Origin of the sequence: Pseudoalteromonas sp. MQS005 (assembly GCF_001661605.1) — a bacterium.
Taxonomy (GTDB): Bacteria; Pseudomonadota; Gammaproteobacteria; order Enterobacterales; family Alteromonadaceae; genus Pseudoalteromonas; species Pseudoalteromonas tetraodonis.
This window is the reverse complement of the sequence record NZ_LYRQ01000020.1, coordinates 1-56,201: the sequence shown is the minus strand read 5'-3', so window position 1 is coordinate 56,201 and position 56,201 is coordinate 1. Positions and strand designations below refer to the sequence as shown.

The 56,201-nt window shown below is 41.2% G+C and carries 62 protein-coding genes, 3 tRNA genes and 1 riboswitch (1 of these 66 running past the window's edge); of the genes, 37 read left to right on the top strand and 28 right to left on the bottom strand.

The features are described 5' to 3' along the window. A protein-coding gene (gene rsuA, locus A9479_RS09105; protein ID WP_064663244.1) for a 16S rRNA pseudouridine(516) synthase RsuA crosses the window boundary here: on the bottom strand, positions 1-640 show its 5' portion. It extends 59 nt beyond the left edge of the window; 640 of the gene's 699 nt are visible here — the first part of the coding sequence; its start codon is at positions 638-640; the stop codon falls past the left edge of the window. A gap of 58 nt (positions 641-698) precedes the next feature. Here rsuA and zapE (A9479_RS09100) point away from each other — a divergent pair, with 58 nt between their 5' ends. Continuing rightward, positions 699-1,808, top strand: coding sequence for a cell division protein ZapE (zapE, locus tag A9479_RS09100; protein ID WP_064663243.1), 1,110 nt, complete (start codon positions 699-701; stop codon positions 1,806-1,808). Between the two features lie 61 nt (positions 1,809-1,869). On the opposite strand, the gene galE is transcribed toward zapE (A9479_RS09100), so the two are convergent. Then, on the bottom strand, positions 1,870-2,886 hold the full coding sequence (gene galE, locus A9479_RS09095; protein WP_064663242.1) for a UDP-glucose 4-epimerase GalE: 1,017 nt from the start codon (positions 2,884-2,886) through the stop codon (positions 1,870-1,872). A 251-nt stretch (positions 2,887-3,137) separates the two neighbouring features. Between galE and A9479_RS09090 the strand changes: the two genes are divergently transcribed. Further along, a complete protein-coding gene (locus tag A9479_RS09090) occupies positions 3,138-3,623 on the top strand; it encodes a DUF3016 domain-containing protein (protein ID WP_028834522.1) in 486 nt (161 codons plus the stop codon). Between the two features lie 55 nt (positions 3,624-3,678). On the opposite strand, the gene A9479_RS09085 is transcribed toward A9479_RS09090, so the two are convergent. Beyond that, the gene (locus A9479_RS09085; RefSeq protein ID WP_064663241.1) at positions 3,679-3,969 is read right to left on the bottom strand and encodes a hypothetical protein; all 291 of its coding nucleotides are present in this window, start codon (positions 3,967-3,969) and stop codon (positions 3,679-3,681) included. 116 nt (positions 3,970-4,085) lie between these two features. Here A9479_RS09085 and A9479_RS09080 point away from each other — a divergent pair, with 116 nt between their 5' ends. Further along, on the top strand, positions 4,086-4,295 hold the full coding sequence (locus A9479_RS09080; protein ID WP_013463951.1) for a hypothetical protein: 210 nt from the start codon (positions 4,086-4,088) through the stop codon (positions 4,293-4,295). On the opposite strand, the gene epmB is transcribed toward A9479_RS09080, so the two are convergent. After that, a complete protein-coding gene (epmB, locus tag A9479_RS09075) occupies positions 4,292-5,305 on the bottom strand; it encodes an EF-P beta-lysylation protein EpmB (protein WP_041695590.1) in 1,014 nt (337 codons plus the stop codon). The two genes, A9479_RS09080 and epmB, sit on opposite strands and share 4 nt — an antisense overlap. Positions 5,306-5,345: 40 nt before the next feature. Between epmB and efp the strand changes: the two genes are divergently transcribed. Together efp and epmA are read left to right on the top strand one after the other, a co-directional pair. After that, complete coding sequence (gene efp, locus A9479_RS09070) at positions 5,346-5,912, top strand: elongation factor P (RefSeq protein WP_010390517.1); 567 nt, start codon at positions 5,346-5,348, stop codon at positions 5,910-5,912. A 60-nt stretch (positions 5,913-5,972) separates the two neighbouring features. Continuing rightward, entirely contained in the window at positions 5,973-6,947 is a 975-nt protein-coding gene (gene epmA, locus A9479_RS09065) for an elongation factor P--(R)-beta-lysine ligase (RefSeq protein ID WP_064663240.1), read from the top strand. Positions 6,948-7,048: 101 nt separating this feature from the next. On the opposite strand, the gene A9479_RS09060 is transcribed toward epmA, so the two are convergent. Further along, positions 7,049-9,148: a TonB-dependent receptor gene (locus tag A9479_RS09060; protein WP_064663239.1), complete on the bottom strand. Its 2,100-nt coding sequence runs from the start codon at positions 9,146-9,148 to the stop codon at positions 7,049-7,051. A 102-nt stretch (positions 9,149-9,250) separates the two neighbouring features. Between A9479_RS09060 and A9479_RS09055 the strand changes: the two genes are divergently transcribed. The 8 genes from A9479_RS09055 (at position 9,251) to A9479_RS09020 (ending at position 16,893) form a co-directional block, all read left to right on the top strand. Then, positions 9,251-9,649 (top strand): thioesterase family protein, encoded by a 399-nt coding sequence (locus tag A9479_RS09055; RefSeq protein WP_064663238.1) that lies wholly within the window; start codon positions 9,251-9,253, stop codon positions 9,647-9,649. Positions 9,650-9,775: 126 nt separating this feature from the next. Then, complete coding sequence (locus tag A9479_RS09050; protein WP_010390523.1) at positions 9,776-10,174, top strand: META domain-containing protein; 399 nt, start codon at positions 9,776-9,778, stop codon at positions 10,172-10,174. A gap of 98 nt (positions 10,175-10,272) precedes the next feature. Beyond that, positions 10,273-10,379: riboswitch (TPP riboswitch) on the top strand. 141 nt (positions 10,380-10,520) lie between these two features. Continuing rightward, positions 10,521-12,473, top strand: coding sequence for a phosphomethylpyrimidine synthase ThiC (gene thiC, locus A9479_RS09045; RefSeq protein WP_055012236.1), 1,953 nt, complete (start codon positions 10,521-10,523; stop codon positions 12,471-12,473). 109 nt (positions 12,474-12,582) lie between these two features. After that, the gene (locus tag A9479_RS09040; protein ID WP_064663237.1) at positions 12,583-13,584 is read left to right on the top strand and encodes an FAD-dependent oxidoreductase; all 1,002 of its coding nucleotides are present in this window, start codon (positions 12,583-12,585) and stop codon (positions 13,582-13,584) included. Positions 13,585-13,591: 7 nt separating this feature from the next. Continuing rightward, positions 13,592-13,786, top strand: coding sequence for a sulfur carrier protein ThiS (thiS, locus tag A9479_RS09035; RefSeq protein ID WP_013463959.1), 195 nt, complete (start codon positions 13,592-13,594; stop codon positions 13,784-13,786). A 4-nt stretch (positions 13,787-13,790) separates the two neighbouring features. After that, complete coding sequence (locus A9479_RS09030; protein ID WP_064663236.1) at positions 13,791-14,582, top strand: thiazole synthase; 792 nt, start codon at positions 13,791-13,793, stop codon at positions 14,580-14,582. 21 nt (positions 14,583-14,603) lie between these two features. Continuing rightward, positions 14,604-16,130, top strand: coding sequence for a thiamine phosphate synthase (thiE, locus tag A9479_RS09025; protein ID WP_064663235.1), 1,527 nt, complete (start codon positions 14,604-14,606; stop codon positions 16,128-16,130). Then, the gene (locus tag A9479_RS09020; RefSeq protein WP_064663234.1) at positions 16,114-16,893 is read left to right on the top strand and encodes a HesA/MoeB/ThiF family protein; all 780 of its coding nucleotides are present in this window, start codon (positions 16,114-16,116) and stop codon (positions 16,891-16,893) included. The genes thiE and A9479_RS09020 overlap by 17 nt, the downstream gene beginning before the upstream one ends. A 109-nt stretch (positions 16,894-17,002) precedes the next feature. Here the strand turns inward: A9479_RS09020 and asd are convergent, their stop codons facing one another. Beyond that, the gene (gene asd, locus A9479_RS09015) at positions 17,003-17,869 is read right to left on the bottom strand and encodes an archaetidylserine decarboxylase (protein ID WP_197487248.1); all 867 of its coding nucleotides are present in this window, start codon (positions 17,867-17,869) and stop codon (positions 17,003-17,005) included. A 14-nt stretch (positions 17,870-17,883) separates the two neighbouring features. Then, positions 17,884-18,942 (bottom strand): small ribosomal subunit biogenesis GTPase RsgA, encoded by a 1,059-nt coding sequence (gene rsgA, locus A9479_RS09010; RefSeq protein WP_013463964.1) that lies wholly within the window; start codon positions 18,940-18,942, stop codon positions 17,884-17,886. Between the two features lie 122 nt (positions 18,943-19,064). Here rsgA and orn point away from each other — a divergent pair, with 122 nt between their 5' ends. From orn to A9479_RS08990, 4 genes are all read left to right on the top strand, one after another. After that, the gene (gene orn / locus A9479_RS09005; RefSeq protein ID WP_008465098.1) at positions 19,065-19,610 is read left to right on the top strand and encodes an oligoribonuclease; all 546 of its coding nucleotides are present in this window, start codon (positions 19,065-19,067) and stop codon (positions 19,608-19,610) included. Positions 19,611-19,777: 167 nt separating this feature from the next. Next, positions 19,778-19,853 (top strand) — tRNA-Gly (locus A9479_RS09000). A gap of 65 nt (positions 19,854-19,918) precedes the next feature. Beyond that, positions 19,919-19,994: transfer RNA gene (locus A9479_RS08995), tRNA-Gly, on the top strand. A gap of 101 nt (positions 19,995-20,095) precedes the next feature. Then, positions 20,096-20,171 (top strand) — tRNA-Gly (locus tag A9479_RS08990). A 125-nt stretch (positions 20,172-20,296) separates the two neighbouring features. Here A9479_RS08990 and A9479_RS08985 read toward each other — a convergent pair. From A9479_RS08985 to A9479_RS08975, 3 genes are all read right to left on the bottom strand, one after another. Continuing rightward, complete coding sequence (locus tag A9479_RS08985) at positions 20,297-20,725, bottom strand: secondary thiamine-phosphate synthase enzyme YjbQ (RefSeq protein ID WP_064663233.1); 429 nt, start codon at positions 20,723-20,725, stop codon at positions 20,297-20,299. Beyond that, on the bottom strand, positions 20,722-21,189 hold the full coding sequence (locus tag A9479_RS08980; protein WP_008115494.1) for a chemotaxis protein CheX: 468 nt from the start codon (positions 21,187-21,189) through the stop codon (positions 20,722-20,724). The genes A9479_RS08985 and A9479_RS08980 overlap by 4 nt, the downstream gene beginning before the upstream one ends. Before the next feature lie 63 nt (positions 21,190-21,252). Continuing rightward, complete coding sequence (locus A9479_RS08975) at positions 21,253-21,687, bottom strand: transcriptional repressor (protein WP_013463967.1); 435 nt, start codon at positions 21,685-21,687, stop codon at positions 21,253-21,255. A gap of 92 nt (positions 21,688-21,779) precedes the next feature. On the opposite strand from A9479_RS08975, the gene A9479_RS08970 reads away from it, so the two are divergent. The 8 genes from A9479_RS08970 to A9479_RS08935 all read left to right on the top strand — a co-directional run bounded on the left by A9479_RS08970 (position 21,780) and on the right by A9479_RS08935 (position 27,283). Continuing rightward, on the top strand, positions 21,780-22,400 hold the full coding sequence (locus A9479_RS08970) for a MarC family protein (RefSeq protein WP_008115498.1): 621 nt from the start codon (positions 21,780-21,782) through the stop codon (positions 22,398-22,400). Positions 22,401-22,523: 123 nt separating this feature from the next. Further along, positions 22,524-23,456: a tRNA dihydrouridine(20/20a) synthase DusA gene (gene dusA / locus A9479_RS08965; RefSeq protein WP_064663251.1), complete on the top strand. Its 933-nt coding sequence runs from the start codon at positions 22,524-22,526 to the stop codon at positions 23,454-23,456. A gap of 235 nt (positions 23,457-23,691) precedes the next feature. Beyond that, a complete protein-coding gene (locus tag A9479_RS08960; protein ID WP_064663232.1) occupies positions 23,692-24,372 on the top strand; it encodes a PspA/IM30 family protein in 681 nt (226 codons plus the stop codon). A gap of 10 nt (positions 24,373-24,382) precedes the next feature. Next, positions 24,383-24,589, top strand: coding sequence for a PspC domain-containing protein (locus A9479_RS08955; protein ID WP_013463970.1), 207 nt, complete (start codon positions 24,383-24,385; stop codon positions 24,587-24,589). 10 nt (positions 24,590-24,599) lie between these two features. Beyond that, on the top strand, positions 24,600-24,926 hold the full coding sequence (locus A9479_RS08950) for a hypothetical protein (RefSeq protein ID WP_016900286.1): 327 nt from the start codon (positions 24,600-24,602) through the stop codon (positions 24,924-24,926). 78 nt (positions 24,927-25,004) lie between these two features. Then, complete coding sequence (locus A9479_RS08945) at positions 25,005-25,514, top strand: copper chaperone PCu(A)C (protein ID WP_013463972.1); 510 nt, start codon at positions 25,005-25,007, stop codon at positions 25,512-25,514. An 8-nt stretch (positions 25,515-25,522) separates the two neighbouring features. Then, entirely contained in the window at positions 25,523-26,509 is a 987-nt protein-coding gene (locus A9479_RS08940) for a DUF2333 family protein (protein WP_013463973.1), read from the top strand. A 3-nt stretch (positions 26,510-26,512) separates the two neighbouring features. Beyond that, on the top strand, positions 26,513-27,283 hold the full coding sequence (locus tag A9479_RS08935; protein ID WP_064663231.1) for a TIGR04219 family outer membrane beta-barrel protein: 771 nt from the start codon (positions 26,513-26,515) through the stop codon (positions 27,281-27,283). A gap of 82 nt (positions 27,284-27,365) precedes the next feature. Here the strand turns inward: A9479_RS08935 and A9479_RS08930 are convergent, their stop codons facing one another. Together A9479_RS08930 and A9479_RS08925 are read right to left on the bottom strand one after the other, a co-directional pair. Continuing rightward, entirely contained in the window at positions 27,366-28,247 is an 882-nt protein-coding gene (locus tag A9479_RS08930) for a TIGR03899 family protein (protein WP_013463975.1), read from the bottom strand. Continuing rightward, positions 28,216-28,764 (bottom strand): SRPBCC family protein, encoded by a 549-nt coding sequence (locus A9479_RS08925; RefSeq protein WP_064663230.1) that lies wholly within the window; start codon positions 28,762-28,764, stop codon positions 28,216-28,218. The genes A9479_RS08930 and A9479_RS08925 overlap by 32 nt, the downstream gene beginning before the upstream one ends. A 289-nt stretch (positions 28,765-29,053) precedes the next feature. Here A9479_RS08925 and A9479_RS08920 point away from each other — a divergent pair, with 289 nt between their 5' ends. Beyond that, positions 29,054-31,237: a YgiQ family radical SAM protein gene (locus tag A9479_RS08920; protein WP_016900281.1), complete on the top strand. Its 2,184-nt coding sequence runs from the start codon at positions 29,054-29,056 to the stop codon at positions 31,235-31,237. Positions 31,238-31,324: 87 nt separating this feature from the next. On the opposite strand, the gene mgtE is transcribed toward A9479_RS08920, so the two are convergent. The 12 genes from mgtE to A9479_RS08860 form a co-directional block, all read right to left on the bottom strand. Beyond that, positions 31,325-32,683 (bottom strand): magnesium transporter, encoded by a 1,359-nt coding sequence (gene mgtE / locus A9479_RS08915; RefSeq protein ID WP_024601347.1) that lies wholly within the window; start codon positions 32,681-32,683, stop codon positions 31,325-31,327. A gap of 139 nt (positions 32,684-32,822) precedes the next feature. Then, complete coding sequence (locus A9479_RS08910) at positions 32,823-33,095, bottom strand: HPr family phosphocarrier protein (protein WP_013463979.1); 273 nt, start codon at positions 33,093-33,095, stop codon at positions 32,823-32,825. Positions 33,096-33,113: 18 nt separating this feature from the next. Then, positions 33,114-33,956: an RNase adapter RapZ gene (gene rapZ / locus A9479_RS08905; RefSeq protein WP_010390558.1), complete on the bottom strand. Its 843-nt coding sequence runs from the start codon at positions 33,954-33,956 to the stop codon at positions 33,114-33,116. Between the two features lie 19 nt (positions 33,957-33,975). Beyond that, the gene (gene ptsN, locus A9479_RS08900) at positions 33,976-34,428 is read right to left on the bottom strand and encodes a PTS IIA-like nitrogen regulatory protein PtsN (protein WP_013463980.1); all 453 of its coding nucleotides are present in this window, start codon (positions 34,426-34,428) and stop codon (positions 33,976-33,978) included. Between the two features lie 4 nt (positions 34,429-34,432). Next, positions 34,433-34,720 carry a ribosome hibernation promoting factor gene (gene hpf / locus A9479_RS08895; protein WP_010390562.1) on the bottom strand — a complete coding sequence of 96 codons (288 nt, stop codon included), beginning with the start codon at positions 34,718-34,720 and terminating at the stop codon, positions 34,433-34,435. Between the two features lie 26 nt (positions 34,721-34,746). After that, positions 34,747-36,246, bottom strand: coding sequence for an RNA polymerase factor sigma-54 (locus A9479_RS08890; RefSeq protein WP_024601344.1), 1,500 nt, complete (start codon positions 36,244-36,246; stop codon positions 34,747-34,749). Positions 36,247-36,315: 69 nt separating this feature from the next. Next, on the bottom strand, positions 36,316-37,041 hold the full coding sequence (gene lptB / locus A9479_RS08885; protein ID WP_013463982.1) for an LPS export ABC transporter ATP-binding protein: 726 nt from the start codon (positions 37,039-37,041) through the stop codon (positions 36,316-36,318). After that, positions 37,038-37,577: a lipopolysaccharide transport periplasmic protein LptA gene (lptA, locus tag A9479_RS08880; RefSeq protein ID WP_016900279.1), complete on the bottom strand. Its 540-nt coding sequence runs from the start codon at positions 37,575-37,577 to the stop codon at positions 37,038-37,040. The genes lptB and lptA overlap by 4 nt, the downstream gene beginning before the upstream one ends. Then, positions 37,567-38,121: an LPS export ABC transporter periplasmic protein LptC gene (lptC, locus tag A9479_RS08875; RefSeq protein ID WP_024601343.1), complete on the bottom strand. Its 555-nt coding sequence runs from the start codon at positions 38,119-38,121 to the stop codon at positions 37,567-37,569. The genes lptA and lptC overlap by 11 nt, the downstream gene beginning before the upstream one ends. After that, positions 38,118-38,669, bottom strand: coding sequence for a 3-deoxy-manno-octulosonate-8-phosphatase KdsC (kdsC, locus tag A9479_RS08870; RefSeq protein WP_013463985.1), 552 nt, complete (start codon positions 38,667-38,669; stop codon positions 38,118-38,120). The genes lptC and kdsC overlap by 4 nt, the downstream gene beginning before the upstream one ends. Continuing rightward, positions 38,670-39,641, bottom strand: a complete 972-nt coding sequence (locus A9479_RS08865) for a KpsF/GutQ family sugar-phosphate isomerase (protein ID WP_064663229.1) — start codon at positions 39,639-39,641, stop codon at positions 38,670-38,672. It abuts the gene before it with no gap. 3 nt (positions 39,642-39,644) lie between these two features. After that, complete coding sequence (locus A9479_RS08860) at positions 39,645-40,613, bottom strand: calcium/sodium antiporter (RefSeq protein ID WP_024601341.1); 969 nt, start codon at positions 40,611-40,613, stop codon at positions 39,645-39,647. 266 nt (positions 40,614-40,879) lie between these two features. Between A9479_RS08860 and A9479_RS08855 the strand changes: the two genes are divergently transcribed. From A9479_RS08855 to murA, 7 genes are read left to right on the top strand one after another with little or no spacing between them, the layout of a single operon-like run. Then, entirely contained in the window at positions 40,880-41,695 is an 816-nt protein-coding gene (locus A9479_RS08855; RefSeq protein ID WP_013463988.1) for an ATP-binding cassette domain-containing protein, read from the top strand. Beyond that, positions 41,695-42,474, top strand: a complete 780-nt coding sequence (gene mlaE / locus A9479_RS08850; RefSeq protein ID WP_013463989.1) for a lipid asymmetry maintenance ABC transporter permease subunit MlaE — start codon at positions 41,695-41,697, stop codon at positions 42,472-42,474. Before A9479_RS08855 ends, mlaE begins: the two co-directional genes overlap by 1 nt. 14 nt (positions 42,475-42,488) lie before the next feature. Continuing rightward, on the top strand, positions 42,489-43,037 hold the full coding sequence (gene mlaD / locus A9479_RS08845; protein WP_013463990.1) for an outer membrane lipid asymmetry maintenance protein MlaD: 549 nt from the start codon (positions 42,489-42,491) through the stop codon (positions 43,035-43,037). A gap of 5 nt (positions 43,038-43,042) precedes the next feature. Continuing rightward, positions 43,043-43,723, top strand: a complete 681-nt coding sequence (locus tag A9479_RS08840; protein WP_024601339.1) for a phospholipid-binding protein MlaC — start codon at positions 43,043-43,045, stop codon at positions 43,721-43,723. Further along, positions 43,716-44,009, top strand: a complete 294-nt coding sequence (locus tag A9479_RS08835; RefSeq protein ID WP_008465119.1) for a lipid asymmetry maintenance protein MlaB — start codon at positions 43,716-43,718, stop codon at positions 44,007-44,009. Before A9479_RS08840 ends, A9479_RS08835 begins: the two co-directional genes overlap by 8 nt. A gap of 5 nt (positions 44,010-44,014) precedes the next feature. After that, the gene (locus A9479_RS08830; protein ID WP_007378312.1) at positions 44,015-44,272 is read left to right on the top strand and encodes a BolA family protein; all 258 of its coding nucleotides are present in this window, start codon (positions 44,015-44,017) and stop codon (positions 44,270-44,272) included. 14 nt (positions 44,273-44,286) lie between these two features. Next, positions 44,287-45,546, top strand: coding sequence for a UDP-N-acetylglucosamine 1-carboxyvinyltransferase (gene murA / locus A9479_RS08825; RefSeq protein ID WP_064663228.1), 1,260 nt, complete (start codon positions 44,287-44,289; stop codon positions 45,544-45,546). Positions 45,547-45,820: 274 nt separating this feature from the next. Here murA and A9479_RS08820 read toward each other — a convergent pair whose 3' ends face one another. The 3 genes from A9479_RS08820 to A9479_RS08810 all read right to left on the bottom strand — a co-directional run bounded on the left by A9479_RS08820 (position 45,821) and on the right by A9479_RS08810 (position 48,900). Beyond that, entirely contained in the window at positions 45,821-46,903 is a 1,083-nt protein-coding gene (locus A9479_RS08820; protein WP_013463993.1) for a trypsin-like peptidase domain-containing protein, read from the bottom strand. 87 nt (positions 46,904-46,990) lie between these two features. Beyond that, the gene (locus tag A9479_RS08815) at positions 46,991-48,343 is read right to left on the bottom strand and encodes a Do family serine endopeptidase (RefSeq protein ID WP_008465125.1); all 1,353 of its coding nucleotides are present in this window, start codon (positions 48,341-48,343) and stop codon (positions 46,991-46,993) included. A gap of 122 nt (positions 48,344-48,465) precedes the next feature. Continuing rightward, positions 48,466-48,900 (bottom strand): YhcB family protein, encoded by a 435-nt coding sequence (locus A9479_RS08810; protein WP_008115546.1) that lies wholly within the window; start codon positions 48,898-48,900, stop codon positions 48,466-48,468. A gap of 133 nt (positions 48,901-49,033) precedes the next feature. On the opposite strand from A9479_RS08810, the gene zapE (A9479_RS08805) reads away from it, so the two are divergent. Then, positions 49,034-50,122, top strand: coding sequence for a cell division protein ZapE (zapE, locus tag A9479_RS08805; RefSeq protein WP_024601625.1), 1,089 nt, complete (start codon positions 49,034-49,036; stop codon positions 50,120-50,122). A gap of 198 nt (positions 50,123-50,320) precedes the next feature. On the opposite strand, the gene gorA is transcribed toward zapE (A9479_RS08805), so the two are convergent. Further along, complete coding sequence (gorA, locus tag A9479_RS08800) at positions 50,321-51,682, bottom strand: glutathione-disulfide reductase (protein WP_064663227.1); 1,362 nt, start codon at positions 51,680-51,682, stop codon at positions 50,321-50,323. A 252-nt stretch (positions 51,683-51,934) separates the two neighbouring features. Here gorA and prlC point away from each other — a divergent pair, with 252 nt between their 5' ends. The 3 genes from prlC to A9479_RS08785 all read left to right on the top strand — a co-directional run bounded on the left by prlC (position 51,935) and on the right by A9479_RS08785 (position 56,159). Next, positions 51,935-53,986 (top strand): oligopeptidase A, encoded by a 2,052-nt coding sequence (gene prlC, locus A9479_RS08795; protein WP_064663226.1) that lies wholly within the window; start codon positions 51,935-51,937, stop codon positions 53,984-53,986. A gap of 162 nt (positions 53,987-54,148) precedes the next feature. Beyond that, positions 54,149-55,327, top strand: a complete 1,179-nt coding sequence (locus A9479_RS08790; RefSeq protein WP_013463997.1) for a PleD family two-component system response regulator — start codon at positions 54,149-54,151, stop codon at positions 55,325-55,327. Between the two features lie 76 nt (positions 55,328-55,403). Next, positions 55,404-56,159 (top strand): class I SAM-dependent methyltransferase, encoded by a 756-nt coding sequence (locus tag A9479_RS08785; RefSeq protein WP_013463998.1) that lies wholly within the window; start codon positions 55,404-55,406, stop codon positions 56,157-56,159. Positions 56,160-56,201 lie beyond the last annotated feature (42 nt).

Genomic DNA, 56,201 nt, shown 5'->3' with positions numbered 1-56,201 from the left:
CTAACTTTATACCCGCAATTTGTTCACGATGTAATTCAACTACTTTGTTATCTACCGCTGCTAGCATACGTTTTACTTGGTGATACTTACCCTCAGAAATAGACAAGCGTAAACCATAATTCCCCAAGCGCTCAGCAATAGCAGGGCGAGTTAAATCTTTTTCATTGTGAAGCTGTACACCGTCGCGTAATTGCTGCAGTGCATCATCGGTAATCGGCTCTTGGGTTTCAACCAAATAGGTTTTAAATTTATTCTTTTTCGGCGAGGTAATTTTGTGTGACCAGTCGCCATCGTTAGTAATAAGCACTAGGCCTGTCGTGTCTATGTCTAAACGCCCAGCAACATGGAAATCGCTCAAATTTGGCTCATCGAGTAAGTCAAATACGGTTTTGTGTAACTCATCCGAATTAGCGCACACATAACCTACCGGCTTATTGAGCATAAAGTAGCGTTTACCTAAAAAAACTAATGGCTCGTCATAAAACAGCACGTCATCTTGTTGGCTAACTTGAAAGTCGAATGCAGTGATCACCTCACCATTTACGGTTGCCGCCTGACTTTTTATTGCCGCACGGGCTTTTGAGCGTGGTAACTCTGCTAAATGGCTAATAAATTTATCTAAACGGCAAGGAAATTTCATGTTGTTCACATTTTTAGTCGGCTACAATGGCCGCGAGTATAGCGGATAGTGAAATACCATGACAGAGCCCAGCACAGAAATTTTAAGCCTGTACCATAGCAAAGTTTCATCAGGAGAGCTTGATTTCGATGCGGCGCAGCACCAAGCTGTGAGTGCGTTACAGTCTTTAAGTGAGCAATTAAATCAGCCAATAAGCTGGTGGCAAAAAGCACCTTTAATTAAGGGAATATATTTATATGGCCCGGTTGGTCGGGGTAAATCTATGTTGATGGATTTATTTTATGAAAACTTACCCACAGAGAAAAAGCAGCGCCTGCATTTTCATCATTTTATTGAAAAGATTCATGCTCAATTGGCCAAGTTACAAGGGGATAAAAATCCGCTGCAAATAATTGCTAAACAGTGGGCCAAAGAGATAAAAGTACTGTGCTTTGATGAGTTTTTTGTTAGTGATATAGGTGATGCCATGATTATGGCTCGGTTATTTAACGCTTTGTTTGAACAAGGCGTGGTGCTAGTTGCAACCTCTAACGCAAAACCGGAGCAACTTTATTATAACGGCCTGCAACGCGCGCGATTTTTACCAACTATCGATTTAATAAATGCTCATTGTCATGTAATTAACGTAGCGGGGGAGGAAGACCACCGCTTCAGGTACGGTAGAAGTAGTCGTCATTATTTTATTAACTTGCCCCACACGGAGTTTGAGGCTGGGTTTTTATCCGCATACCCTCAAGCAACGCGTAATAATACAATGACTGTGCATGGCCGAGCACTTCCCTATTTATTAAAAGCTAACGATGCGCTGCTGATTGATTTTATGGCACTGTGCGCAGGTCCTCGCAGCGCCAATGATTACATGTTTTTAGCGGAACAATTTTCGGTGGTTTACATCGCTAACGTGCCAATAATGGGCAAAGAAGCAACCGGTAAGGTTATTGTGCATGGTATAGAAGACAGCTATCAGCGCGAAAAGCAGCAATTGGATGAGCATACGCTCGATGATGAAGCGCGGCGTTTTATTGCCTTAGTCGATGAGTTTTACGATTGCCACAAGTTACTGGTAATTAATGCCCAGGCCGACATAAACGAGTTATACCAAGGTAAAAAGTTAAGTTTTGAATATGCGCGAACCCAGTCACGGATTGTAGAAATGCAAAATTGGTAGAGGTAAAAAGAGGTGCTAGATATAAGGTTTTAGGCTCATATCAACCTAAAACCTAAAACTCTTATTTTCTGTATCCATTTGGATTATTTGATTGCCAGCGCCAAGTATCTTGCATCATGACATCAATACCACGCTCAGCTTGCCAACCTAGTTCACTAAGCGCTTTTTCTGGCGCAGCATAACAGGCTGCAATATCACCTGGGCGACGAGGTGACAACGCATAAGGGATTGCTTGGTCGCTAGCCTTAATAAACGCATTGACCATTTGTAATACTGAATAGCCGTTACCGGTACCAAGGTTATAAATAAGTGCACCGGTTTCTGCGGCTATTTTATCAAGTGCTTTTAAATGCCCTAGGGCTAAATCTACAACGTGAATGTAATCACGAACGCCAGTACCATCAACCGTATCATAATCGTCGCCAAATACAGCAAGTTGCTTTAATTTGCCAACCGCAACTTGTGAAATGAAAGGCAATAAATTATTAGGAATACCATTAGGGTCTTCACCAATCAAACCTGACTCATGTGCACCGACAGGATTAAAGTAGCGCAAAATAGCAAACGCGAAGCGCTCATCTGATTTAGCGATATCTTGCAACATCATTTCAACCATTAGTTTAGACGTACCATATGGATTGGTTGTACCGCCAACGGGGAAGTCTTCGCGTATAGGTAAGCTTGCTGGGTCGCCGTATACAGTGGCGGATGAGCTAAATACCAGTTTGAATACACCCGCATCACGCATAGCATCAACCAGTGTTAGTGTACCTTGTACATTATTTTGATAATACTCAATGGGTTTTACGACCGATTCTCCCACGGCTTTTAGGCCAGCAAAATGAATCACACTTTCAATGGTATGCTTGGCAAATACCGAGTCTAAAAAGGGTTTATCTAAAATATCACCTTGATAAAAAGTAATTGCTTTACCGGTTATTTTTTTCACTCTTTCAAGTGACTCTTCAGAGGAGTTACTTAAGTTATCAATCACGATAACGTCGCTGCCTTGCTGTAAAAGTTCTAAAACGGTGTGTGAGCCAATATAGCCTGCGCCACCGGTTACTAAAATTGCCATGAATGCTCCTTGGAAACCTCTGTTCAATTAAGTTAATTTCACCATAAATACTGAGCTTTTACATGTATTATTTTGTTTGTTTTGCAATCGTGACATCGCAAGCTGTACTTTTGATTACATTTTGTGCGATTTTAATAACGCCGCAGTAGAAAGATTAAGTTATAGTTCATATGTAATTGCTAAAGTAAGGTATAGCAATTTGTAAAATATTTAGTTGATTATAATGATCAGCATACTCGTTGGAGAAACGTATGAACTCAGTTAAAAAAATAGCAATGTTGATATTTATTGCACTACCGAGTGTTGTTTGCGCGGGTGAGGCACAAGTTAAATGGCATGACTTTAATGATTATCGCGATGTACGCCCATCAAACCAAACTAAAGGCTCATATCATAAGCAAATTGCCAAAAATATTGATGAGCACTTTGCAAAGCTCAGTGAGCAGCTTCCTAAAAATTATAGTTTAAAAATTGAAGTAACCGATTTAGATTTAGCTGGTGACGTGCGCTATGGCGGTGTTAACGAAATTCGGGTGGTTAAACCCATTCACTTTCCACGGATTGAATTTAACTATGTGCTTAGTAATGAAAGTGGTGTTGTCGCACAAGAAGACAACGTGAGCTTAAAAGATATGGGCTTTATGGATAAAATTAAAATGGGTCGAGACGAAGCATTTTACTATGAAAAACGCTTATTAACAGAGTGGTTTGGTGAGCAAATTTTACCGCGTATCTAGCTAATAATGCAAAGCATCTACTTTGGTAGATGCTTTGCAAGTAAGTCGCTAATTTTTATTTAAAGGTCGCTAACAGCGTTAGTAAATTTTGTAGTTTAATAACCGCTTTTTTTAGTTTTTCTTCATCCAAATCGTCGCTCGATAAGCTTTCTACATCAGCGGCAACGTCTAACACGTAAGGCTTAAAACGTTTAGCTTCGAAACTAAATCCAGCGTCCTCGGCAAATAAGGCTTTAAATTTTCCGTGACCTTGCTGTTGTAACTCATCGAGTTTTTTGTCAGCGTCAAGTGCCTGACGGTAAACAATTTTTAAGTTGGCGTTGAGTTGTTCAATTATAGAATCCATGGTTTTCCTAAAGCTTAGTGCAATGTTGCCGATAAATACTTAAGTGGGTTGGTAAAGTAATTTACCAATTCAGCGACTATAATACGTGTATTACATTTAAATGTCAGGTGTGAGTTATGAATATATCAGGTGGAAATCTACCTACAATCCCTGGTGCAGGCCAAGGCGCAGAGGTTTTAACTGCTGCTTTATCTAAAAAGCAACAGCAAGCTGATGGCGCCGCTGCACTTGCGCTTATTGAAGGTGCTACACAAACCTCAAGTGCACAAACACCGGCTAAGTCGGTTACTGCAACACTTGGGAATAATGTAAACGTTTATGTTTAAACCAATTTGAGGTCAATAGGGGTTTTACTTTTTTGGCCCCCTATTTCTCTTACTAGTTTAGGCACTAAAAATCCTGGCAGGGCTTCTAAAAGCTCTGCCATTATTTTTATGGCTTGTGCCTCATCTATATCAAAATGACTTGCGCCTTCTACCTTATCCAGTAAGTGTAAGTAATAAGGCATTACGTCTGTATCAAACAAGGCTTCACTTAAGTTTATTTGCGCATCAACTGTATCGTTAACATCTTTTAAAATAACCGCCTGATTTAATAACAGTACATTGGCTTGTTTTAGCATGTTCATGGCGTTTTTAAAGTCACTATCTATTTCGTTAGCATGGTTAATATGATTCACGAATATAACTTTTAGTGGTGACTTTGCTAATCTTTCACATAATTGTTCAGTAATGCGTGCAGGGATCACAACGGGTAAGCGGCTGTGTATGCGCATCCGTTTTATTTGTGGTATTTGCTCAAGCTCATCTAAAAACCAACTAATAGCATCGTCTTTGGCCATTAGTGGATCGCCACCACTTAAAATCACTTCGTTAATATTTTTATCAGCTTGTATATAGCTCAATGCATCAATAAGGCTGCGTTTATTTAACTGGTTTTCTTGATAAGGAAAATGGCGTCTAAAGCAGTAGCGGCAATTTACCGCACAACCAGTTTTAAACATGACTAAAACACGTGATTTATATTTATGTAACAGACCTGGTTGATTGTTATCTTGCTCAAGTAGCGGATCTTTATTAAACCCCGACTTAGTTAAAAATTCTTGATGGCGAGGCATAACTTGCAGCAATAAAGGATCATTTGCATCGCCATGACGAATTTTTTTTATAAAAGGCAATGGCACACGAACAGGAAACAAGCTACGAGCTTTTATGTCGTTTTCATGGACTTGGCTCGATAAACCAACCATTTCTAACAACACTTTTGGGCAGGTAACTACATTTGCTAATTCTTTTTGCCAGTTTTTATGCAAATTTGCTTCATTTCTTTGTATCATTGGCACGTAGATTACTCGAAAAATATAAATAGAGGAAACGATGGCGAATTATAGCACCAACGAGTTCAAGGGCGGCCTAAAAATTATGATGGACGGCGAACCTTGCAGTATCTTAGAAAATGAAATGGTAAAACCGGGTAAAGGCCAAGCGTTTAACCGTGTTCGTATCCGTAAGCTTATCTCTGGCAAGGTACTTGAAAAAACCTTTAAATCGGGTGAATCGGTTGAAGGTGCTGATGTAATGGATACCGATTTAGCGTATCTATACACAGACGGTGAATTTTGGCATTTCATGAACAACGAAACATTTGAACAAATCGCTGCTGATGAAAAAGCACTGGGCGATGCTGGCAAATGGTTAGTTGAAAACGATGTATGTACTATTACATTATGGAACGGCAGCCCAATTGCTGTAACTCCACCAAACTTTGTTGAGCTTGAGATCACTGAAACCGACCCTGGCCTTAAAGGTGATACAGCAGGCACGGGTGGTAAACCAGCAACGCTTAGCACAGGTGCTGTAGTACGTGTTCCATTATTCGTACAAATTGGCGAAGTAATTAAAGTAGACACTCGCAATGGTGAATACGTAAGCCGTGTTAAGTAAGCTGTAACACGCCTTATTAATTAAATCCCGGCTTAAGCTGGGATTTTTTTTGGAGAAAATATGTCAGCAGATCTTTGGGTGCCGAGTGCCAGCATAGATACACTCAAGCAACGAGCAGCGATTATGCGTAGCATTCGTGAATTCTTTTATGCTCGTAATGTAATGGAAGTCGAAACACCAAGTTTAAGTGCTGCCAGTGTAACCGATGTGCATTTAGCCAGCTTTGATACTACATTTGTCGGCCCAGGTCATGCTGGTGGGCTTCCCCTGTTTTTGCAAACATCTCCAGAGTTTGCGATGAAACGCTTGTTAGCGGCCGGCTCAGGCGCTATTTTCCAGCTTTGTAAGGCATTTAGAAATGAAGAAGCGGGCAGTCATCACAACCCTGAATTTACTATGCTCGAATGGTATCGTCCTGGGTTTGACGAATTTGCTTTAATGGATGAAATAGATGAGTTGATGCAGCTTATTCTTGAGGTTGCGCCTGCAGAGCGGATTACCTACCAACACGCATTTGAACGCACGCTAGGGCTTGATCCATTAACTGCCTCTATCACGCAGCTACAACAACTCGCATGCGAACATGGCTTTGCTGATATTGCTAAAAACGAGACTCATAAAGATACCTTACTGCAATTATTATTTTGTATGAAAGTAGAGCCGACTATTGGTCAAGACATCCCCTGTTTTGTGTATCACTTTCCCGCATCGCAAGCGGCACTTGCACAAATCTGTGAGCACGATCAGCGAGTTGCAGGGCGCTTTGAGCTTTATTATAAAAATATGGAGTTAGCCAACGGCTTTAATGAACTCACCAATGCCAAAGAGCAAGCAAAAAGGTTTAACCAAGATAACGCCTACCGCGCTGCTAGTGGCTTAAAACAAGTACCTATGGATACGCGTTTAATTGCCGCATTAGAGCATGGTTTAGAGCAATGTGCGGGGGTTGCATTGGGAATTGATAGATTAGTGATGCTAGCAACCAATAAGCAAAAAATAAAAGAGGTGATTGCGTTTGATGTGGCAAGAGCTTAAAGCAGCTAATAGCTTAAAGTGGTCAGCTATCAGATAAAAAAACACCGCGTTTGCATTAAACGCGGTGTTTTTTATTCTCGAACTGACAACTGGTCGCAGTATTACAAATTAAGCGTAAACGTAACACCGGCTACGCGAGGCTCACCTAGTTGAATGTAAGTTTGACTTGTATAACCATCTAACGGGTTGTTGCCAAATTCAAAACCGCGAGTTGGAACGGTTTCATCAAACACATTTCGTGCCCATGCGCGTACAGCCCACATATCGGCTTCGTAACCAAGGCTTACATTCACTAAGTTTGTGTTTGGAGCTTGTGCATTATGGCTATCGGAGAAGTAATAATCATCTTTACCTTCAACACCTAACATAGCATATAACTCATCAGTAACATTGTAGCGTGCACTAAATGCATATTGATATTTAGGCGCTTGTGCTTGCTCACGACCGTCTTGATTTAAACCAGATTTAGTAACAAAGTCATTAATTTTAGTGTCTAAGTATCCGGCACTTCCGGTAATAAATAAGTTTGGTGTTAGTTGATAGCTGCCTTCAATTTCAAGGCCATAGTTACTGCCAGAGCTGGCATTGGCGACATAACCGGTAAATTGTTGGTCTGATACTTGCCACGACTTTAATTGAATATTGTCACGGTGCATATAAAATGCAGCTAAACGCAGGGTAAACTTATCATCCAATGAGCTGCCTTTAACACCAAACTCACCACTCCATAAGTACTCTGGATCAAAGCTAGTATGCTGTTTGAAAAAATCAGCATCTAAACTTAACCCTTCATCTTTTGCTTTTGCTAGCGCTTCTGAATTAATCCCACCGGCTTTGTAACCGCGCGTGATACTGGTATAAATCATGGTGCGGTCAATAACTTGGTATTCAAGTGCAACCTTGCCACCGAGCATAATATCGTCAGTTTCTTCAATAAAACCGTTACTATCTGTGTAATCACCTTGATATTGCTCAACACGTAAACCGGTAATAAGCGTAGTTTTTGGGCCTATTGCTGTGGCTAATTGGCCATAAGCTGCCATGTTATTGGTTTCATAGGTTGAGGCAAATGGATTGGCTAACCATGTATATTGACGCTCAAGGTCAACATCGCGGTTTTGATAGTAAATACCCGCCACCCAATTACCTGTTTTGCCATTAAACTGCAGATCGAGCGCTTGATCATCACGATCGCGGCTATAAATATCTGTTGAGCTATAACCATCTGGGTGCAGACCGGAAGCACATAATTGCGGCTTACTTGTATCGTTACATACCCAGTCTTCATCAAAACTATAAAAAAGCTCAGTATCAATGGCTGAAAGGTTTAAGCTGACATCAAAGGCGTCAAAACCGGTGTAAGTATTATTAAGGCCAACAGCATAGCTTTGTTGGTTATCTTCGCCCGGTTGATCAGCAAGACTGTTGCGAGAATTATCAAGGGTAAATGCATCATAACCGTTATTGATATCGATATAGTGCAGGTTTAGCTCTGAATTTAAATGAGCTGTGAGTTGGTTATTTAATTTAAAGCGGGCAACTTGTTCATCTTGGTTTTGTGTTTCATCATTTAAATAGAGGTTGTTTACGTAACCGTCAGATTTTCTGCGAAAGTAGCTAACGCGTGCACTGGTATCATCGGTTAAACCTGTGCTAGCAGCAACGCCTGCTTCATGGCTGTTATAAGTGCCAGCACCTAAATGTAATTTTAAACTAGGATCGCTGGTTGCATTAGCTGATTGCATTTGAATCATACCCGCCATGCCATCGGCGCCAAAACGTGTACCTTGTGGACCACGGTAAATTTCTACTTGGTCAATATCAAATAATAATGAGCTGCCACCAAGGCCAGAATAATTTATACCGTCAATCACTAAACCGACAGATGGGTTAATTGGGTCGACGAATTGTGAACGAAGTCCCACCCCTCTAATTTGAATATAACGTCCGCGCGAGGCGCCTGAAGCAAAATTCACATTTGCAGCGCTTGCTAGCATTTCATCTAAATAAGTAGCCCCTCTGAGATTTACTTCATCCTCAGAAAATAAACTTGCGCTGGCACTTAACGTTTGAATGCTTTCTTTTTGAAAGTCACCAGTAACAATGATTTTCTCTAGGTCGGTGTCATCTGCATTGGCGTAGATTGGGGCACCGAATAGTGGTAATAACGTGGCTGTAATTAAAGACAAACGTAAATTCATTAGGTTACTTAACTCCATTTTAGGGACTTGTATGGTAGCAATTATTTCAACACTTGTGCTATAAACGCGGCAATTATACGTTAAATAATTTGGATTACTAATATGACCTTTAAAGTAGACTTTAAAGTGCGTGACTACGAGTGTGACCTACAAGGTATTGTAAATAATAGTGTTTATTTTAATTATCTGGAGCACGCTCGTCATGAGTTTTTATACGCACAGGGTGTTGATTTTGCACAACTTGCCAAAGATAAAATTAACTTAGTGGTACTTCGCAGTGAAATGGATTACAAGCAGTCTTTAAAGCCAGCGGATGAATTTTATGTAGCAGTAGAGCCTGTACGCATTAGTCGCCTTAAATTTGCGTTTAAACAAACGGTAGTTCGCAAATTAGACGAAAAAGTGATGCTCAATGCCTTAGTAATAGGTACGTCGGTTAACGAGAAAGGTCGTCCATTTTTACCACCACAGATAGATAACTTATTCCTAGCAATTGCATAATTCCAAATAGCACTGCTTTTAAACTAGCTTAGAACAAAAATTTACATTTAAAATATGCATTTTTAACGGATAAACCTGACAAATATTGATACTATTACATTAATTAGACAATAAGTTAGTAGTAACATGAAATTAGCAGCAATACCGATGCTCGTAATCGGTTTATGTGTTGGTTGCGCATCAACAGGGACAGTTACCACTGAGCAGCTAAAATATACACAATGGCAATTATCAAAGGTTGATGATTTGGCTATTCCCGCGTCCTTTAAAGCATCAATGAGTTTTATAGAAGCGCTACAAATAAACGGCTTTGCCGGATGTAATAAGTTTTTTGGTGAAGGCTCACTTGAAGACAGTAGCCTGAGCGTAAGCAAATTAGGTATGACACGTAAATCATGTGGCCCTGAACTGGATGAGTTTGAACAACAGTTTTTACAAGCTCTGCAGCAAGGTGCAGTGCTTAACATGCAAGACCAAACATTGGTAATGCAAGCTGAACAAAAATTTGTGTTTATCCCAAAATAATTTTTGAGTTTTGAAAAACAGCCCCTTGCAGGGAATTTTCAACTGACGTACACTCATCGCAGATTTGATCAAAATATTATCAAATCAACGAACAATTCAAATACTTGTCGGAGTGCCTAAGTTTTATTTAGGCTGAGATCGCGAAAGCGGGATCCGTGAACCTGATCAGGTTAATACCTGCGTAGGGAACAAGCTGCCTAACTAGGACGCTTGTGCGTCTTTTTTTATGCGCACAAACAAGCAACATCCGTCTTAGGCCGCAAAGTCGCATAAAGCTACTTTACGATCTTTCTCTATTCCTCAGCGGAATATCTGACAAGACAACCCTTTAGCAATGAGGTAAGTCATGTCAAATACAACAAATAAAGCTACTCGCCGTGAAACTCGTGCGGCCGCATCAGATTATATTTATAACCTTACAGGGCAACCATTCCCAAGTTCTCATAAAGTGTATGTTGAAGGCACGCAAGAAAATGTACGTGTGGGTATGCGTGAAATCACATTGAGCGATACTTTTATTGGTGGTGATGAGCAAAACCCAGTATATGAGTCAAATGCACCACTGCGTGTTTACGATACATCAGGCCCGTATACCGATCCTGAATTTAAATTGGATGTCCGCAAGGGACTTAATAAATATCGTGAACAATGGATTGAGAGCCGTAATGATACCGAAGTACTCGAGTCGGTAACCTCACAGTTTGCACAGCAGCGTATGGCTGATGATGGGCTAGATCATATTCGCTTTGAACACCTTCCAAAAATACGCCGTGCAAAAGCGGGTAAAAATGTCACCCAAATGCATTATGCTCGCCAAGGGATAGTCACCCCAGAAATGGAATATGTAGCGATACGTGAAAACATGGGGCGTGCGCAAATACGTGAAGAGTTACTAGCTGCGCAGCATAAAGGGGAGTCGTTTGGCGCGAGCATCCCTGAGTTTATTACTCCTGAATTTGTGCGTGATGAAATTGCTCGCGGACGCGCTATTTTACCTAACAATATTAATCACCCAGAAACCGAGCCTATGATTGTTGGTCGTAACTTTTTAGTTAAAGTTAACGCCAATATTGGTAATTCATCAGTGGGTTCATCTATCGAAGAAGAAGTTGAAAAAATGGTGTGGTCAACCCGTTGGGGTGCCGACACCGTAATGGATTTATCAACAGGGCGTTACATTCACGAAACCCGTGAATGGCTGGTACGTAATTCGCCTGTGCCTATTGGTACTGTTCCAATTTACCAAGCACTTGAAAAAGTAAATGGCGTAGCAGAAGACCTAACTTGGGAAATATTTCGCGACACCCTGATTGAACAAGCAGAGCAAGGCGTTGATTACTTTACCATTCATGCTGGTGTGCTATTGCGTTATGTGCCAATGACAGCAAAACGCGTAACCGGTATTGTGTCACGTGGTGGCTCAATTATGGCTAAATGGTGTTTAGCGCATCACAAAGAAAACTTTTTATACACGCATTTTGAAGATATTTGTGAAATTTTAAAACAATACGATGTGTGTTTTTCACTCGGTGATGGTTTACGTCCGGGTTCTATTGCCGATGCGAACGATGAAGCGCAATTTAGTGAGCTGCGTACCTTAGGCGAACTGACTAAAATAGCTTGGAAACATGATGTACAAGTGTTCATAGAAGGCCCTGGACATGTGCCTATGCATATGATCAAAGCGAATATGGATGAACAACTTAAGCATTGTGACGAAGCCCCGTTTTATACTTTAGGTCCACTGACTACCGATATTGCTCCTGGGTATGATCATATAACCTCAGGGATTGGTGCTGCGCAAATAGCTTGGTATGGCTGTGCTATGTTGTGTTACGTAACACCTAAAGAGCATTTAGGTTTGCCAAATAAAGAAGACGTTAAAGAAGGCCTTATCACCTACAAAATTGCCGCTCATGCCGCCGATTTAGCCAAAGGTCACCCAGGTGCACAAGAGCGAGATAATGCATTATCAAAAGCGCGCTTTGAATTTAGATGGCATGACCAGTTTAATATTGGTTTAGACCCTGTTCGCGCCCGTGAATACCATGATGAAACACTGCCGCAAGAATCAGGCAAAGTTGCGCATTTTTGTTCTATGTGTGGCCCTAAATTTTGTTCCATGAAAATAACCCAAGAAGTACGCGACTACGCCAAAGATCTAGAAGCGCGCGGTATTGATCCTAATAACGTGGGTGATGCCATTGAAATCAAAATGGTTGATGTTGAGGCCGAGATGAAAGCCAAATCTGAAGAGTTTAAGCAAACAGGCTCAGAGATTTACCACAAAGCAATATAAAATAGTTGCGGGTTGCGGGTTGCGAGCATCGAGTAGCGAAATGTTTATCTTAGCATCTTGTTGCTCGAAGCCAGAGACTCGTAGCTCGTAGCTAGATTTAGGAGTGTTTATGTTTTATAACATTGCTGTGGTGGGCTTTGGTTTAGCGGGGCGGTTGGCCGCACTTGAGTTAAGTAAACAGCATCGTGTTACCGTATTTGAAGCCGATGATGAACATACTCAGAACAGTGCCGGTAAAGTGGCAGCAGCGATGCTAGCTCCCCTAGCTGAGTCTGTTATGTGCGAACATGATTTAGCACTATTGGGAGTAGATTCTATTGCTCGCTGGCCTGCTATTTTAGATGAGTTAAACAGTGAGGTGTTCTTTCAACAGCAGGGCACCTTGGTGGTTGCTCATACGCAAGATAAAGGCGACTTACAAAGCTTTGCGCAGCGAATAAAGCCGTTACTAAATTTTAGCGTTGAAGCGGTGAATACGCAGCAAATAGCGGATTTAGAACCTGAGCTTACAGGGCGTTTTAATCAAGGGCTATTTTTACCCGGTGAAGGACAAATTGATAATCAGGCTTTTTATAAAGCCAGTTTTAGAGCCCTCAATAAACGTAAGGTAAAGTTTGTATTTAATCAACGCGTCAGTATTTTTGATGACAAAGTCAATAATCGTCCGTTTGATTATATTATTGATTGCAGAGGGCTTGGCGCCAAACAAGATCAGCCACTTCGAGGTGTGCGTGGGGAGGTGGCAAGGTTATACGCCCCTGAGGTTAACTTAACGCGGCCTGTGCGGTTAATGCATCCGCGTTACCCTATTTATATTGCACCTAAACCTAATCATGAATATGTCATAGGGGCAACGGAGATCGAATCGCAAGATACAGGTCCTGCAACTGTGCGCTCAACCCTTGAACTATTATCGGCGGCCTACACTGTTCATAGTGGCTTTGCCGAAGCGCGATTATTAAATATTCAAACAGGCTTACGCCCAGCGTTTAGCGATAATCGCCCACAGGTAAAAAAAACGAGCAAGGTTATCAGTATCAATGGCTTGTATCGCCACGGCTATATGTTGGCACCCGCGCTTGTGGCACAAGCATTATCGCAAATAGAGTGAGTCTTAAATGAACATTACAATTAATGGTGAGCCTTTAAATGTGACTAGCCATGCGCTGCTGGAAATAGTAAAAAACGTGGGTGCAATGGCGCCTTATGCCGTGGCTGTAAATGGAGAGTTTATTCCTCAGAGTCGCCATAGCCACGTTGTTATAAATGAAGGTGACAGTATTGAGTTATTGTCACCTATCCAAGGTGGATAGTGCTATGCAAAGCAAAGACTGTTTAACAATTTATGGTGAACCAATCAATAGTCGCTTGTTAATTGGATCTGCGTTATATCCGTCACCAGATATAATGACGCAATCAATTAAAGCCTCAGGTGCTGAGATAGTCACCGTGTCACTTAGACGACAACAAAACGCGGCGGCAGGGAATGATTTTTGGCAATTAATTAAAAACACCGGTTTAAAAATACTGCCTAATACTGCCGGATGCCACAGCGTCAAAGAGGCTATTAACCTAGCTAAAATGTGCCGAGAAGTATTTGCTACCGATTGGATAAAACTTGAATTAATAGGCGATGACTATAATTTACAGCCCGATCCCTTTGCATTACTTGAAGCCACAAAAATATTGATTGATGATGGGTTTAAAGTACTGCCTTACTGCACCGATGACTTAGTGCTTTGCCAACGTTTAGATGAATTAGGCTGCGAGGTGCTAATGCCATGGGGCGCGCCAATTGGTACCGGTAAGGGATTATTAAATAGTTATAACTTAAAGGCGATACGGGAGCGTTTACCTAACAGCACATTAATTGTTGATGCTGGGTTAGGTTTACCATCGCATGCCTGCCAAGCCTTAGAATTAGGGTATGATGCGGTATTATTAAATTCAGCCATAGCGGGCGCGGGTTGCCCTATTACCATGGGACGTGCATTTAAAGCAGCGGTTGAAGCAGGGCGATTTGCTTATAACGCCAAAGCAATGCCAGAAAAAGACGTTGCGGCCCCATCAACCCCCACAATGGGTATGCCATTTTGGCATCAAACGTAAAAAATTAGGAAGTAGGTCATTATGAACAATGTAGTATGGACGATTGCGGGCTCAGACTCCGGCGGCGGCGCGGGTATTCAAGCCGATATCAAGGCAATGCAAAGTTTTGGTGTACATGCTTGTACAGCAATCACCGCGCTTACCGCTCAAAATAGCTTAGGTGTAGAGGCTATTAATGCAGTGTCTACCGATATTATTGAGTCCCAGTTGCTTGCACTTGAAAAAGACATGAAAGCCAAAGTGATAAAAATTGGCATGCTTGCTAATGTGCAGCAAATTCAGTTAATTAGTGAGCACATAAGCCACTACAAAACCAAATGGCCAACGCCGCCGGTTATTGTGTATGACCCTGTGGCTATTGCCTCAAGCGGTGACTTACTAACAGAAGAAGACACCGTAAGTGCGATAAAAGAATGTTTACTACCGCTGGTGGATGTAATTACCCCAAATACCCACGAAACCCAGTTATTAACGGGTGTGTATTTAATTGGCCCTGCAGCGATTAAAGAAGCGGCGAGTAAGCTGATGGCGTGGGGCGCAAAAGCGGTGGTGATTAAAGGCGGACATTGGGATTACCCAAGCGGGTATTGCATTGATTACTGCACACAAAACGGTGAAGACTATTGGCTAGGTAATGAAAAAATTCAAGTTCCTCATAGCCATGGTACAGGGTGCAGTATGGCGTCAGTAATTGCTGCGTGTCTTGCAAAAGACTATCCGTTAAAAGATGCGTTTATTTTAGCTAAAGCCTATATAAACCAAGGTTTAAAGCAATCAGTTCGCTATGGCGAGGGCATAGGGCCGGTCGCACAAACGCAGTTTCCTACCGATTTAGCGCATTACCCTCAGGTGATTGAACCGGGTAGCTGGTTAGGTGATGAGTTGGATTTTGATGTGCCGCTTGATTTTAATATGGCTGCTGATTTTGCAGCCTGTGAAAGTAAAAAGCTTGGCCTCTATGGTGTGGTTGATAGCATTGAATGGCTAGAAAAGTGCTTACAGCAAGGAATTAAAACAGCTCAGCTTCGTGTTAAAAATAAAACGCAGAATGAGCTAGATGAACTGATTGCCAAAGCGGTCACCTTGGGTGAGCAGTATAATGCGCAGGTATTTATAAATGATTACTGGCAACTTGCCATCAAACATGGCGCCTATGGGGTGCATTTAGGACAAGAAGACTTAGAGAGTGCAAACTTAGTTGCTATAAAAGAAGCTGGCCTGCGACTTGGTCTCTCTACCCATGGCTTTTATGAAATGCTTCGGGCGCATAATTACCGCCCAAGCTACATGGCCTTTGGCGCGATTTATCCTACCACCACCAAAGACATGACTGGCCAGATACAGGGGCTTGAAAAGCTAACTCGGTTTGTGCCATTAATGCAAAGTTATCCTACAGTGGCTATTGGCGGAATTGATTTAAATAGGGCGCAAGAGGTTGCTAAAACGGGCGTGGGCAGTGTAGCCGTGGTGCGTGCTATTACCGAGGCTGATGATTATGTAGAGGCAATCAATACCTTAAAATCGGTGATAAATGAGAATGCCTGCTAACATGCAAACGCAGCAGCTCAGCGACAAAGAAACTCTACGTTATAGCCGCCACATATTACTTGATGAAGTGGGGCTTGACGGGCAGTTAATGCTGAAACGTTCAACGGTTGCCGTAGTTGGTGCAGGTGGCTTAGGTAGTCCTGCGCTGCTGTATTTAGCGGCAGCTGGCATTGGGTCGCTTATTTTAATTGATGACGATGTAGTTGAACTGTCTAACTTGCAGCGCCAAGTGCTCTATAAAGTAAATCATTTGGGGCAAAACAAAGTTCGCGCGGCTGGAAAAGTGCTTGCGAGCCTTAACAATCAAATAAATATAATAACCCACACTCAAAAGCTGGATGATACCAACAGTGCGTTGTTCTTAAAAAACGCCGACATAGTGCTTGATTGCTCTGATAACTTTAGTACCCGCTATTCGGTTAATCGCTATTGTATTGCTAATAACACTCGCTTAATTACAGGGGCTGCGCTGGCAACTCAAGGGCAATTAATGGGTTTTGATTTTAGACAAAGTGACAGTCCATGTTACGGCTGTGTTTTCCCTCAAAGTAGCGATGCACCGGTTATAAATTGTAGTAATGCCGGGGTAATTAGCCCTTTACTTGGGATTGTTGGGTCAATGCAGGCACAATTAACCCTCAATATGTTGTTAGGTCATTTTAAGGGGAATGTGTTTATAACGTTTGACGCATTAAGCTTAAAGCAACAGCATTTTAAGATGACTAAGGATTTAGCGTGTAAAGAGTGTGGCGGGTATGAGTAATGAAAAGCTTGGCTTTTAACGTGAGTAAGCTCTCCGTCTACAAGAAAAGAACACCGCGGTTATTGAAAATAAACGCGGTGTTTTTTTAAGTTCGAACTGACACTACCTATTAATCATCAATTTTTGCAAAGGCAGTGCCTAAACGAGTAACTACCTCTGGGAGTTGATCGTCTAATATTTCTGCTTTGTTCGCACCCCATGCGAGCACAACCGTTGAGCCTAATTTAAAGCGACCCATTTCTTCCCCTTTCTTAAGGGTGATCGCGTTTTCGCCTTTAGTTGGGTAGTTCCAGCTAAACACATCACTGCCAGCTGGTGGAGTCACTGTGCCAGCCCAAATAGTTTCTATGCTGGCAACAATGGTTGCGCCTACCAAGACCATAGCTAGCGGGCCAATTTCAGTTTCAAAAATAGCCACTACACGCTCGTTACGGGCAAATAAATTTGGTACGTTTTGAGCGGTAAGTGGGTTTACTGAAAATAAATCGCCCGGTACATAAATCATTTTGCTTAGCGTGCCATTAATTGGCATATGAATACGGTGGTAATCTTTTGGTGCCAAGTAAATAGTTGCAAATTTACCGCCTAAAAACGGGGTTGTGTCGTCTTGTGATCCACCTAACAATGCTTGTAAGCTGTAATCGTGGCCTTTAGCTTGAATAAGTTGACCATCAACAATGTCGCCTAGTTGGCTAATTGCGCCGTCTACTGGATGAATAATAATTTCTTCATCTTCAACCATAGGACGCACACCGTCTTTTAACGGACGGGTAAAAAATTCATTAAAGCTTTTGTAATGAGCCGGATCTGAATATTTAGCTTCGCTCATATCTATTTTATATTGTTTAATAAATAATTTAATTAATGTGGTTGTTAACGCACCGGCTTTTGCTGCAGCAAGTTTACCTACCACACGAGAAATAAAGTGTTTTGGCATGGCATACTGCATGGCGATTTTAAATTTATCTAAACTCACAGGTTATTCCCTTATTATACGCGGGGCGCACGAGCGCCTGCACGGCCATCGGCCATGGTTTCTAAAATACGGTGGTAGCTTTCAAAGCGTAATTTTGAAATATCGCCATCGGCTACCGCTTGTTTAATTATACAGCCCGGATCGTTTAAATGTTTACAATCTCTAAACCGGCATCCGCCTATAAATTCTCTAAATTCTTTAAAGCACCAAGTGACGCGTTCAACATCTAAATGCCATAGGCCAAATTCACGAATTCCCGGTGAGTCAATTAAATTACCCCCACTCGGTAAATGATGAAGGCGCGATACCGTGGTGGTGTGCTGGCCAAGCCCGCTGTTTTCAGACACTTCTTTAGTCAAAATTTCAGCATCCGGCAGTACAGTGTTAACTAAGGTAGATTTACCCACGCCACTTTGACCAACAAAAATATTATTTTTGCCCGCAAGTACTTCTTTTAACTCATTAATGCCTTCGCCAGTTATATTACTAACTAGCAGCACCTGATAATTAAGCTTACGGTAAATGTCGAGGATTTGTTGTATTTCGTTTAAACCAGCTTCATCAATTAAATCAATTTTATTCAGTACTAAAATGGGTTCGATACCCATGTCTTCACAGGCAATTAAATAGCGGTCAATAATGCTCGGGGTAAACTCTGGCAGTACCGCTGAAACCATTAAAATTTGATCAATATTAGCGGCAATCACTTTAACCCCATCATAAAAATCGGGGCGCGTGAGTTGTGAGCGGCGCTCTTGAGTTGCTTCAATAACACCCGCTAAATCACCTTCACTTACTTTTGCACGGCGAAACAATACTTCATCGCCGCAAACCAAGTTCGATACGGTACGACGAATATTACAACGTAATACATCGCCATTTTGCGTTTCTACATCGGCATGTTGCCCAAAGCGGCTAATGACAATCGCATTTTCCACTTGACCTAAATTATCTGTTTGCCATTCTTGCGCGCCGACTTTTGCCGGTTTTGTATCGGCATTCGATAAGCGCTTTTGATGATTGGCCTTGATCCTACGGGATTGGCCTTTACTTAATTTTTTCTGTTTTGCCACTTGAGGCCTATAACCTGAGTTAAATGCCGAGTTTGCCAAAAAAAGCTTTAGCTCGACGGTTGATGCTAATATGATATATCGAAATGCGTTGGATCTAAAGAAAAGCACCGTTTAAGGTAATTATGACTATTAATAAATCAAATTTAATTTGGCTCGATCTGGAAATGACCGGACTTGAACCAGAGACTGACAAAATACTTGAAATTGCAACTGTTGTCACTGACGCTGATCTGAATATACTAGCCGAAGGCCCAACGATTGCCATTCATCAAAGTGATGAACTACTTGATGGCATGGATGAGTGGTGTACAACTCAGCATGGCAAATCTGGACTAACGGCACGCTGTAAGGCAAGCACGTTTAATGAAGCTTACGCCGTGGAACAAACCCTCGCGTTTTTAAAGCAATGGGTGCCAGCGGGTGCTTCACCTATGTGTGGTAACTCGATAGGCCAAGACCGTCGCTTTATGAATAAGTATATGCGCGAGCTTGAAGACTTTTTTCATTACCGTAATTTAGATGTCAGTACCATTAAAGAACTTGCTCGTCGTTGGAAACCAGATGTGTTGGCTCAAGTGAATAAAAAAGGGTCGCATTTAGCGTTAGACGACATTAAAGATTCGATTATGGAATTAAAGGTTTACCGAGAAAAGTTTTTTAATTTATAAAAAATACTTGCAAAGCCCCCTAATTATTGTAGAATCCTGCCCCGCTCAAGACGATAACCCCCGCGGGGTTAGTGTGTTTGGGCTTAGGTTAAAAGAACAGGTTTAATATTGATAGAACCTAGAACCTAGAACCTAGAACCTAGAACCTAGAACCTAGAACCTAGAATGCGGCACTAGCTCAGTTGGTAGAGCGCGACCTTGCCAAGGTCGAGGTCACGAGTTCGAGCCTCGTGTGCCGCTCCAATTTCTCACCAAAAGAAATTGTAGTTCAAAATAAAAGGTTAAAATTGATATAACCTAAATTAAATGCGGCACTAGCTCAGTTGGTAGAGCGCGACCTTGCCAAGGTCGAGGTCACGAGTTCGAGCCTCGTGTGCCGCTCCAATTTCTCACCAAAAGAAATTGTAGTTCAAGATAAAAGGTTAAAATTGATAGAACCTAGAACCTAGAACCTAGAACCTAGAACCTAGAACCTAGAATTAAATGCGGTACTAGCTCAGTTGGTAGAGCGCGACCTTGCCAAGGTCGAGGTCACGAGTTCGAGCCTCGTGTACCGCTCCAATCTTATTTACTTTCCAGATATTCATTCTCAAATAGCAAACAATAACCCACACGCGAATCATTATAAATTTAATTTATGTAACTTTTTTAAAGTGTTCAATGTGTACGAATGATCTATATAAAATCTAAAACGCTTCGCCTTGCAAAGTTGCAATAATGCGTCTTGAACCGCCATGATCACGGTGCTCACCTAAGTATATCCCTTGCCAAGTTCCCAGTGCTAACTGACCATCACTAATCGGTATAGTTAACTCACAACCTAAGGTACTGGTTTTTATATGGGCAGGCATATCATCATCGCCCTCATAGTCATGGCGATAATAAGGCTGGCGCTCTGGAACAAACTGATTAAAGTGGCTTTCCATATCCATGCGTACCGTTGGATCCGCGTTTTCGTTAATAGTTAAGCTGGCAGAGGTGTGTTGAATAAATAAGTGTAATAAACCAACTTTAAGCTGACTTAGTTGTGGGAGGTGAGTAAGTATGTCGTTATCAATTAAATGAAAGCCCCGCGAGCGAGGCTTTAATGTAATTGTGGTTTGCGACCAGCTCATAGCTTATCGAAACTCACTTCTATATTTGCATTACCTGCGTCACTGGTAAATGGCATAAGAATTTTTTTGCCGTCACTTTTATGCGTAATGGTGTGGTTTGTACCAGAGACAACGATGGGAGTTGCCATGGCAAAGTCATAGCCTTTTTCCCCTAATAAATTCTTAGCTCCACCGGTAACCATGTTGGTTATTTCGCCGACCATGTCAGTTACTTCTTCATTTATACTGTCTGGTCGCTCACCTAACATACGCTCCATAATAGTCAGTGCTAAACTCTCGTCGAAGGTAATTGAAAATGAACCACGAGTTTGCGGACCAACCATACCAATTAATCCCGATACATCACCACAGGCTATCTCATCGGTTTTAATACGCGGCTTGCCTGGTTTTAATTGAGTTTGAGCCATAGTGCTCAATACATTCATCAAAGAAGCTAAAAAGGGATTAATGAACTCTACATTCATGTTAGATATCCTTAAATTGGTACCGATAAAGGTTATACGTAAAGTATAGCTATAGTCGCTGAGCTATGCTCGACAAGCGTCACATTTACCATGCGCTTCTATTGTTTGCCCTGAAACGACAAAGCCGCTTTCAGCTGCTAAGTTATTGAGCTCATGTGAAATTACTGTTGAATGCAGCTCTTTAACAAACCCACATGTATCGCAAATTAGTAATTGAACAGGATGAATATGATCAAAGTGATGACACAACATGAATGCATTAGTGCTTTCAATTTTATGAATAAAACCGAGTTCTGCTAAAAAGTCTAAAGCACGATAAATTGTCGCAGGTTTTGCGCCTGTTTCAGTGACTTTTAATTGCTCTAGCAAATCGTATGCCCCCACACCACCTTGAGCGCTTGCTAATAAACGAAATACCTTTTCGCGAATAGGTGTGAATCGCGCACCACGGTTGTCGCATACTTGTTTTGCTTTACTTACGAGTGATTCTATATTCATCTTCTCTCATCCTTACTTTGCCGTGATATACTAACATACTGTATTGTAGTTGCAGCGTTTTATTAACCGCTTTTGTGAAAAGGTATTCATTAATGCATGAACTATTAGCCATATTTATTTTCTTTTTTGCAGTTATCGATCCAATCGGCACAATTCCGGTTTTTATCGCCGTAACTCGGGGTGATGACGACAAGTTTAAGCGTAAAGTAATTTTTAAAGCAGTGGGTGTATCTGCTTTAGTACTGTTATTTTTTGTGGTTGCCGGTGAGCAATTACTCAATGTGATTGAGATTCCACTATCGGCATTTCAAATAGCCGGTGGGTTGATCTTATTAATTTTTGCACTCTCCATGACGTTTGGTGAAAGTAAACCCGAAGCTGAAATTAAAAGTGTTCGCGATAGCACTGAAACCGCTATTTTTCCGCTGGCTATACCCTCAATTGCAAGCCCAGGCGCTATGTTAGGTGCGGTATTAATGACGCGTAATGAAGAATATACTTGGGTTGAACAAATGATTACCTCATCAATGATGCTGGCCGTTTTAGTGGTGGTACTTATTTTGTTATTACTTGCTACGCATGTACATAAAATAATAGGTGATAGTGGGGCAAGTATTATTAGTCGAATTATGGGGTTAATTTTAAGCTCAGTCGCAGTAACGAATATTTTAAACGGTATCGCACAATACTTTGGCTTGCAGGTGTTTGCTTAATATTGCTGCGCATGGGGCTTTTGTGTAAAATGCAGCGCCTTTTAAGCTGTGCTTAAATTATAAATTTTTGAGGACTACATTTTGGATAAACGTACTTTAAATCGACGCTTTTCTGTTGCCCCCATGCTCGATTGGACTGATCGCCATTGTCGTACGTTTCATCGTAAAATGACAAAGCACACCGTGCTCTACACTGAAATGATCACCACAGGTGCTATTTTGTTTGGCCGTGGTGACTATTTGCACTTTAATCAACATGAAGGCCCAGTAGCGCTGCAGCTGGGGGGCTCAGATCCGCAAGCGCTAGCACAGTGTGCCAAGCTTGTAGGTGAGCGCGGTTATGATGAAATAAACCTTAACGTAGGTTGCCCATCAGATCGTGTGCAAAATGGGCGTTTTGGTGCCTGTTTAATGGCAGAGCCCGAGCTTGTGGCAGAGTGTGTTGCTGCAATGAAAAGTGAAGTCAGTATTCCTGTTACGGTAAAAACGCGCATTGGTATTGATGAGCAAGATTCCTATGAATTTTTATGTGCGCTTATTGAAGCATCGCATAAAGTAGGCTGTGATGATTTTATTATTCATGCCCGTAAGGCATGGCTAAAAGGGTTGAGTCCAAAAGAAAATCGCGAAGTTCCTGAGCTTAACTACCCCCGCGTTTACCAGCTTAAAAAAGATTATCCACAACTTGATTTAAGTATTAATGGCGGTGTTAAAACCATTGAGCAAAGTCTTGAGCATTTACAGTACATAGATGGGGTGATGGTTGGGCGAGAGGCTTACAGTAATCCATTTATGCTAAATGAAGTGGATGAAAAAATATATGGTGACGCTGCTAATACTCAGTCACGTCATGATGTTGTGCGCTCTATGTATGATTACATTGAAGAAGAGATGCGTTTAGGCGCTAACTTTTGGCATGTTGCTCGCCATATGTTAGGTATTTTTCAGGGACAACCCGGTGCGCGTGGTTTTAGACGCCATTTATCTGAAAATGGCCATGGCAAGCAAGCTGATTTGAGTGTTATGGATAAAGCACTAAGTTACGTACCCGAATAACAGATCCTCTGTATAGAAAAAAGCCACCTCAGGTGGCTTTTTTGATCCCAAATTTTGGTCAAAAGTTTAATTTATTAGCCAATTCGACTTAATTTCATTCAGTGGCGAGTCATTAATTTACCTACTTAAAATAACTTAACCACATGATATTTAATGAAAATAAAACCATTTCAAGTTGTTGGCATAACTCTTGGAATCCTGTTGATGTATAAATAAAAATCATCAGGAGAATAACATGGGCATATTTAACCGCGTAAACGACGTCATTCAAGCAAATATTGTAGCTATGCTTGATAAAGCAGAAGACTCAGAAAAGTTACTCAATTTAATGCTTACTGAAATGCAAGAAGCGCTTAATGAGTGTCGTAGTACGGCAGCTGCACTTTTATGTGAAGAAAAGAGCATTAAACGTCAAATAAGTAACAAACAGCAAGCGCTCGCAAATTGGCAATTAAAAGCTGAGCATGCTGTGACAAAAAATCGTGACGATTTAGCTAAATCAGCATTAGCCGAAAAACACACAGTTGAACAAAGCATAGGGTGCTTGCAAACGCAGCTTGAGGCATTACAACAATCGATTACTAAAATCACTGAAGACTGCGAGCGCTTTCAGCAAAAAATGACGCAGGCAAAAGCAAAGCAAGCACAACTTGCAAAGCGTGAAAACGTAGTTGAGGCAAGGGCAAAAATAAATACGCAACTACAAAGCGATAAAGTGGCTTTTGCCTTATCACGATTTGAGCAAATAGAGCGCCGCGTTGAAAGTGTAGAGTCGCAAGCTGAAGCGTATGAGCTCACAGATACTGCGAGCAATACAGCTATGCAAATTGAGTCACTGGTTAAAAACGAAAAAATTGATGCAGAACTGGCTAGTTTAAAAGCAAGTTTAAATACTGCTAATAAACAAACAGCTTAAGGAGATTGTTATGAATAGTTTTAATACACACCGTCGTTGGTACAAAAATACGCTTAACAAAAAAATATCAGGCGTCTGTAGTGGGTTAGCTTACCGACTAGACTTTCCGGTATGGTCTACTCGCTTAGTGACTGTTTTATTATTTTTAAGTTTTCCGTTTGCAGTGGCGCTAGGTTATTTAATTGCTCACTGTTGCCTTGAAGAAAAAGCAGTGTAAGGAGAGCAGCATGAAAACATTCGCCGTGTGCCTAGTTATTGTTGCGTTGTTTTTAATTAATAGCGGTTCAATTATTCACTTTGATGTGTGGCAGTTTCCGCTATGGATCTCAGATATTAGCTGGACAGGTATAGAGCTCATTGGTGCATTAGTTGCTATTATCGTTGTTATTGCGATTGTTGCTTTAGTGACGATGGGGTTAGTTGGCGCGGCGATGGTGGCACTGGCTGGTACTATTTTAGCTTTTTTATTCGGATCATTGATGATTGCTTGGCCGTTATTGTTTGTAGCAGGGCTGTGTTGGTTAATCGCAGATAACAAAAAAGTCGTCTCTTGAGCTTAAATTAGCTGCCTAACATAGGGGAATTATGATAAATTTGAACTATATTTTTTTGTTTTAACAAGGATTTTACTGATGATTAAACAATGTATTTTGATAGCAAGTGCATTAATGGTGGGTGTTTTTTCGTCTTCGTTAATGGCGCACGAAGGACATGAACACGATAGTGTTGTTGCGCAGCTACAAGTAACACATGCGCAAGTAAGAGAGTTTTTGCCGGCAACCAAAGCCAGTGTGGCTTACTTTAGTATTAAAAACCACAGCAATGTACCAGCAACGTTGACTAAAGCGACAATTGATGGCCTAGGGCGTGTTGAAATTCATGAGCACGTTCACGCTGATGGCATGATGAAAATGCAAAAAGTAGAATCATTGCTTATTAAAGCTCACCAACAACTCGATTTTAAGCCAGGCAGCTATCATTTAATGGTGTTTGAACCACAAGAACCGTTAAAAGTAGGTCAAGAACGTAAACTCACGCTATATTTTGAAGACGGGAACCGAGTATTTACCAATGCAAAAGTCGTTTCGTTAGCCTCACAAGCAGAGCCGGTAAAAGCATCGAAAGATCATAGTCATCATTAGGAGGATAAATGTCACAGCATAAAGGAAAAATAATAACGGCACTGGTACTGTTATTTGTCGTGTTTTACGCCATTGCAGTGTACTGGAGTATAGAGCCTTCACGTTTTGATGTTGTGCAAAATGCTAAGCAACAAGCGCAGCAACGCAGTGAAAAACTAGTCACAGGTTATGTAACAACTTCAACACTCATCACTGTAGCTGATACGCTTTTAACTAAATCAGGCGGTTACTTATCAAATGATGTGCTACCACCGAGCGTAATAATGGACAATATGCCGGCCTGGGAGTATGGTGCGCTGGAAATGGTGCGTGATTTAGCGTTGTCTATGCGAAAAGATTTTAGCCGCTCACAATCGCAATCAACTGAACACGAAGCGCTCAAAAAAGCTCAGCCACAATTTAATATCAGCTCTGAAGCATGGGCATGGCCAAGTGCTGAGGGTGAATACCAAAAAGGAATTGATTATTTAATGGTATATCGTTCTCAAATAGCCAATCAGCATGAGCGCGATAGCCAATTTTACTCTCGTGCAGATAACCTACGCAGTTGGTTAAAAGAAGCTGAAAAGCGTTTAGGCAGCTTAAGTCAGCGTTTAAGTGCAAGCGTGGGTCAAGATAAGGTTAACACTGACCTCGCCGGTAACTCTTCAAATACACAGGCCACCTATACGCCTTTACAACAACAAATAAAAACATCATGGTGGGAAATTGATGATGTATTTTATGAGTCACGTGGGGCCACTTGGGCTTTACTGCACTTTTTACAGGCGGTTGAATATGATTTTGCCGATGTGCTTGATAAAAAGAACGCCCGTGTCAGCTTGCAACAAATTATTCGCGAGCTTGAAGCAACCCAAGAAACGGTATGGAGCCCAATGATTTTAAACGGTAATGGATTTGGTTATGTCGCCAACCATTCACTTGTTATGGCAAATTATATTTCTAGAGCCAATGCGGCACTAATTGAACTTAGCGAATTATTAGCGCAAGGATAAAAAATGAAAAAGTATTGTATAGCAGCAGCCTTATCAATGGCATGTTTAGCCCCTGTAGCACAAGCCGACACTGTATTGGGTTTATATGTAGGGGTTGATGGTTGGAAAGCAGATAATGACGGTAGCTTTTCTGATAACAATAACGCCCTGCAAAACTTCAACTTTGAAGATGAAACTTTTGTAAGTTATTACGCTGCGCTTGAGCACCCAGTGCCATTAGTGCCAAATTTAAAGTTAAAATACACTGAGCTTGAATTAAACGGATCAACAGTGCTTGAAGACACATTTAGCTTTAACGGTACTGATTATGTTGTAGGCACAGGTGTTAATTCAGTGACTGACTTATCGCATATTGATTATATTTTTTACTACGAGATTTTTGATAACGATTTAATCTCAATTGATTTAGGTCTTAATGCTAAGCAGTTTGATGGTGAGCTTGTTGTAACAGGTACATCACAACAAGGTGGCACTAACTTTACTGAAATCGAAGAGTTCTCTGGTGTTGTGCCGTTAGTATATGGACGTTTTGAAGCGGGTTTACCATTTAGTGGTTTAAGTGTTTTTGCTGAGGGTAGCTTTTTAGCCATCGATGACAGTAAAGTACAAGATTACCAAATGGGTATTGCTTGGGAATTTATTGATAACCTAGCCGTTGATGTTGCGGTTAAAGCGGGCTACCGCTCTATGGTTTTAGAACTTGATGATGTCGATGATATTAATACTGATATTGATGCATCGGGGCCGTTTGCCGGTATTCAGGTTCACTTTTAATAAAGTATTATTTTGAGCCACCTTGTGTGGCTCTTATTTTTAAAAGCTAACACACGCTTTTATTATTAGTCATCTCTGTTTGCTATTTTAAAGAATGCCAAACTAATTCAAACTCCCCTTCAAATGCTGAACCAATTAACTGTTTGTACACCTTGTTAATTGGGTAGTTCATTAATCTAAATAGTTCATCACCTGTTTGAGTAAACTTATAATAGCTAAGCACCAAATCGTTACTTTTTGCTTTTAAGGTTAGTTTTTGTGATAAAAAGGATAGGGTGAACTCTTGTCCTACTTTTAATGCCGCTGACTCTATTTCTTTACGATACAGCAAGTTTAAATCCATTAAAGTTAGTACGTCTGGAAAGCTCACGCCGCTTTTACCTATGCTTAATGACACTTTATTGCCTTTACCTAGTAAATCAAATAACGAGGGTTTTTTGTAATACCCCAAGAATATTAGGTGGCTACTATCCTTTTCGTTATACCCAGAAATAGACACGCACTTTCTTAATGAATCGGCTTCGCGCTGGGTCATGTGCTTGAGTGTTTGTAAACTTTTAATAGAAAAAGTACCTGGGCTAATGGTTTCGCCAGTAAAAATTTTTGCCCACAACACTTGCATAGATTGATTTGAGGTATCTTCACATAAGGCTATAAAGTGCTCTACCCAATCAGCATCGGGCTGTTTGGCGCAAGCAACATCAGGACAAAACTCCATTGCTAAGGCTAAAATAGTCTCAATATTTTGTTGCTGTTTAATCAGTAGTAAGTCTTGTCTTTTTTGAGCACGCGCTAAAATTGAATGCTCGCTATTAATACTATAAAGCGATTTGGCTTTACCTTGAGGATTATAGGTTTTTTCATCAATGGCAGGCGTATTACTCACTTTTGTGACCGAGTAACCTAGCAGTGACTCAATAATATTGGCAAGTTTAATCCTGGCTTGTGCGGTTTTGACTGTCATGGCTTTCCATTATTGCTTGTGCATCACTGAGTTGAGCGACCGTTTTTAAGTTATTTAGCCCTAGGGTCACTATATTACCTAATATATTTTCAGCAAATATAGCAACGTACCCAGAAATAAGCGGCATCGTTGCTTGTCCTTCTATATGCCACGTGACGATTTTTGTGTGCGGGCTAAATAGCAATTTGCTAGTGATAATATGCTCTTGATTAAATAACACACTAAATACAACTTCATTATCGCTTAATGACGATATTGTCATTTCGCCATTGCCCCATTTACCTTGCCAAGATTGGTAGGCTCCTGCGCCAGAGCTCGGTTCTCCAATATTAAACTTAATATTAGGGTCTATTTGTTGCCACGGCGACCATTTATACCACTGGGTAAAGTCCTCCACTAATGACTTTATTACGGGAGCGCGTGCATTAATTTTTATACTTTTTTGCACATGATAATTTTGTGGTAACAATAATCCAACGACAACAAAAACCAGAAGCAATATGATTGAAAACTGCATTATTTTTTTAAGTAGTTTAATAGGTATTCCTCATCTATTTTAATTTACAGCGTCTATCAATTATTAATTATTTAATAGTTTAACGAAGTCACGGTTGCTTTTGATCTATTTTATCTACCTTGTATTATTCCAAAAGCAGACATTAGCCGTAATAAGTTTAGATGATTTATTAGTTTTAGTAATGCAATAAAGGTAAACAATTTTTAATCAGCGCTTTCATTTTGTGCTATATCAACGGGGATGTCGATAGGGTATAATTCGCGCCTTTTGTTATTGAACGGCCAATTTTATGAGCACATTAAAAGCTGAACGCGCCTTATTCTCATACCCCAAGTATTGGGCTGAGTGTTATGGCACAGCTCCATTTTTACCAACAACACGCGAAGAAATGGACGCGCTTGGCTGGGATAGCTGCGATATTATTATTATTAGCGGTGATGCTTATGTAGACCATCCTAGTTTTGGGATGGCCGTAATTGGCCGAGTGCTAGAAGCGCAAGGTTTTAGAGTGGGTATTATTGCTCAACCAGATTGGAACTCTAAAGATGCGTTTATGGCATTGGGTAAGCCTAACTTATTTTTTGGTATTACAGCCGGTAATATGGACTCGATGATCAATCGTTACACCGCTGAAAAACGAATGCGCCATGATGACGCATACACACCAGGAAATGTCGGCGGTAAACGCCCAGATCGCGCAGTGATCATTTATTCACAACGCTGTCGTGAAGCCTACAAAGATGTGCCATTAGTGTTAGGGGGCATTGAAGCCAGTCTGCGCCGTATTGCTCATTATGATTACTGGCAAGAAAAAGTACGTCGTAGCGTATTATTTGACGCTAAAGGCGATATTTTAATTTATGGTAATGCCGAACGCCCGTTAGTTGAAGTAGCGCATCGTATCGCTGCCGGTGAAACCATGGATACCATACAGGATGTTAGAGGCACGGCAGTTATTCGTAAAGAGCCTTTACCTGGTTGGCGTGGCAGTGACTCAACAGCGATTGATAAAATTGGTAAAATAGACCCTATTCCTAATCCTTATGGCGCGGATGATGTGGGCTGTGCTAAATCAGAATTTAAGCAAGCCGGCATCGATTTACAAGCAGAAGCTGCAAAACCAATTACCATCCAGCCTGCTCGTCCTAAGCCGTGGGAAAAAACTTACGTTAAACTGCCGGCATTTGAGCAGGTTAGCGTTAATAAGCCTTTGTATGCGCATGCATCACGTATTTTACATCAAGAAACCAACCCAGGTTGTGCAAGGGCGTTATTTCAACGTCATGGCGATCGTTCTATTTGGGTGAATCCGCCGGCTTATCCGCTTGAAACTCAGGAAATGGATGACGTGTTTGGTTTACCTTACCAGCGTATTCCACACCCAAGTTATGGCGATAATAAAATCCCTGCTTACGATATGATTAAAACGTCGGTAAATATTATGCGCGGCTGTTTTGGCGGCTGTTCGTTTTGTTCTATTACCGAGCATGAGGGGCGCATAATACAAAGCCGTTCACAAGAATCGATTATCGAAGAAATTGAACAAATTAGAGATAAAGTGCCGGGCTTTACTGGGGTTATTTCTGATTTAGGTGGGCCAACTGCAAATATGTACAAACTGCGTTGTACCAGTAAAAAAGCAGAGAGTACGTGCCGTCGCTTGTCATGTGTGTATCCTGATATTTGTAAGCATATGGATACCGATCACACACCCACTATCGACTTATATAAAAAAGCGCGTGAGGTCAAAGGGATCAAAAAGATCTTAATTGCTTCGGGCGTGCGTTATGACCTTGCAGTACGTGATCCTCGTTACGTTAAAGAGCTAGTAACCCATCATGTTGGTGGATATTTAAAAATAGCACCCGAGCACACAGAAGACGGCCCATTATCAAAAATGATGAAGCCGGGTATGGGCGCCTATGATGAATTTAAAGCGTTATTTGATAAGTACTCAAAAGAAGCGGGTAAAAAGCAGTATTTAATTCCATACTTTATTTCTGCTCACCCGGGGACTAAAGATGAAGACATGGTAAACATGGCTTTGTGGCTGAAATCGAATGATTTTAAGCTTGATCAGGTACAAAATTTTTATCCATCACCGATGGCCAACGCAACCACCATTTACCACACAGAAATGAACTCGCTACGTAATATTAAAAATAATACGGAGCAAGTACCTGTGCCTAAGGGAGCGCGCCAACGTCGTTTGCATAAAGCGATTTTACGCTATCACGATCCTGCCGGTTGGCCAATGATCCGCGAAGCCCTGCGTAACATGGGCAAAGCCAAGCTTATTGGTAAAGGACCTAACTGTTTAGTCCCTGAAGAAGGACGAGATGAAAGACAAACCAAAGGCGGAAAAGGCAATAAGGGCGGTCGTCCTGCGCTTACTCGTCATACTGGCTTTAGCCAGTTTAAAAAAGCCAACACTAAACCTAAGGTAGGTGGTAATCGCCAGCGCGCTAAGTAGCCTTAACTTATGTAAAGTAACTATCGGCTTAAACAAAAACACCGCGTATTGATGCGGTGTTTTTGTTTAAAAACGTTTATAAAAAGATTAAATCAATAACCAAGTCGCAGTACCTAAGAAGGCAAATATACCAACAATATCAGTTACCGTGGTTAGTACCACACTGCCTGCAAGTGCTGGATCTATTTTCATTTTTTTAAGCAATAGTGGGATACTAGCACCCGCAATACCTGCTGCAACTAAATTCATAAACATAGCAAACGCTAAAACACCACCGAGTTTGAAATCCCATTGCCAAAGCGCAACGACACCGGCAATTAGGATAGACCAAACCATACCGTTAATCGCGCCGATAGCGAGTTCTTTTAATAATAAAAAACGTTGGTTAGTTTGGTTGATATGGCCCACCGCGATACCGCGAATAACCAAAGTTAAGGTTTGGCTGCCTGCAACCCCACCCATTGACGGGACAATACCATTGAGCACAGCAAGAATTGGTAATATAGCTAAGGTGTTTTCAAAAAAGCTCGCCACAATTGCAGCTAGCAATGCAGTTAGTAAGTTTACTCCCAGCCAAATTGAGCGCTTTTTAGAGCTTTTCAACACAGGTGCAAAGGTATCTTCTTCATCATCTAAACCCGCTAAACCCAGTAAACTGTGCTCAGCGTCTTCACGAATAACATCAACGATATCATCAATGGTGATCCGCCCAAGCAAGTGTGCGTTGTCATCAACAACCGGTGCCGATATCCAGTTATGACGCTCAAACAATTGTGCAACTTCGCTCTCATCCATTGAAATAGGAATAGACTCACAGTCTTCATCCATTAAATCATGAACAATTTTTTCAGGGGGGTTGGTTAATAAAGTGCTCAGCGATAGGGCGCCTAAAAAGCAGTTATTTTCATCAACCACATATAAGTCATCTGTACCCTCAGGTAATTCGCCGCGTAAGCGAATATAACGCAGTACCACATCTAGAGTCACATCGGGGCGAATAGTAACGGTATCTATATTCATCAATGCGCCAGCAGAGCGCTCTTGATACGATAAAGCCTGCGTTGCACGTTCTCTATCTTGAATATCCATAGCGCTAACAACGTCTTTATAAACAGTGTCAGGTAGGCTACGTAGTACTTCCCCTAAGTCATCATGACCCATGTCTTCGGTTGCAGCAGCAATGTGCTCGGGTGCCATTTGCGCAATAATGCCCAAACGTACATCTTCAGAAAGCTCTTCAAGCACATCACCTTGTACATCAGGATCAACAAGCTGCCAGAGCATACGGCGAATTTTATGCGGGGATGATTCTAAAAGAAGTGCGGTATCACAAGGCGCCGTTTTTGCCAGCATGCGTCTAACTTGAACAAATTGACCACTATTTAGTGACTTAGTCACCTGTTTTAGTTGTTGTAGTGGAATATCTTGTTCTAAAGCTTCAGGCATTGGCGTCCTTAATTAAATTGTATTACATGCTGGAAGGGTATAAATGCTATTCAATTTTAGTTTATCTTACTTTATGTGAGCAAACTAACTCAACCACTATTAACCTAAGCTTAGGATGATGAGTTAATAATGAACTTTTTTATTCTTGCTCATTAAATCGTTGGTCGATGAGCTCACCTATTGCGCTAAGTGCAGGCTCAGCGTCGGGGCCTTCGCATACCACCTTAACTTCTTTGCCTTGGCTGCTTTCGAGTAACATAAGTGCCAGCACGCTATCGCCAGCGGCTTGTTTGTCATCTTGAAATAAAGTGATTGTGGCATCAAATTGCACAGAAAGCTGAGCTAATACTGTCGCCGCTCTAGCGTGTAATCCTAATTTGTTTTTTATTAAAAATGTATTTTCTAAGCGCATGACATCTTCTCGCAAGCTTTATTCTTGTTCTCGGTGGCGAATTTTTACATTAGGATGGCTCATTGCAAAGCTTTCACCAATGGTTTGCGCTAAATAAACAGAGCGGTGTTGCCCACCAGTACAGCCAATTGCAATGGTTAAGTAGCTGCGGTTATTTCGTTCTAAATGCGGCAGCCATGTTTGCACAAATGTTTGAATTTGCCATGTAAATTTTTGCACTATACTGTGACTTGCTAGGTAGTCTTTTACTGGTTGGTCCAGCCCTGTAAGTGGCTTAAGTTCAGGCTCCCAATGCGGGTTTGGTAAAAAGCGGGCATCGAATACGTAATCTGCTTCTTTAGGGATGCCGTGTTTAAAACCAAATGACTCAAAGGTAATGATCAGTTGTTTATCTTTTTTTCCGAGTATTTTTTCACGAATAGACTCAGCAAGCTGATGCACACTTAAATCCGTGGTATCAATCATATAATCAGCACGGTTAATCAATACATCAAGTAGTTGTTTTTCTTTTTTTATGGCTAAATCAAGCGGCAAAGAATCAATAGATAAAGGGTGGAGACGTCGCGTTTCTGAAAAACGTTTTATTAATGTTTGATCGTCACTGTCTAAATAAAATACCGTTGGTTTAGTAAAACCAGGTAAATATTCAATGATTTCATTAAACTGCTGTTGCTCTTTAGGTAGGTTACGTACATCAACACTCACGGCAATTTTATTATAACTGTCGGAAACACTGCGCACTAATGATGGTAATAAATTAAGTGGAATATTGTCTACACAATAATAACCTAAGTCTTCCACAACGCGTAACGCCACAGATTTACCTGAGCCTGAACGACCGCTTATAATTATTAATTCCATTTATCACCTTTCTTTATTACTACGATTGACTGACGATAACCTGATACAGTTCGCTATCCGATTTGGCGGCGCGTAACTGTTTACAAAATTCTTTATCATTGAGCTTATCAGCAATCGTGGCTAGCGTCTTCAAATGCTGCTGATTATCGCCATCGGGAACAATTAACGCGACAAAAATGTCAACCGGTCGGTTATCAATCGCATCAAAATTAATAGCTGTTTCGCTCACTAAAATCAAAGCAAGGGGCTCTTGAGCACCACTCATGCGACCATGTGGAATAGCAATGCCTCGACCAATGCCTGTACTTCCAAGCTTTTCTCTTGCAGTTAATGCATTAAGAATATCTTGTTGTGTTAAATAGGGCAGCTTATTGTGAGCCAATTCACTGATAAATTCTAAAATTCTTTTTTTACTATTAAAAAGGACCGCAGCTTTACTGCAGTCCTGACAGATAAGTGAGCTTAGTTTCATAGTGTTAGTGTCGAGCAAGTTTCTCTTTGTGTTTAATTACTTGACGATCTAGCTTGTCAATGAGCGAGTCTATAGCGGCATACATATCTTGATGCTCAGTAGAGGCAAAAATCTCAGCGCCACTAACATGAACGGTTGCTTCAGCTTTTTGGTTTAGTTTTTCTACATCGAGAATAACGTGCACATTCGTTATGTGATCAGTGTGCCTCTGTAACTTCGAAAATTTACTATTTACGTAGTCTCTAAGCGAGTCGGTAATATCTACATGGCGACCAGTTAAATTCAGTTGCATAAACATTTTCCTCTTTGTTGTACGCCTTAAATCAAACTTTTACGTTGATTAGACGGGGGAATAGCTAGAGATTCGCGATATTTTGCAATGGTTCTCCTCGCTACTTTAATTCCTTGCTCTGCCAATATATCTGCAATTTTACTATCACTCAATGGTTTAGCTGAGTTTTCTGCAGCGATTAATTTTTTAATTAATGCACGTATTGCTGTTGATGAACATTCGCCACCATTTTCAGTACTTACATGGCTTGAAAAGAAATATTTAAGCTCAAAAATGCCACGTGGTGTATGCATGTATTTTTGCGTAGTAACACGCGATATAGTCGACTCGTGCATTTCCACCATTTCAGCCACATCGTTAAGCACCATAGGCTTCATAGCCTCAGGACCGTGTTCAAAAAAGGCCTGTTGCTGCTGCACAATACAGTTGGTTACTTTAAGTAGCGTGTCATTTCTACTTTCTAAGCTTTTTATAAACCATTTAGCCTCTTGTAAGTGCGAGCGAATAAACTGGCTATCACCACTTGATTTAACCGTACGCGACATAGCTGCATATTGGCTATTTACTCTGATCTTAGGCATGCTATCTGGGTTTAATTCAACTACCCAACGACCTTTAACTTTTTTAACCGACACATCAGGAATAACGTATTCAGACTCTTCTCTAACAATAGTGTCTGCCGGTTTTGGGCTGAGCGTATGAATCAACGTCATGATTTCTTTAAGCTCATCTTCTTTAAGCTTTGTTTTTTTCATCAACGTGCGATAGTCACGTGCAGCAAGTAAATCAATATGATCGGTTAAGATCATTTTTGTTTCGTTTAAAAAAGGTGTGTCTTTATCAAATTGATTTAGCTGAATACACAAGCACTCTTGTAAACTACGCGCGGCTATTCCCACTGGATCAAATAGTTGAATACGCTTTAGTACCGCTTCTATTTCGTCAAGTTCAACTTCATCTTCGCCGTCGTTTTCTTGGTTAAAGCTTTCTAATATTTCTTCACAGCTAAGGGTTAGAATCCCTGAGTCGTCCACAGCTTCTACAATTGCAATAGCTATCGCTTCATCGGTAGGGCTAAACGGCGTCAATTGAAGTTGCCACATTAAATACTCATGCAGCGTTTCAGTCGAAGAGCCTTGATAAATAGATTCATCTTCTGGCATTGGGCCCGATGAAGAGGCAGGCGCTGCGCTCATATATTCATCCCAAGTAACATCCATAGCCATATCATCGCTAATGGTGTCTTTGGTCATTGCTTCGCCGCTGTCTTGCTCATACTCGCTAGGTTTATCGTCAGCTGAGGCACTTAGCGTTAAGTCATCGTTATCGGCTTTTTGTTCGTTTTTACCTGCAGTGTCTTCGCTGTAATCGTGTTCTTCAACTTCAAGCAAGGGGTTGCTATCGAGCGCTTCTTGAATTTCTTGCTGGAGATCCAATGTACTGAGTTGCAATAAGCGAATTGCTTGTTGCAACTGTGGAGTCATTGTAAGTTGCTGGCCCATGCGCAGCTGTAATGATTGCCTCATGTATCTCTAACAATCCTTTTAAATTAGTATGATTAATCTTAGCAGATGCTTAGTGGAATAACACACATATTAGAGCTTGAACTGCTCGCCCAAATAAACATCGCGTACTGTTTTATCGTTTAATACGTATTCAGGAGTGCCTGATGCAATTAACTCCCCATGAGAAACTATGTAGGCTTTTTCACAAACATCAAGTGTTTCGCGCACGTTATGGTCTGTAATAAGTACGCCAATGCCACGGTTTTTAAGATGCTCTATAATCTTTTTAATATCTAATACTGAGATAGGATCAACCCCCGCAAAGGGTTCGTCTAAAAGGATAAATTTAGGGTTTGCTGCTAACGCGCGAGCAATTTCAACGCGGCGACGTTCACCACCTGATAAGGCCATACCTTGGCTGTCGCGGATATGCTGAATGCTAAATTCATCAAGTAAATTATTTAAGGTATCTTCGCGTTGTTGTTTATTTAATTCTTTACGTGTTTCTAAGATAGCCATTAAGTTTTGATAAACAGTCAGCTTTCTAAAAATAGACGACTCCTGCGGTAAATAACCAATCCCTAAACGCGCCCGGCTGTGCATCGGTAATAAAGTAATATCTTTATCATCAATTGATATTTTGCCTTTATCGCTAGGGACAAGGCCTACAATCATATAAAAAGTGGTGGTTTTACCTGCACCATTAGGGCCAAGTAACCCCACAATACTGCCAGCTTCAACCTCTAGGCCAACGTTTTTTACAACTTCACGACCTTTGTAGCTTTTAGCTAATAGCTCTGCTTTTAATGTGCTCATGGTTGGCCTTTATCATCTTCTTTTTTATTTTCAACAGGGACTAAAATAGTGTGTACACGGTCTGTTGAGTTTTCGTCTTTTTCTGCGCTAATTAACTGCTGCTCGATATCGTAAGTGATACTTTTAGCTGTTATTTTTTGACCTGCTTGAGCAATGCTTGCATCGCCGATTAAGGTTAAAAAACGCAGCGACACATCGTAACGCACTTCATTAGCACTGGCACTCATTATGGTGCCATCAGCTTGTGTTTCTTCAAAATATGCAGGGCTGCCTGTGGCAATTAATAACTGTTTGTTATCGCCTAGGTCATCGCGTTTGTGCACTTCTAAACGGTCAGCTGTGATACGGCGATTACCATGAATAATTTCAACATTTTTCTCAAAAATGCCTACGTTTTCTTTTAATTGACCTTCTTGCTTATCTGCACTAATTGAAATTTGATTAGCAGCGGGGGCTTCAGCAGGTTCAGCGCCATTACTGTTAAAAGCAATTAATAGTGAGGGAACAATTAAAATTTTAAATAGGTTATTGGTCATAATATAGGGTTCGCGTATGGTTAATAAGTTTAATCACCTCGGTTTTTAAATCGGCCTCAAGGCCTTTACCTGTGATTTTTAAATTAGGTCCTGTAATAACGACAGGCTGCTGTGATTGCATGGTTAATAGTTTTATATCAACATTGATGGTCTGGGCGGTGATCGTATCGATCATGGCGTTATCTACTAAGTTTTGAGCGGTTACATTACCCTCTAACACCAGTTGACGGTCGTCGTAGAGGGTGGCTTCATCGGCGTTAATACGCCATGTTTGCTGCTCGTTGTATAAAGTGAATATAGGCTTTTCAAAAAAGGTAAAACCGAGTTGTTGATACAACTCCATTTTTACCGCAGTTACCTTATGGCTCACTTTACCCTGTTCATTATAAGCTGTTTGTTTTAGCTCAATAGCGGTATAATCAGGCTTAGCAATAACTTGTGTTTCTTCGCTTGCAGTAATATCAACCTTAGTAAAATAAGGATACCAGAGCCAAACCATACAGCTTATGAATAAAACGCTCAGTATAATGCGCGCTACATTCATGAACTCGTTCCTTGGCTAGTTAGTGGCTTGTTATTTTCGAGCATAAGTAAGTCTGTTAGCTCTCTTACCGCACCAAAACCGCCGGGCAGTTGGGTTACATAATGTGATAAACGTTTAATAAGTGGATGAGCATCGTTTACGGCAACCGCAAAACCGACTTGCTCCATTACTGGCATGTCTGGGCCATCATCACCTATATAAGCAATTTGCTCATCGCTAAGCGCTAATTTTTGTTTTAATTCTTGATAGGCTATAAGCTTGTCTTCTTGGCCTTGATATATATGTTGTACGGTTAAACTGCTCATACGTTGCTGCACTATATGAGAATGGCGCCCAGTGATTACGGCGACTTCAAAACCGCTGTTAATCAGGGCTTTGATACCAAATCCGTCTTTGGTGTTAAATGCTTTGAGTTCTTCACCTTGGTTTCCAAGGTAAATACGGCCATCAGAAAATACACCATCAATATCACAAATTAATAGCTTTACTTTTTTTGCGCGCGCCTTTGCATCATCACTTAGCGGTTGATAGAGATCTTCAAATTGCATTTATAGCACTCCCGCTTTAAGTAAGTCTTGCATATTTAGTGCGCCAATCGGTTGATTATGCTCATTAATTACAATTAAACCATTAATACGTTTTTGTTCCATAATATTTAACGCTTCAGCCGCGAGCATCTCTTGGGTGGCTGTAGTACACGACTTGGTCATCACAACATTAATTTCAGTGCTATGAATGTCAATACGTTGCTCTAAAATACGGCGTAAATCGCCATCGGTAAACAGGCCTGATAATTGCTGGTCACTATCAACAATAGCGGTCATGCCGAGTCCTTTGGCCGACATTTCAATTAAGGCATCTTTAATCGTTTGCGTCTCGTTAATGATAGGCGTATCAGCACCACTGTGCATAACATCTTTAAGAGTTAAGAGTAATCGCTTGCCTAAGCTACCACCAGGGTGCGATAGTGCAAAATCATCAGCAGTAAAGCCGCGTGCTTCTAATAATGCCACCGCCATGGCATCACCCATAGCGAGTGTGGCAGTGGTACTTGCAGTAGGTGCTAAGCCCAATGAGCAGGCTTCTTGTTCAACTTTAATACACACATGCACATTTGCCAATGTTGCCATGGTTGAGCCTTGGTTGCCTGTCATGGCAATCATTTTGGCACCAATGCGCTTTAATACTGGAATAATATTAAGTACTTCGCTGGTTTCACCAGAGTTTGAAATGAGGATAACCACGTCATTTACTGTGATCATTCCTAAATCACCATGGCTTGCTTCACCCGGGTGAACAAAAAATGCGGGGCTGCCGGTACTGGCAAGGGTGGCGGCTATTTTGTTACCAATATGGCCTGATTTACCCATGCCAATAACAATAATACGACCTGAGCAGTCATACATTAATTGACAGGCTTGGTTAAAGCTTTCATTAACGTATTGTGTAATATCGCTGAGTGCTTGGCGTTCAATCTCTAGAACACGTAACCCTTGTTGAATAAAGTTTAGCGTTGACATGGGCTATCCTACTTGACTAAAAATATAACCTTGGTAAATCATAAATGCGACGATGAGCAAGCCACCTTCTATTCTATTGATACGTCTTTGACCTCTAAAGTTCAATGACATAGCAATTAGCGCCAAGGTTGCGCCAATCATAATAATAACATCACGGTTAGCAACCGAAGTATCGATAACCGATGGATTAATTAATCCTGCCAGCGGTAATACCGCTAAAATATTAAAAATATTCGAACCAACTATGTTACCCAGCGCTAAGTCATCTTCATTTTTAAGTACACCTGCAATTGAAGCTGCAAGTTCAGGTAAGCTGGTGCCTATAGCAATAATGGTCAAACCAATCACTAAGTCACTTAAGCCAAAATATTTTGCGATATCAACGGCTGAGCCAACTAAAAAGTGTGAACTAACCGGCAGTAAAATCATACCCACTACCAGCCAAAAAACAGCTTTTTTGGTTGGTACGTTGTCAGGTACTTCGTCACAGGCTTCGCTCACAAACGGATCGTCTTGGTTTTTAGCTCGCAGTGAGACAAAAATAAGTCCGCCAATAAAAACAACAAAGCCAAATAATAAGGCTGCACCTTCAAAAAATGAAAAATAGTTATCTGAAAAAATATACCAAGTTGCAATGGAGACCAGCAGTACCAGTGGAATTTCACGTTTTAACGTACTTGAAGATACTGATAAGGGTCTTAAAAGGGCGGTAATACCTAAAACTAATAAGATGTTAGTGATGTTTGAACCAACTGCATTACCCACGGCAGTATCGGTTTTATTTGCCAAAGCTGCTGAAGCCGATACCATCATTTCAGGCGCTGAAGAGCCCATAGCTACCACGGTTAAACCTACAATTAGCGTTGGCACGCCAAAGTTTTTAGCCAGTGCTGCTGCACCATAAACAAACCTGTCTGCACTCCATACGAGAGCCGCAAAACCAAGAATTAAAATGACAAACGAGGTAACCATTGTGATAAGCCAATTAATGTAAATTCAGATAGCGCGAATAGTAACAAAAGCCACCATAAAAGTATAAATAAAAGAATAAGGTGTAATACATTAGGCGGTTATTTTAAGAATTCTTTGTCGCTTTTTATATGAAATTTTAAGCCAAAGTTAAGGCTGCTTGAATCAATCTTATAACTGTTTTTGCGACACTATTACAAAATCTTACGAATTGTTTTTTCCATATTGGTTAAAAAACCCTTAAAATAGAAATATGAGAGAGTATTGTTATGGAGAGCGACTTGTCGCAATCAATAGTTGAAGTCAAGGATGTTACCTTTTCTAGAGGCGATAGGGTCATATATAAAAATATGAGCTTTGACGTACCTGAGGGTAAAATTACTGCCATTATGGGGCCAAGCGGAATTGGCAAAACCACGATGCTACGCCTAATAGGTGGCCAGCTTAAACCAGACTCCGGTGATATTTTATTTAAAAACGACAGCATTGTCGCAATGTCGCGCAAAGAACTCTACGCGGCACGTAAACGCATGAGTATGTTATTTCAAAGCGGTGCCTTATTTACTGATATGTCGGTGTTCGATAACATTGCATTCCCCATTCGAGAGCACACGCAACTCAGTGAAGATTTAATCCGTTTAGTGGTATTAATGAAACTACAAGCTGTTGGCTTACGTGGTGCTAAAGATTTAATGCCTTCAGAGTTATCTGGCGGTATGGCACGTCGTGCAGCTTTGGCTCGCTCTATAGCGCTTGATCCTGAACTTATTATGTATGATGAGCCTTTTGCAGGACAAGACCCTATTTCAATGGGGGTTTTAGTTAAGCTGATCAAATCTTTAAACGAAGTACTTGGCTTATCTTCTTTAATTGTCACGCACGATGTGACAGAAGTAATGAGTATTGCCGACCACGTTATTATTATTGCTGATCAAGGCGTTATTGGCAGTGGTACACCAGAGCAGATGCGAGAGCACGAATCACCACTTGTTCAACAGTTTTTAAAAGGGTTATCAGATGGTCCAGTGCCATTTCATTATCCAGCACAAACCTATGCAGATGAACTGTTAGGAGAGCAGCAGTAATGTTGGATTTACTACAAAAAATAGGCCACAAAACGCTGGGCCGATTTGCTGCACTGGGGCGTTCAACCCAAATGCTGGCAAGTGCGTTATGGCATGTACCCAATTTTAAAAAAGGCACACCTTTACTCGTGCGCCAATTATATATGGTTGGCTCACAGTCATTATTGATCATTGTTGTGTCAGGATTGTTTATCGGCATGGTATTAGCCCTGCAAGGCTATACTGTTTTAGTTGATTATGGCGCTGAAGACAGCCTAGGCCCTTTAGTGGCACTCAGTTTATTGCGTGAACTTGGGCCAGTAGTAACCGCATTATTATTTGCCGGTAGGGCAGGCAGTGCGTTAACCGCTGAAATTGGCTTAATGAAAGCCACCGAACAGTTATCATCGCTTGAGATGATGGCCATTGACCCGCTTAGACGAATTATAGCGCCGCGGTTTTGGGCTGGTTTGATTAGTATGCCAATGTTGGCACTTATTTTTTCTGCTGTAGCTATTATTGGTGCTCATTTAGTGGGGGTTGATTGGCTAGGCGTTGATACGGGAAGTTTCTGGTCAATTATGCAATCTCAGGTGTCGTTTGAAAAAGACATACTAAACGGTTTAATTAAAAGTATCGTATTTGCGATTGTTGTTACCTGGATTGCGCTTTACAAAGGGTATGACTGTGTTCCCACATCAGAGGGGATCAGCAAGGCAACAACAGAGACAGTGGTGCACTCATCACTAGCGGTATTAGGTTTTGACTTTATTTTGACAGCGGTAATGTTTACCAGCTAATAGGGTATTAAATAATGAATTCACGGAAATTAGAAATTTTAGTTGGTTTTTTTGTAGCATTGGGCATTTTGGCATTTTCAATGCTGGCGCTCAAAGTGGCTAATTCGGGTATTAGCGGCTCAGGTGAAACCTACACATTGAACGCCAAATTTGAAAATATAGGATCATTAAAAACACGTGCACCCATTAAGGTGGGCGGCGTTGTTATTGGTCGTGTAGAATCAATTTATGTACACCCACAAGAGTTTTTACCAGTAGTAAATATGAGTATTGATGCGCAGTATTTATGTCGTTTTTCAGATACCAGTTCTATCTCAATTTTAACCTCGGGTATTTTAGGTGAGCAATACTTAGGGATTAACCCTGTGATCGCATCAGATTCAGCTAAACAGCGATGCTTAGGCGAAGATGTAGCGAACAGCGAACAAGATCAAGCCATTGACGATTTATTTGGTGTTCAAAGTAAAGCATTAGCCAACGGCGATTCTATTACAGATACCAAGTCAGCATTGGTACTAGAAGAATTAATAGGCCAGTTTTTATTCAACCAAGGTAGTGAGTAATTATTATGTTGAAAACATTTTTAGCAAGTATCGCATTAGTAACTGTCACGCTAGTACAAAGTGTACATGCCGGTGAAGTGAAATTGACTGATCCTAATAAAATGGTACGTCAGGTTGCTGATAATACCTTTGAGCGTATTACCAAAGACCAGCCGTTAATAACCACTAACAAAGAGCATTTACGGGTCATCGTTGAAGAAGAACTGATGCCGTACATTGACTACAAATATGCTGCACTGAGAGTGTTAGGTAGCGAAGTATCTAAGGTACGCGCCATTACCGACAAAGCAGAAAAAGCAAAAGCAATTGAAGATATTCAGCGTTTTATTGGCGCGTTTAGAGAGTACCTTGTTGCCACTTATGCTGGCGTTTTTACCCAGTATACTAATCAACAAGTTGAATTTGCTGCCGAGCAGCCTTTTAAAGGCAAAGATGTGGTGGTGGTAAAAACCAAAATTGTAGAAGCCGGTAAGCCTGATATTAAAATTGATTTTAAAGTACGTGAAGATAGAAGTGGCGAATGGCGCGCTTACGATATGATTGCTGAAGGCATTAGCTTACTTGATGCAAAACAAAGTGAGCTTCAGGGCATTTTACGCCAACAAGGTATTGACCACGTTAGCGACCTGTTAGAGCAAAAAAGTAAGTTACCGGTTCAGTTTAGAGGCAGTGACACAAATGACTAAATTGGCAATCAGCCAAGTCGATGAACAGCATCTACGAGTCAGTGGTGAATTGACTCATAATTCAATTGGCAATGAACGGCTTCTGAATACCAAGCGACAAACTGAGCATAAAACCCTTTATTTTGACCTAAGTGAGGTGACAAGGGTTGACACAGCCGGCTTAGCTTGGTTAATTCACTCTTTTACAGAATTTAAGCAACAAGGCATTCGCCTTGAATTGCAAAACCCACCTGAACAACTGCAAAACCTTATGCAGTTAGGCCAGGTTACAACCCTATTTGAGTGAGAGTTATGGAAACGAGTCAAGTCGAAACATTATTACGCGACGAACTTCAGTTAGCTGAAGTACATGTAAAAGCCAATGGCAGTCATTATGAAGTAATCGCTGTCGGTGAATGCTTTGACGGATTAAGTCGTGTTAAAAAGCAACAGCTAGTATATGGGCCATTAATGAACACTATTTCAGACGGTACCATTCATGCTGTTTCTATCCGCGCTTTTACTCCGACAGAGTGGAAACGTGAGCAAAAATTCATTTTACCGCAATAAATAAGGCCCCTTAGATGGATCAATTTGTAATTCAAGGTGGCACTTCACTCGCTGGTGAAGTAACTATTTCTGGCGCTAAAAACGCAGCTCTTCCGATTCTATTTGCAGCTTTATTAGCTGATGGCAAAAGTACTTTTACTAACGTACCACATCTTCGCGATATCATCACGACCGAAGCCTTATTAAAAACGTTAGGCGCTGATGTTCAGTGGCAGGGCGATTCACTCATTATTGATGGTGCAACGGTAAATAGCACGTTAGCGCCTTATGACTTAGTAAAGCAAATGCGTGCGTCAGTGCTTGCACTTGGCCCTTTAGTCGCTCGATTTGGTGAGGCACAAGTATCCTTACCTGGTGGCTGTGCTATTGGTGCGCGCCCGGTTGATATTCATATTCAAGGCTTAGAGCGTATGGGCGCTCAAATAACCGTTGAAAACGGTTATATTAATGCCAAAGTAGATGGTCGCTTAAAAGGCGCTGAAGTTTTCATGGAAATGATCAGCGTAGGTGCTACTGAAAACTTACTGATGGCGGCAACGCTCGCCGAGGGTAAAACAGTACTAGAAAATGCTGCCCGCGAGCCAGAAATTATCGACTTAGCCAATTGCTTAATTGCTATGGGGGCTAAAATCAGTGGTGCGGGCTCAAGCCGTATTGAGATTGAAGGGGTTGAGCGTTTATCAGGTTGTGAACACCGCATATTACCGGATCGTATTGAAACAGGTACCTTTTTAGTGGCTGCAGCGATGGCTGGCGGCGAAGTTCTGTGTAAAATGACCGACTTTCATTCACTTGAGCCAGTAATAGAAAAACTACGTGCAACCAATGCGTTATTAGAAGTGCACGATGACAGTATTTATTTAGACATGCGAGGCCGAGAGCTTAAAGCGGTGAATATTAAAACTATGCCTCATCCTGGTTTTCCAACCGATATGCAAGCGCAGTTTACCGCATTAAATGTGGTGGCTAATGGTAGTGCGACGATTACCGAAACTATTTTTGAAAATCGTTTTATGCATGTGCCTGAGCTACAACGTATGGGCGCTAATATTCGCTTAGAAGGCAATACGGCCTTTTGTGGTGAAACAAAAAGCTTATCGGGTGCGCAAGTAATGGCAACCGATTTACGCGCATCAGCGAGCCTTATTCTGACGGGGATTGTGGCTCAAGGCGAAACGGTTGTTGATCGTATTTATCATGTAGATAGAGGCTATCAGCGTATTGAAGATAAGCTTAGTGCTTTGGGTGCCAACATCAAGCGCAGAAGCAATTAGTTATACTAATACGTAACCTGAACTCTGGATAATAAATCTATCTCAAGCAGCTATTTTCAGCGCTAACTGCGTTGAATTTACTTGCAATAGGCTAGCTATTGACGCGTAATTTCGCCTTGTTTTCACTGGAAATCTCTGGCTAGAGAAAAATAAACATAAATATCATTTTTTGATTCAATACGTTAGTAAATCTCTTAACCAGAGTTCAGGTTACATAAAAACGCGATAATCTATCGCGTTTTTTATGTCTAATGCCAAAGTATAAATAAGCGCTTTATAGCTTGGTTTCAAGCTCTGCTACTTTCACCATTATTTTTTGTATTTCACCGTTACGGTAAAGCTCAAATTCAATTTCTTTCCCCGGTTCGGTACTGCCTATTTTTTTCAATACATTTTGTGGATTAGCCACTGAAAGCCCAGCAATTTTAATCACAATATCTTGCTCTTCTATACCCGCCTGCCATGCAGGACCTAAAGGGTCTAGGTTGGTAATACGCATGCCTGCAACAGGCGTTAAGCTATCATTGACCTCTTTGCCTGTACTGTCTACCGCTGTGCCTTCAAAGCCCAAATAGCCGCGTACAACACGACCATGGCGTATAAGCTTACCCATTACCTCTTTTGCCAAGGTGTAAGGCACCGCAAAAAAGATCCCTTGTATATTTAAGTTTTCACGGGTTTTAAACTGGGCAGAGGTGATCCCTACTAAATCGCCATTAGAATTTACCAGTGCACCACCAGAGTTACCTACGTTAATAGCAGCGTCCATTTGCAGTAAGTTATTGTAAGGACTATCGGTAATTTTTTGTTTACCGGTGGCGCTAATGATCCCCTGAGTAATGGTTTGCCCTAAGTTAAGTGGGTTTCCGATGGCTAACACTAAATCGCCTACACTCGAACTGTAGTTATCATTAACGGGTATAACGGGCAGGTGATTGGCATTTATTTTTAATAATGCTAAGTCGGTAATAGTATCAAATCCAATGAGTTGCACATCAAAAAAACGTCTGCCGTCAGTAAGAATAACCAGTATTTGATCGGCATTATTGATCACATGGTAATTAGTCAAAATATAACCGTCAGGTGACATGATCACCCCAGAACCAAGCTCTTGCACCGTATTTTGGCGTTTATAGCGTGGCTCTTTAGAAATGCTTTCTGAAAAAATGGTGACAACCGATGGCGCTGCGCGCTTAACTGCGTCAGAAAAGCTCAAATGACTTGCAGTCATTGCACTGGGTAGCGGCACGTTAGGTAGCAATGCAGTGCGCATGTTAGGGCTAAAAAAAACCACTAAAAAAGCAATGCCTAAACCGGCAAATAGAGGAGGAAGTACAAATTTTAGAAGTTTTAGCACGGTATTCTTATTGTTAGTGAGCAATCCCTTTATGATGGCACAAAAAAAATAACAGCGGCAAGTGCCGCTGTTACTTTTATTGTATTATTACTGAATTAATACAAAAATAGATTCACGTCCGCGTTTCACACCTAACACAATATTACCTTGAATATCTTCGATAATTTTGTTCATGTCGCGAATGCTTTCTACTCGTTGACGGTTTACTTGCACAATAACATCGCCTTCTTCAAGGCCTACTCGTGCTGATGGCGAACGAGGATCGACAGAGGTCACCTCAATCCCTTTCATTTTGTTCTTCTTCACGTTTTCAAGCGTTGCACCTTGGAATGCTGGGTGTAACTCTTCGCCCGCAGCGGTAATGCCTGATGCACCATCAAGGGTTACTTCCACATTTTTAACTTTACCGTCACGGTAAATCCCCAACTGTACTTCGCGGCCTTCACCTAAGGTGGCAATTTTACTGCGTAGCTCATGGAATCCGCTAATTTCACTGCCGTTAATGCTAATAATTACATCGCCTGCTTTAATTCCCGCTTTGCTGGCTGCGGTGTCATCCATTACCTGCATAACATAAGCCCCTTGTTTAACATCAAGCTGCTGTGCTTTAGCAAGACCTGCATCAAGAGGGCGGCCTGAAATACCTAACGAACCACGGCGTACTTCACCATGCTCTACAATTTGATCAACAAGGTTTTTCATCATATTTGACGGAATAGCAAAGCCAATCCCCACATTTCCGCCTGATGCACCTAAAATAGCGGTATTAATACCAATCAGCTCACCGTTTAAATTAACTAAAGCCCCACCTGAGTTGCCTTGGTTTATCGCGGCATCGGTTTGAATGAAATCTTCGTAGCCTTCAATATTTAAGCCACTGCGGCCTAATGCGCTAACAATACCTGAGGTAACCGTGTGGCTTAAACCAAAAGGGTTACCAATAGCTACAGCAAAATCACCGACACGTAAGTCATCTGAGTTAGCTAGCTTTACTGCGGTTAATTCATCTGCGTCTATTTGTAGTAGCGCAATATCAGACTCTTTATCGCTACCAATTTTTGTTGCTTCATATTCGCGGCCATCTTCAAGGGTGACCACCATTTTTTCAGCGTCTTGCACTACATGGTTGTTAGTAACGACATAACCTTTGTCAGCATCAATAATAACTCCTGAGCCTAAACCACTAAACTGGCGCTTTTGGCTACGTGGCTGCGGGTTGCCAAAAAAGAAATCGAGCGGGTCACCGCGTCGGCGAACCTCTTTAGAGCCTGAAACCTGAATACTCACTACACCTGGGGTAATTTGCTCAAGCATAGGGGCAAGTGTTGGTAATTGTTGACCATTAACGGCAACCGGCAATTTAGCAAACGAGGCGGTTGGACTTAGTAATAAGCTAGTAGATAAAATAGCAGCACTGATAAGTGATAATTTCATTTTCATAGTCAGGGTTTACTCCACTTAAAAAGCAAAAGGCTGCAATAAGCAGCCTCAAAAAAGTATATCAGTAAGATAAAACAACAAAGCTGTTATATCTAAAGACTATGGGGTCAAAAAAAAGTTCATCAAGATGCTTTAGAAGTATTCACATCACCAGCAAATAATCCTGATTTACCCGACACATAATCAGCTGGTTGAGCATCGGCGTTTGAGCGATCTGAACTACGCTCTTTTAATGACGCTTGTAACTGCTCTGTGGTTTCTTTAGAGAAAAACGGTTCAGCAGGGGCTTTATTTCTGTCTTCAAGTAATAGTTGATTGGTTTCTTCAACATGGCTTAATAACTGGTCGTAGTTTTCTTTCATTTTGTTTACTAACTTACCAGTGTTCGCTAAATGGTCGGCAACATCTTGACGATACTGCTCAAGCGAATGCTTAGCTTGCTCTGCTTGTTGCTCTAACTCATCTTGTTTAAATTGTTTTTTAGTGACAAAGGCACCAACGAAAAATGCAGCAATAGCAACCACTATCACTAAACCTACCCATGTAAATGTACCCATAAATTCACCTCTATGCGAAAATAACTAAAAAAATTTAGTTCAATAATAATTCATACTAAGTCTAATATACCCTGAGTATTGATGCGTGTTAATATGCTTTACAAATTAAACTGTGTTTTAACTGTAAATAGATATGACTCCTTGGCAAACATACCAGCAAGACCTTCAACGCGATGACTTTGTACATGACGCAGCACAAGAAAATGCAGTTCGTCATTTACAGCGTTTATACGACGATTTAACACAAGCAAAACCACAATCTAAAGGCTTTTTTGCAAAGCTTTTTAATAAAGCAGAGCCAGCTCCCATTAAAGGTTTATACTTTTGGGGTGGCGTAGGCCGTGGTAAAACTTACCTTGTTGATACTTTTTACGAAGCTTTACCGAGCGATAGAAAAATGCGAGTGCATTTTCACCGCTTTATGCACCGAGTACACGACGAGCTTAAAAAGTTAAACAACACAGCAAACCCATTAGAAACAGTTGCCGATATTTTTAAAGCAGAAACAGACATAATTTGTTTTGATGAGTTTTTTGTACAAGACATTACCGATGCCATGCTGCTCGGTGGTTTAATGGAAGCGCTATTTGCTCGTGGTATTGTGTTGGTTGCAACCTCTAATATTATACCTGATGATTTATACCGCAATGGCTTACAACGCGCTCGTTTTTTACCGGCTATTGCCTTAGTGAATAAGCATACTGAAATAGTTAATGTAGATTCCGGTGTTGATTACCGGTTACGTACACTGGAACAAGCAGAAATTTTTCACAGCCCGCTTGATGAGCAAGCTGATAAAAACCTATTTGAATACTTTGATAAGCTCTCCCCTGAGGCCGGTAAAGTAGACACCCCAATTGAAATAGAAGGGCGGATGATCAAAACCCGCAAGGTGTCTGATTGCATCGTTATGTTTGAATTTAGCGAACTGTGTGAAACCGCGCGTAGCCAAGTGGATTACATGGAAATAAGCCGATTATATAACACAGTTATTTTATCAAACGTAAAACAGCTTGGACAAAATAATGATGATGCAGCAAGGCGTTTTATTGCGTTGGTAGATGAATTTTATGAGCGTAATGTAACGTTAATTATCTCTGCAGAAAAACCGATTACCGAGCTCTATACACAAGGCAATTTAAACTTTGAATTTAAACGCTGTATTAGTCGCTTACAAGAAATGCAATCGTTAGAGTATTTAGCCCGAGAGCATTTAGCTTAAAATACGAAGGTTAGCGGGCGACGGGCTGCGGGTCTCGAGCAAAACACCTAACTTCTAAATAAAAAAACCTTGCGATGTTAACCACAAGGTTTTTTTATTTCTCGAACCTCGAACCTCGAACCTCGAACCTCAAACCTCAAACCTCAAACCTCGAACCTCGAACCTCGAACCTCGAACCTCGAACCTCGAACCTCGAACCTATCTCATGGTAACAAATTCTTCCGACCCTGTTGGGTGTAATGCTACAACCGCATCAAAATCGGCTTTAGTCGCGCCCATTTTCATGGCGACAGCAAAGCCCTGAATCATTTCATCAAGGGTGAAACCGATACCGTGTAAGCCCACAACTTTTTCATCATCGCCTGCACACACAAGCATCATGTTACATGCTTGGCGATGCTGAGTAACTGCGGTGTACATAGCCGCAAAGCTTGATTTATATACTTTTACATTTTCTTCGCCGTACTGAGAAATCGCCTCTTGCTCAGTTAAGCCAATGGTGCCGATAGGAGGATGGCTAAATACCACGGTTGGTACTAGGCTGTAGTCCATTTTCAAATCGTTCGGCAATTCTTTATTGAATAAACGCTCCGATAGAGTACGACCCGCTTTTACAGCAACTGGTGTAAGCTCAATACCATTTTCGATAATATCACCCACAGCGTATACATTTTTAGCCGTGGTGTTTTGGTATTCATCTACTTTTACATAGCCGCTTTCGTTTACTTCTACGCCTGCTGCAGCAAGGTTAATTTTATCGGTTGTAGGTGTACGACCAATCGCCCAAATAACCTGATCAACATTTTCGCTGTAACCGTTTTCAAAATGAATAGTTAAGCTACCATCAGCCTCTTTTACCACCTCTTTTGGCGAACACTCAGTGTGCAGAGTAGGGCCTTCTTTTGCCATAATATCAACCAGTGTATCGATAATGTATGGGTCAAAGGTGCGCAGCGGCTTGCTCTTACGAACAAATAAATGGGTTTGTGTCCCTAGGCTGTGCAGTACACCTGCAATTTCTACGGCAATATAACCGGCACCAACAACAGCAACACGCTTAGGTTGTTCGTTCAGCTCAAAAAAGCCGTTTGAATCAATACCGTGTTCAGCACCTGGAATATTAGGAATAGTAGGGCGTCCGCCTACGGCGACTAAAATGTGATCGGCAGTATAGTGCTCGCCATCTACTTCAACAGTTTTACTATCCACAAACTTTGCAAAGCCTTTGATCACAGTTACGCCATTTTTAGCTAAACCATTATCATAGCCTTTGTGAATACGGCCAATATAGGCTTCACGGCTTTCTACTAACTTTGACCAGTCAAAGCCTTTAACTTCAACATCAAAACCGTAATCAGGAGCATAAAGATTAATTGCTTCAGCAACTTGAGCACCATGCCACATTACTTTTTTAGGAACACACCCTACGTTTACGCAGGTGCCACCCATGTGTTTAGCTTCAATTAATGCTACTTTTGCGCCACGCATTGCTGCACGGTTAGCTGATGCAATACCACCACTACCGCCACCAATTGCAATGTAATCAAAATGCTGAGCCATGTTTAATCCTCTAAATATTAATTTAACTTTTCTGTGCCGATGATAGCATATGCGATGAGCAAGTCACTTGTTCGGGGCTGCTAAAATCTATCAAACATCCTTCATCAAACGAAAGATATGCTATTTCAGATCAAGCTGCTAGGTGATCATTTACAGATACACACTCGTTAACTAGTAAAGCAGGTTTGCCCTTGTATTTACGTATTTTGCCCCAACTTAAATTTTTATATTTTGCATAAACCGAGAATCACTATGACCAATGCACATACTAATCCCCTAATCGGGCTTGAAGGTTTACCGCCTTTTTCAAAAATAAAGCCTGAGCATGTTGTCCCGGCACTAAAAAAAGGTATTGAGCACTGTCGCAGTGCAATTAATGATGTATTAGCAAAGCAATCATACACATGGGAAGATTTAGTATTACCCCTTGAAGAAGCTGACGATAAACTATCGCGATTGTTTTCACCGGTATCGCATTTGAACTCAGTAATGAACAATGATGAACTTCGCGAAGCCTACGAGCAATGTTTACCGCTTATTTCTGAATATTCTACTTTTGTTGGTCAGCACCAAGGTTTGTATGAGGCTTATAACGCACTTTATAACAGTGACGAATTTAAAACACTCACTACTGCCCAGCAAAAAACCATTACTAACGCATTACGTGACTTTAAGCTTTCAGGTATTGCGTTAAATCCTGAGCAACAAAAACGCTACGGTGAAATTAGTGCGCGTTTATCAGAGCTTGCCTCAAAATTTGGTAATAATGTGATGGATGCCACGCTTGCATGGCATAAGCATATTACCGATGAAAGCCAATTGGCTGGTTTACCAGAATCAGCGCTTGCATTAGCGGCCGATACGGCAAAAAGTAAAGACTTAGACGGCTGGGTATTTACCCTAGATTTCCCTTCTTATTTGCCGATTATGACCTATGCAGATAATCGTGAACTTCGCAAAGAAACATACACCGCGTTTTCTACCCGTGCATCCGATCAAGGCCCTAATGCGGGAGAGTTTGATAACTCTGCGATCATGAGTGAAGAGTTGGCACTGCGTCATGAGTTAGCACAATTACTTGGCTTTAATAACTACGCTGAAAAATCGTTGGCTACAAAAATGGCAGAATCACCCGCGCAGGTATTCTCATTTTTAGAAGACTTAGCCGCTAAGTCTAAACCACAAGCAGAGCAAGAACTTAAAGAGCTGCAACTATATGCAGAGCAAAAGCATGGTATTAGTGAACTGCAGGCGTGGGATTTTGGTTATTACAGTGAAAAACTAAAGCAAGAAAAGTACGCGATTTCAGATGAAGTCCTTCGCCCGTACTTCCCAGCAAATAAAGTACTGAGTGGCTTATTTGAAACGGTTAATCGCCTATTTGGCATTACTGTAAAAGAAGTCGCTGATTTTGAGAGCTACCATAAAGATGTACGCTTTTTTGAAATTTACGATAGCAATAACACTTTACGTGGTCGTTTTTACTTAGATTTGTATGCGCGCGATCACAAGCGTGGTGGTGCGTGGATGGATGACTGTATGGGTCGAAAAGTGCGCGCAAATGGCGAGCTACAAACACCAGTTGCTTACCTAGTCTGTAACTTTAATAAAGCGATTGGCGATAAGCCTGCTTTGTTTACCCATAATGAAGTAACCACACTGTTTCATGAGTTTGGTCACGGCATTCATCATATGCTTACCCAAGTAGATGCAGCCCCCGTTGCCGGTATTAATGGTGTGGCATGGGATGCCGTTGAGTTGCCAAGTCAGTTTTTAGAAAACTGGTGTTACGAGGAAGAAGCGCTTAGCTTTATCTCAGGTCATTTCGAAACCGGTGAGCCACTACCTAAAGAGTTGCTTGATAAACTACTTGCGGCTAAAAATTATAACTCAGGTATGCAAATGTTAAGACAACTTGAGTTCTCGTTATTTGATTTTAAAATCCACCACGATTACGTGGCAGACAAACCATGTAACATTCAAGCTGTGCTTGATGATGTACGCAGTCGTACCTCAGTCATTAAGCCGCCAGCGTTTAATCGTTTTCAGCATGGCTTTAGTCATATTTTTGCGGGCGGTTATAGTGCAGGTTATTACTCGTACAAATGGGCTGAAGTACTTTCGGCAGACGCCTATTCTAAATTTGAAGAAGAGGGGATTTTTAATCCACAAACAGGCCAAGCGTTTATGCAGCACATTCTTGAAAAAGGCGGCAGCGAAGAGCCGATGACATTGTTTAAAAACTTCCGTGGTCGTGAGCCAAGTGTAGACGCACTACTACGCCACAGTGGCATTGCCGCTTAGGGTCTGTTGACCTTTGCGGATTAAAATATAATTACAAAAGCGCCCCAGTGGCGCTTTTTTATTACCTAAAACACAGTGTTGTTAAAGAATATTTTGAATAAATTTTAGTAGTTTCAACATAGCGTACTATGCTTTGAACAAAGTACTAAAAGGGACTAACGCATGGCAAAGTTAATACTGGCAATTGATGACGATAAATTAATGCACCATATTATTGAAGAGTCTTTAGCTGGGTTTTGTAAAGTGCTCCATGCCAAAAATGGTGAAGATGGCATAAGACAAGCAAACAAGTATAACCCTGATATTATTTTACTTGATGTTGAAATGCCGGGAATGTCTGGATATGAGGTCTGCCAAAGTATTAAACAAAATAAAGCCACAACAGATATTCCGGTAATGTTTTTATCATCCAAAGTAGGGCAGGCTGAACGTATTAAAGGCTTCAGTGTTGGCGGGGCAGACTACATTTTAAAGCCTTTTAACGCACAGGAGCTGATGGCACGTATTAAAATTCTTTATCAGTACCGCAAGCAATGCGCAGCACTGCAGTATGATATAGCAAAGGCCAATAAAACAGCTGAAATGGCGATGATTGAAACCGGTGACATGGGACGCATTATGCGCTTTGTTTGTCAAAGCTACCATGCTGATAATTTAGAACTATTAAGTGAATACTTTTTAGGCTTTTTTACGCCATTACATCTTAATGTCGTGGTTGTTTTTTGGCAAAATAACCAGGGAGTGTTTTATAGCCAAGAGACGGGCGTATGCCCATTAGAGCAAGAGCTACTCATGCAGCATAAAAATGCAGAGCGCTTTGTTGATATTGGTCATAGTACTATTATTAATTACCCTAATATTTCACTGTTAATTAAAAATATGCCAATAGATACGCCATCACTGTATGGTCGCTATAAAGATTTATTTCCGCATATTTTAGAAGTAACTAACGAAAAAGTAGTTACTATACAGCAGCACCAATATCGACTAATGCGCGACAATGAGCTCACCCTTGCTTTTAAAGATATTGTTGCCCAGCTTAAAAATCAAAACGCCATGCAAACGAATGCGATTAGCCAGCTTACAGAGCAGCTCGAGCAACTCCAATCGTTAATGCAAACACAAAATGACTTACCAGCTTCGCAGCTCAATGAGCAAATAACTCAGCTTAGCCATACATCACAGCAGCTGGTTGCAACCACGAATGATTTAGCCTTTATTAAGCACCAACTAAAAACAACTACTCAACAGCGTGATGACTTAATTACTCAAACACAACTAAGTAAACAACAAGCGCAGCCAGAATCTGAGAGTGAAAATAACGATATTGAGTTGTTTTAAACTATACACCTTGCGAACTTCGTATATTGCTGCTGTTTGGGTATAATAGCGGTGAAATTTATCATCGGAGTGTGAAGTGGTTATACAGTGTGCGTTTAAAGAGTGTCGACCTTATTTAAATGAGTTAGAAACACGCTTTGGGCTTGCTCAATGGGCGGAGCAAAGCCGTGGCTTTAGTTTGCATTACGATGATAAAGGGCTAAGCCTATATAAAACTGATGAGCCTAAACTAGGTGCAATTAACGTAGACTTTGTAACTGGTGCCGTTGCACATAGGCGTAAATTTGGTGGTGGTAAAGGGCAATCAATTGCTAAAGCCGTTGGTCTTAATAAGGGCGCAACGCCAGTGGTACTCGATGCAACCGCAGGGCTTGGACGTGATGGTTTTGTTTTAGCCTCGCTAGGCTGTAAAGTGATTTTGCATGAGCGCCACCCCGTGGTTGCCGCGCTGTTATATGACGGTTTACAACGTGCTTATAACGATAGTGAAATTGGCCCATGGATGCAGCAAAATATGAGCTTAATATTTGGCTCAAGCCATACCTTACTTGCTCAATGTGACAGCGTGCCCGATGTAGTGTATTTAGATCCTATGTTTCCGCACCGTGAAAAATCAGCACTGGTTAAAAAAGAAATGCGCGTATTCCAAGAATTAGTAGGTGGCGATACCGACGCCGATGATTTACTCGAGTTTGCCTACCCCCTTGCCAGCAAACGTGTTGTAGTTAAACGCCCCGATTACGCACCATTTTTAAATGATAAAACCCCAAGCATGCAAATCAAAACTAAAAAGAACCGCTTTGATGTATATGTAAAAGCCGCGATGATTTAGGTTAAAGGTTAAAGGTTAAAGGTTAAAGGTTAAAGGTTAAAG

Bases quoted from the DNA above. Each gene is read 5' to 3' on its own strand.
- zapE (WP_064663243.1), top strand. From the start codon at position 699: ATGACAGAGCCCAGCACAGAAATTTTAAGCCTGTACCATAGCAAAGTT.
- galE (WP_064663242.1), bottom strand. From the start codon at position 2,886: ATGGCAATTTTAGTAACCGGTGGCGCAGGCTATATTGGCTCACACACC.
- A9479_RS09090 (WP_028834522.1), top strand. From the start codon at position 3,138: ATGAACTCAGTTAAAAAAATAGCAATGTTGATATTTATTGCACTACCG.
- A9479_RS09085 (WP_064663241.1), bottom strand. From the start codon at position 3,969: ATGGATTCTATAATTGAACAACTCAACGCCAACTTAAAAATTGTTTAC.
- A9479_RS09080 (WP_013463951.1), top strand. From the start codon at position 4,086: ATGAATATATCAGGTGGAAATCTACCTACAATCCCTGGTGCAGGCCAA.
- epmB (WP_041695590.1), bottom strand. From the start codon at position 5,305: ATGATACAAAGAAATGAAGCAAATTTGCATAAAAACTGGCAAAAAGAA.
- efp (WP_010390517.1), top strand. From the start codon at position 5,346: ATGGCGAATTATAGCACCAACGAGTTCAAGGGCGGCCTAAAAATTATG.
- epmA (WP_064663240.1), top strand. From the start codon at position 5,973: ATGTCAGCAGATCTTTGGGTGCCGAGTGCCAGCATAGATACACTCAAG.
- A9479_RS09060 (WP_064663239.1), bottom strand. From the start codon at position 9,148: ATGAATTTACGTTTGTCTTTAATTACAGCCACGTTATTACCACTATTC.
- A9479_RS09055 (WP_064663238.1), top strand. From the start codon at position 9,251: ATGACCTTTAAAGTAGACTTTAAAGTGCGTGACTACGAGTGTGACCTA.
- A9479_RS09050 (WP_010390523.1), top strand. From the start codon at position 9,776: ATGAAATTAGCAGCAATACCGATGCTCGTAATCGGTTTATGTGTTGGT.
- thiC (WP_055012236.1), top strand. From the start codon at position 10,521: ATGTCAAATACAACAAATAAAGCTACTCGCCGTGAAACTCGTGCGGCC.
- A9479_RS09040 (WP_064663237.1), top strand. From the start codon at position 12,583: ATGTTTTATAACATTGCTGTGGTGGGCTTTGGTTTAGCGGGGCGGTTG.
- thiS (WP_013463959.1), top strand. From the start codon at position 13,592: ATGAACATTACAATTAATGGTGAGCCTTTAAATGTGACTAGCCATGCG.
- A9479_RS09030 (WP_064663236.1), top strand. From the start codon at position 13,791: ATGCAAAGCAAAGACTGTTTAACAATTTATGGTGAACCAATCAATAGT.
- thiE (WP_064663235.1), top strand. From the start codon at position 14,604: ATGAACAATGTAGTATGGACGATTGCGGGCTCAGACTCCGGCGGCGGC.
- A9479_RS09020 (WP_064663234.1), top strand. From the start codon at position 16,114: ATGAGAATGCCTGCTAACATGCAAACGCAGCAGCTCAGCGACAAAGAA.
- orn (WP_008465098.1), top strand. From the start codon at position 19,065: ATGACTATTAATAAATCAAATTTAATTTGGCTCGATCTGGAAATGACC.
- A9479_RS08985 (WP_064663233.1), bottom strand. From the start codon at position 20,725: ATGAGCTGGTCGCAAACCACAATTACATTAAAGCCTCGCTCGCGGGGC.
- A9479_RS08980 (WP_008115494.1), bottom strand. From the start codon at position 21,189: ATGAATGTAGAGTTCATTAATCCCTTTTTAGCTTCTTTGATGAATGTA.
- A9479_RS08975 (WP_013463967.1), bottom strand. From the start codon at position 21,687: ATGAATATAGAATCACTCGTAAGTAAAGCAAAACAAGTATGCGACAAC.
- A9479_RS08970 (WP_008115498.1), top strand. From the start codon at position 21,780: ATGCATGAACTATTAGCCATATTTATTTTCTTTTTTGCAGTTATCGAT.
- dusA (WP_064663251.1), top strand. From the start codon at position 22,524: ATGCTCGATTGGACTGATCGCCATTGTCGTACGTTTCATCGTAAAATG.
- A9479_RS08960 (WP_064663232.1), top strand. From the start codon at position 23,692: ATGGGCATATTTAACCGCGTAAACGACGTCATTCAAGCAAATATTGTA.
- A9479_RS08955 (WP_013463970.1), top strand. From the start codon at position 24,383: ATGAATAGTTTTAATACACACCGTCGTTGGTACAAAAATACGCTTAAC.
- A9479_RS08950 (WP_016900286.1), top strand. From the start codon at position 24,600: ATGAAAACATTCGCCGTGTGCCTAGTTATTGTTGCGTTGTTTTTAATT.
- A9479_RS08945 (WP_013463972.1), top strand. From the start codon at position 25,005: ATGATTAAACAATGTATTTTGATAGCAAGTGCATTAATGGTGGGTGTT.
- A9479_RS08940 (WP_013463973.1), top strand. From the start codon at position 25,523: ATGTCACAGCATAAAGGAAAAATAATAACGGCACTGGTACTGTTATTT.
- A9479_RS08935 (WP_064663231.1), top strand. From the start codon at position 26,513: ATGAAAAAGTATTGTATAGCAGCAGCCTTATCAATGGCATGTTTAGCC.
- A9479_RS08930 (WP_013463975.1), bottom strand. From the start codon at position 28,247: ATGACAGTCAAAACCGCACAAGCCAGGATTAAACTTGCCAATATTATT.
- A9479_RS08925 (WP_064663230.1), bottom strand. From the start codon at position 28,764: ATGCAGTTTTCAATCATATTGCTTCTGGTTTTTGTTGTCGTTGGATTA.
- A9479_RS08920 (WP_016900281.1), top strand. From the start codon at position 29,054: ATGAGCACATTAAAAGCTGAACGCGCCTTATTCTCATACCCCAAGTAT.
- mgtE (WP_024601347.1), bottom strand. From the start codon at position 32,683: ATGCCTGAAGCTTTAGAACAAGATATTCCACTACAACAACTAAAACAG.
- A9479_RS08910 (WP_013463979.1), bottom strand. From the start codon at position 33,095: ATGCGCTTAGAAAATACATTTTTAATAAAAAACAAATTAGGATTACAC.
- rapZ (WP_010390558.1), bottom strand. From the start codon at position 33,956: ATGGAATTAATAATTATAAGCGGTCGTTCAGGCTCAGGTAAATCTGTG.
- ptsN (WP_013463980.1), bottom strand. From the start codon at position 34,428: ATGAAACTAAGCTCACTTATCTGTCAGGACTGCAGTAAAGCTGCGGTC.
- hpf (WP_010390562.1), bottom strand. From the start codon at position 34,720: ATGCAACTGAATTTAACTGGTCGCCATGTAGATATTACCGACTCGCTT.
- A9479_RS08890 (WP_024601344.1), bottom strand. From the start codon at position 36,246: ATGAGGCAATCATTACAGCTGCGCATGGGCCAGCAACTTACAATGACT.
- lptB (WP_013463982.1), bottom strand. From the start codon at position 37,041: ATGAGCACATTAAAAGCAGAGCTATTAGCTAAAAGCTACAAAGGTCGT.
- lptA (WP_016900279.1), bottom strand. From the start codon at position 37,577: ATGACCAATAACCTATTTAAAATTTTAATTGTTCCCTCACTATTAATT.
- lptC (WP_024601343.1), bottom strand. From the start codon at position 38,121: ATGAATGTAGCGCGCATTATACTGAGCGTTTTATTCATAAGCTGTATG.
- kdsC (WP_013463985.1), bottom strand. From the start codon at position 38,669: ATGCAATTTGAAGATCTCTATCAACCGCTAAGTGATGATGCAAAGGCG.
- A9479_RS08865 (WP_064663229.1), bottom strand. From the start codon at position 39,641: ATGTCAACGCTAAACTTTATTCAACAAGGGTTACGTGTTCTAGAGATT.
- A9479_RS08860 (WP_024601341.1), bottom strand. From the start codon at position 40,613: ATGGTTACCTCGTTTGTCATTTTAATTCTTGGTTTTGCGGCTCTCGTA.
- A9479_RS08855 (WP_013463988.1), top strand. From the start codon at position 40,880: ATGGAGAGCGACTTGTCGCAATCAATAGTTGAAGTCAAGGATGTTACC.
- mlaE (WP_013463989.1), top strand. From the start codon at position 41,695: ATGTTGGATTTACTACAAAAAATAGGCCACAAAACGCTGGGCCGATTT.
- mlaD (WP_013463990.1), top strand. From the start codon at position 42,489: ATGAATTCACGGAAATTAGAAATTTTAGTTGGTTTTTTTGTAGCATTG.
- A9479_RS08840 (WP_024601339.1), top strand. From the start codon at position 43,043: ATGTTGAAAACATTTTTAGCAAGTATCGCATTAGTAACTGTCACGCTA.
- A9479_RS08835 (WP_008465119.1), top strand. From the start codon at position 43,716: ATGACTAAATTGGCAATCAGCCAAGTCGATGAACAGCATCTACGAGTC.
- A9479_RS08830 (WP_007378312.1), top strand. From the start codon at position 44,015: ATGGAAACGAGTCAAGTCGAAACATTATTACGCGACGAACTTCAGTTA.
- murA (WP_064663228.1), top strand. From the start codon at position 44,287: ATGGATCAATTTGTAATTCAAGGTGGCACTTCACTCGCTGGTGAAGTA.
- A9479_RS08815 (WP_008465125.1), bottom strand. From the start codon at position 48,343: ATGAAAATGAAATTATCACTTATCAGTGCTGCTATTTTATCTACTAGC.
- A9479_RS08810 (WP_008115546.1), bottom strand. From the start codon at position 48,900: ATGGGTACATTTACATGGGTAGGTTTAGTGATAGTGGTTGCTATTGCT.
- zapE (WP_024601625.1), top strand. From the start codon at position 49,034: ATGACTCCTTGGCAAACATACCAGCAAGACCTTCAACGCGATGACTTT.
- gorA (WP_064663227.1), bottom strand. From the start codon at position 51,682: ATGGCTCAGCATTTTGATTACATTGCAATTGGTGGCGGTAGTGGTGGT.
- prlC (WP_064663226.1), top strand. From the start codon at position 51,935: ATGACCAATGCACATACTAATCCCCTAATCGGGCTTGAAGGTTTACCG.
- A9479_RS08790 (WP_013463997.1), top strand. From the start codon at position 54,149: ATGGCAAAGTTAATACTGGCAATTGATGACGATAAATTAATGCACCAT.